The 55719-nt window shown below is 60.5% G+C and carries 56 protein-coding genes and 1 tRNA gene (1 of these 57 only partly in view); 27 read left to right on the forward strand and 30 right to left on the reverse strand.

All coding sequences use genetic code 11. From position 1 onward, the window contains the following. From ACTZWY_RS14015 to ACTZWY_RS14025, 3 genes are all read left to right on the forward strand, one after another. Positions 1–544, forward strand: a 544-nt coding sequence (locus ACTZWY_RS14015; protein WP_444791329.1) for a restriction endonuclease subunit S, incomplete at its 5' end; no start/stop codon positions are given. Further along, positions 541–1257 (forward strand): hypothetical protein, encoded by a 717-nt coding sequence (locus tag ACTZWY_RS14020; RefSeq protein WP_444791330.1) that lies wholly within the window; start codon positions 541–543, stop codon positions 1255–1257. The genes ACTZWY_RS14015 and ACTZWY_RS14020, both read left to right, overlap by 4 nt. Then, complete coding sequence (locus ACTZWY_RS14025) at positions 1254–1721, forward strand: DUF6998 domain-containing protein (RefSeq protein ID WP_444791331.1); 468 nt, start codon at positions 1254–1256, stop codon at positions 1719–1721. The genes ACTZWY_RS14020 and ACTZWY_RS14025 overlap by 4 nt, the downstream gene beginning before the upstream one ends. 1229 nt (positions 1722–2950) lie before the next feature. Here ACTZWY_RS14025 and ACTZWY_RS14030 read toward each other — a convergent pair. From ACTZWY_RS14030 to ACTZWY_RS14065, 8 genes are all read right to left on the reverse strand, one after another. Continuing rightward, entirely contained in the window at positions 2951–4117 is a 1167-nt protein-coding gene (locus ACTZWY_RS14030; protein ID WP_444791332.1) for a hypothetical protein, read from the reverse strand. Next, complete coding sequence (locus ACTZWY_RS14035) at positions 4114–4650, reverse strand: hypothetical protein (protein WP_444791333.1); 537 nt, start codon at positions 4648–4650, stop codon at positions 4114–4116. The genes ACTZWY_RS14030 and ACTZWY_RS14035 overlap by 4 nt, the downstream gene beginning before the upstream one ends. Beyond that, on the reverse strand, positions 4643–5929 hold the full coding sequence (locus ACTZWY_RS14040; protein WP_444791334.1) for a hypothetical protein: 1287 nt from the start codon (positions 5927–5929) through the stop codon (positions 4643–4645). The genes ACTZWY_RS14035 and ACTZWY_RS14040 overlap by 8 nt, the downstream gene beginning before the upstream one ends. Positions 5930–5932: 3 nt before the next feature. Continuing rightward, the gene (locus tag ACTZWY_RS14045) at positions 5933–7243 is read right to left on the reverse strand and encodes a hypothetical protein (protein ID WP_444791335.1); all 1311 of its coding nucleotides are present in this window, start codon (positions 7241–7243) and stop codon (positions 5933–5935) included. 66 nt (positions 7244–7309) lie between these two features. Next, a complete protein-coding gene (locus ACTZWY_RS14050; RefSeq protein ID WP_444791336.1) occupies positions 7310–7672 on the reverse strand; it encodes a DUF4870 family protein in 363 nt (120 codons plus the stop codon). 26 nt (positions 7673–7698) lie between these two features. Continuing rightward, positions 7699–9504, reverse strand: a complete 1806-nt coding sequence (locus tag ACTZWY_RS14055) for a hypothetical protein (protein WP_444791337.1) — start codon at positions 9502–9504, stop codon at positions 7699–7701. Positions 9505–9923: 419 nt separating this feature from the next. Continuing rightward, complete coding sequence (locus ACTZWY_RS14060; protein ID WP_444791338.1) at positions 9924–10619, reverse strand: hypothetical protein; 696 nt, start codon at positions 10617–10619, stop codon at positions 9924–9926. Then, entirely contained in the window at positions 10616–11260 is a 645-nt protein-coding gene (locus ACTZWY_RS14065; RefSeq protein ID WP_444791339.1) for a DUF6946 family protein, read from the reverse strand. The genes ACTZWY_RS14060 and ACTZWY_RS14065 overlap by 4 nt, the downstream gene beginning before the upstream one ends. A gap of 323 nt (positions 11261–11583) precedes the next feature. Between ACTZWY_RS14065 and ACTZWY_RS14070 the strand changes: the two genes are divergently transcribed. Next, positions 11584–12516 carry a DUF6602 domain-containing protein gene (locus ACTZWY_RS14070; protein WP_444791340.1) on the forward strand — a complete coding sequence of 311 codons (933 nt, stop codon included), beginning with the start codon at positions 11584–11586 and terminating at the stop codon, positions 12514–12516. A 367-nt stretch (positions 12517–12883) separates the two neighbouring features. On the opposite strand, the gene ACTZWY_RS14075 is transcribed toward ACTZWY_RS14070, so the two are convergent. Then, positions 12884–14626, reverse strand: a complete 1743-nt coding sequence (locus tag ACTZWY_RS14075) for a DUF927 domain-containing protein (protein ID WP_444791341.1) — start codon at positions 14624–14626, stop codon at positions 12884–12886. Between the two features lie 339 nt (positions 14627–14965). On the opposite strand from ACTZWY_RS14075, the gene ACTZWY_RS14080 reads away from it, so the two are divergent. Both ACTZWY_RS14080 and ACTZWY_RS14085 read left to right on the forward strand, forming a co-directional pair. Further along, positions 14966–15199, forward strand: a complete 234-nt coding sequence (locus ACTZWY_RS14080; RefSeq protein ID WP_444791342.1) for a GmrSD restriction endonuclease domain-containing protein — start codon at positions 14966–14968, stop codon at positions 15197–15199. 257 nt (positions 15200–15456) lie between these two features. Further along, complete coding sequence (locus ACTZWY_RS14085; protein ID WP_444791343.1) at positions 15457–16524, forward strand: class I SAM-dependent methyltransferase; 1068 nt, start codon at positions 15457–15459, stop codon at positions 16522–16524. A 64-nt stretch (positions 16525–16588) separates the two neighbouring features. Here the strand turns inward: ACTZWY_RS14085 and ACTZWY_RS14090 are convergent, their stop codons facing one another. The 8 genes from ACTZWY_RS14090 to ACTZWY_RS14125 all read right to left on the reverse strand — a co-directional run bounded on the left by ACTZWY_RS14090 (position 16589) and on the right by ACTZWY_RS14125 (position 25101). Beyond that, positions 16589–17821: a DNA phosphorothioation-associated DGQHR protein 1 gene (locus ACTZWY_RS14090; RefSeq protein ID WP_444791344.1), complete on the reverse strand. Its 1233-nt coding sequence runs from the start codon at positions 17819–17821 to the stop codon at positions 16589–16591. Then, positions 17818–18357 (reverse strand): hypothetical protein, encoded by a 540-nt coding sequence (locus tag ACTZWY_RS14095; RefSeq protein WP_444791345.1) that lies wholly within the window; start codon positions 18355–18357, stop codon positions 17818–17820. Before ACTZWY_RS14095 ends, ACTZWY_RS14090 begins: the two co-directional genes overlap by 4 nt. 34 nt (positions 18358–18391) lie before the next feature. Further along, the gene (locus ACTZWY_RS14100; protein ID WP_444791346.1) at positions 18392–19930 is read right to left on the reverse strand and encodes an ATP-binding protein; all 1539 of its coding nucleotides are present in this window, start codon (positions 19928–19930) and stop codon (positions 18392–18394) included. Next, entirely contained in the window at positions 19930–22011 is a 2082-nt protein-coding gene (locus tag ACTZWY_RS14105; RefSeq protein ID WP_444791347.1) for an AAA family ATPase, read from the reverse strand. The genes ACTZWY_RS14100 and ACTZWY_RS14105 overlap by 1 nt, the downstream gene beginning before the upstream one ends. Before the next feature lie 5 nt (positions 22012–22016). Beyond that, positions 22017–22217: a hypothetical protein gene (locus ACTZWY_RS14110; RefSeq protein ID WP_444791348.1), complete on the reverse strand. Its 201-nt coding sequence runs from the start codon at positions 22215–22217 to the stop codon at positions 22017–22019. Further along, positions 22218–23378, reverse strand: coding sequence for a DNA phosphorothioation system sulfurtransferase DndC (gene dndC, locus ACTZWY_RS14115; protein WP_444791349.1), 1161 nt, complete (start codon positions 23376–23378; stop codon positions 22218–22220). Positions 23379–24292: 914 nt separating this feature from the next. Then, positions 24293–24673: a histidine kinase gene (locus ACTZWY_RS14120; RefSeq protein WP_444791350.1), complete on the reverse strand. Its 381-nt coding sequence runs from the start codon at positions 24671–24673 to the stop codon at positions 24293–24295. 287 nt (positions 24674–24960) lie between these two features. After that, entirely contained in the window at positions 24961–25101 is a 141-nt protein-coding gene (locus tag ACTZWY_RS14125; protein ID WP_444791351.1) for a ribbon-helix-helix protein, CopG family, read from the reverse strand. 149 nt (positions 25102–25250) lie between these two features. Between ACTZWY_RS14125 and ACTZWY_RS14130 the strand changes: the two genes are divergently transcribed. The 3 genes from ACTZWY_RS14130 to ACTZWY_RS14140 all read left to right on the forward strand — a co-directional run bounded on the left by ACTZWY_RS14130 (position 25251) and on the right by ACTZWY_RS14140 (position 28493). After that, positions 25251–25757, forward strand: a complete 507-nt coding sequence (locus ACTZWY_RS14130; protein ID WP_444791352.1) for a hypothetical protein — start codon at positions 25251–25253, stop codon at positions 25755–25757. Between the two features lie 72 nt (positions 25758–25829). After that, complete coding sequence (locus ACTZWY_RS14135) at positions 25830–26375, forward strand: group I intron-associated PD-(D/E)XK endonuclease (RefSeq protein WP_444791353.1); 546 nt, start codon at positions 25830–25832, stop codon at positions 26373–26375. Between the two features lie 81 nt (positions 26376–26456). After that, complete coding sequence (locus tag ACTZWY_RS14140; RefSeq protein WP_444791354.1) at positions 26457–28493, forward strand: AAA family ATPase; 2037 nt, start codon at positions 26457–26459, stop codon at positions 28491–28493. A gap of 535 nt (positions 28494–29028) precedes the next feature. Here the strand turns inward: ACTZWY_RS14140 and ACTZWY_RS14145 are convergent. Next, positions 29029–30789 (reverse strand): hypothetical protein, encoded by a 1761-nt coding sequence (locus ACTZWY_RS14145; protein WP_444791355.1) that lies wholly within the window; start codon positions 30787–30789, stop codon positions 29029–29031. Between the two features lie 679 nt (positions 30790–31468). On the opposite strand from ACTZWY_RS14145, the gene ACTZWY_RS14150 reads away from it, so the two are divergent. The 13 genes from ACTZWY_RS14150 to ACTZWY_RS14210 all read left to right on the forward strand — a co-directional run bounded on the left by ACTZWY_RS14150 (position 31469) and on the right by ACTZWY_RS14210 (position 41191). Then, positions 31469–32764: a tyrosine-type recombinase/integrase gene (locus ACTZWY_RS14150; protein WP_444791356.1), complete on the forward strand. Its 1296-nt coding sequence runs from the start codon at positions 31469–31471 to the stop codon at positions 32762–32764. 173 nt (positions 32765–32937) lie between these two features. After that, positions 32938–33210: a helix-turn-helix transcriptional regulator gene (locus ACTZWY_RS14155; RefSeq protein WP_444791357.1), complete on the forward strand. Its 273-nt coding sequence runs from the start codon at positions 32938–32940 to the stop codon at positions 33208–33210. Positions 33211–33395: 185 nt separating this feature from the next. Then, complete coding sequence (locus ACTZWY_RS14160) at positions 33396–35735, forward strand: phage/plasmid primase, P4 family (protein ID WP_444791358.1); 2340 nt, start codon at positions 33396–33398, stop codon at positions 35733–35735. A 502-nt stretch (positions 35736–36237) separates the two neighbouring features. After that, complete coding sequence (locus ACTZWY_RS14165; RefSeq protein ID WP_444791359.1) at positions 36238–36450, forward strand: hypothetical protein; 213 nt, start codon at positions 36238–36240, stop codon at positions 36448–36450. Continuing rightward, positions 36447–36899: a hypothetical protein gene (locus ACTZWY_RS14170; protein ID WP_444791360.1), complete on the forward strand. Its 453-nt coding sequence runs from the start codon at positions 36447–36449 to the stop codon at positions 36897–36899. Before ACTZWY_RS14165 ends, ACTZWY_RS14170 begins: the two co-directional genes overlap by 4 nt. 181 nt (positions 36900–37080) lie before the next feature. After that, positions 37081–37332: a hypothetical protein gene (locus ACTZWY_RS14175; protein WP_444791361.1), complete on the forward strand. Its 252-nt coding sequence runs from the start codon at positions 37081–37083 to the stop codon at positions 37330–37332. After that, entirely contained in the window at positions 37329–37940 is a 612-nt protein-coding gene (locus ACTZWY_RS14180) for a recombinase family protein (RefSeq protein ID WP_444791362.1), read from the forward strand. Before ACTZWY_RS14175 ends, ACTZWY_RS14180 begins: the two co-directional genes overlap by 4 nt. Beyond that, complete coding sequence (locus ACTZWY_RS14185; RefSeq protein ID WP_444791363.1) at positions 37937–38461, forward strand: hypothetical protein; 525 nt, start codon at positions 37937–37939, stop codon at positions 38459–38461. Before ACTZWY_RS14180 ends, ACTZWY_RS14185 begins: the two co-directional genes overlap by 4 nt. Next, entirely contained in the window at positions 38461–38730 is a 270-nt protein-coding gene (locus tag ACTZWY_RS14190; protein WP_444791364.1) for a hypothetical protein, read from the forward strand. The genes ACTZWY_RS14185 and ACTZWY_RS14190 overlap by 1 nt, the downstream gene beginning before the upstream one ends. 117 nt (positions 38731–38847) lie before the next feature. Beyond that, entirely contained in the window at positions 38848–39561 is a 714-nt protein-coding gene (locus ACTZWY_RS14195) for a hypothetical protein (protein WP_444791365.1), read from the forward strand. 1 nt (position 39562) lies between these two features. Continuing rightward, positions 39563–39823, forward strand: a complete 261-nt coding sequence (locus ACTZWY_RS14200) for a hypothetical protein (RefSeq protein ID WP_444791366.1) — start codon at positions 39563–39565, stop codon at positions 39821–39823. Next, on the forward strand, positions 39820–40194 hold the full coding sequence (locus ACTZWY_RS14205) for a hypothetical protein (RefSeq protein WP_444791367.1): 375 nt from the start codon (positions 39820–39822) through the stop codon (positions 40192–40194). Before ACTZWY_RS14200 ends, ACTZWY_RS14205 begins: the two co-directional genes overlap by 4 nt. 481 nt (positions 40195–40675) lie before the next feature. Beyond that, entirely contained in the window at positions 40676–41191 is a 516-nt protein-coding gene (locus ACTZWY_RS14210) for a hypothetical protein (protein WP_444791368.1), read from the forward strand. On the opposite strand, the gene ACTZWY_RS14215 is transcribed toward ACTZWY_RS14210, so the two are convergent. Then, positions 41188–41385: a hypothetical protein gene (locus ACTZWY_RS14215; RefSeq protein WP_444791369.1), complete on the reverse strand. Its 198-nt coding sequence runs from the start codon at positions 41383–41385 to the stop codon at positions 41188–41190. The two genes, ACTZWY_RS14210 and ACTZWY_RS14215, sit on opposite strands and share 4 nt — an antisense overlap. A 179-nt stretch (positions 41386–41564) precedes the next feature. Between ACTZWY_RS14215 and ACTZWY_RS14220 the strand changes: the two genes are divergently transcribed. Next, positions 41565–42920: a glycosyltransferase family 2 protein gene (locus ACTZWY_RS14220; protein ID WP_444791370.1), complete on the forward strand. Its 1356-nt coding sequence runs from the start codon at positions 41565–41567 to the stop codon at positions 42918–42920. Here the strand turns inward: ACTZWY_RS14220 and ACTZWY_RS14225 are convergent. The 4 genes from ACTZWY_RS14225 to ACTZWY_RS14240 all read right to left on the reverse strand — a co-directional run bounded on the left by ACTZWY_RS14225 (position 42889) and on the right by ACTZWY_RS14240 (position 46309). Beyond that, a complete protein-coding gene (locus ACTZWY_RS14225; RefSeq protein WP_444791371.1) occupies positions 42889–44010 on the reverse strand; it encodes a DNA cytosine methyltransferase in 1122 nt (373 codons plus the stop codon). The two genes, ACTZWY_RS14220 and ACTZWY_RS14225, sit on opposite strands and share 32 nt — an antisense overlap. 70 nt (positions 44011–44080) lie before the next feature. After that, on the reverse strand, positions 44081–45106 hold the full coding sequence (locus tag ACTZWY_RS14230) for a NotI family restriction endonuclease (protein WP_444791372.1): 1026 nt from the start codon (positions 45104–45106) through the stop codon (positions 44081–44083). Positions 45107–45286: 180 nt separating this feature from the next. Next, a tRNA-Asn gene (locus ACTZWY_RS14235) sits at positions 45287–45361 on the reverse strand. Between the two features lie 57 nt (positions 45362–45418). After that, the gene (locus tag ACTZWY_RS14240) at positions 45419–46309 is read right to left on the reverse strand and encodes an MBL fold metallo-hydrolase (RefSeq protein WP_444791373.1); all 891 of its coding nucleotides are present in this window, start codon (positions 46307–46309) and stop codon (positions 45419–45421) included. Positions 46310–46489: 180 nt separating this feature from the next. Between ACTZWY_RS14240 and ACTZWY_RS14245 the strand changes: the two genes are divergently transcribed. After that, on the forward strand, positions 46490–47842 hold the full coding sequence (locus ACTZWY_RS14245) for an ATP-binding protein (protein WP_444791374.1): 1353 nt from the start codon (positions 46490–46492) through the stop codon (positions 47840–47842). Here ACTZWY_RS14245 and ACTZWY_RS14250 read toward each other — a convergent pair. The 3 genes from ACTZWY_RS14250 to ACTZWY_RS14260 form a co-directional block, all read right to left on the reverse strand. Continuing rightward, on the reverse strand, positions 47837–49306 hold the full coding sequence (locus tag ACTZWY_RS14250; RefSeq protein ID WP_444791375.1) for a carboxypeptidase M32: 1470 nt from the start codon (positions 49304–49306) through the stop codon (positions 47837–47839). The two genes, ACTZWY_RS14245 and ACTZWY_RS14250, sit on opposite strands and share 6 nt — an antisense overlap. Further along, on the reverse strand, positions 49303–50457 hold the full coding sequence (ctaA, locus tag ACTZWY_RS14255; RefSeq protein WP_444791376.1) for a heme A synthase: 1155 nt from the start codon (positions 50455–50457) through the stop codon (positions 49303–49305). The genes ACTZWY_RS14250 and ctaA overlap by 4 nt, the downstream gene beginning before the upstream one ends. 355 nt (positions 50458–50812) lie before the next feature. After that, positions 50813–51574, reverse strand: a complete 762-nt coding sequence (locus tag ACTZWY_RS14260) for an RNA methyltransferase (RefSeq protein WP_444791377.1) — start codon at positions 51572–51574, stop codon at positions 50813–50815. Positions 51575–51705: 131 nt separating this feature from the next. Between ACTZWY_RS14260 and ACTZWY_RS14265 the strand changes: the two genes are divergently transcribed. Beyond that, on the forward strand, positions 51706–52323 hold the full coding sequence (locus ACTZWY_RS14265) for a thiamine phosphate synthase (RefSeq protein WP_444791378.1): 618 nt from the start codon (positions 51706–51708) through the stop codon (positions 52321–52323). An 8-nt stretch (positions 52324–52331) separates the two neighbouring features. Here ACTZWY_RS14265 and olsA read toward each other — a convergent pair whose 3' ends face one another. The 3 genes from olsA to ACTZWY_RS14280 form a co-directional block, all read right to left on the reverse strand. Beyond that, entirely contained in the window at positions 52332–53162 is an 831-nt protein-coding gene (gene olsA, locus ACTZWY_RS14270; RefSeq protein WP_444791389.1) for a lyso-ornithine lipid O-acyltransferase, read from the reverse strand. Further along, positions 53159–53935 (reverse strand): L-ornithine N(alpha)-acyltransferase, encoded by a 777-nt coding sequence (gene olsB, locus ACTZWY_RS14275; protein WP_444791379.1) that lies wholly within the window; start codon positions 53933–53935, stop codon positions 53159–53161. The genes olsA and olsB overlap by 4 nt, the downstream gene beginning before the upstream one ends. 131 nt (positions 53936–54066) lie before the next feature. Further along, a complete protein-coding gene (locus tag ACTZWY_RS14280; protein WP_444791380.1) occupies positions 54067–54243 on the reverse strand; it encodes a DUF3553 domain-containing protein in 177 nt (58 codons plus the stop codon). Between ACTZWY_RS14280 and ACTZWY_RS14285 the strand changes: the two genes are divergently transcribed. Beyond that, a complete protein-coding gene (locus ACTZWY_RS14285; RefSeq protein WP_444791381.1) occupies positions 54235–54894 on the forward strand; it encodes a histidine phosphotransferase family protein in 660 nt (219 codons plus the stop codon). The genes ACTZWY_RS14280 and ACTZWY_RS14285 overlap by 9 nt on opposite strands. 147 nt (positions 54895–55041) lie before the next feature. Further along, positions 55042–55314, forward strand: a complete 273-nt coding sequence (locus tag ACTZWY_RS14290) for a glycine zipper 2TM domain-containing protein (RefSeq protein ID WP_444791382.1) — start codon at positions 55042–55044, stop codon at positions 55312–55314. Between the two features lie 85 nt (positions 55315–55399). Here the strand turns inward: ACTZWY_RS14290 and ACTZWY_RS14295 are convergent, their stop codons facing one another. Then, positions 55400–55719, reverse strand: the final stretch of a protein-coding gene (locus tag ACTZWY_RS14295) for a M20 aminoacylase family protein (protein ID WP_444791383.1). The gene runs 844 nt beyond the window's last position; only the last 320 of its 1164 coding nucleotides appear in the window; the start codon falls outside the window, past its right edge — the gene reads right to left on this strand; the stop codon is at positions 55400–55402.

The raw sequence follows: 55719 nt of genomic DNA on the forward strand, positions 1-55719 counted from the left end.
TTCATCAAAGCCCGAACTATTCGGATCAGATATCCCTTTCATCAAGCCATCGGACTTGGATGGAGGTTCAATCTCATATGACGGGCCGGGGTTGTCTTTCGAGGGCATGGGCCATTCCCGGCTGGCAGATCCTCATTCGGTAATGATGGTTTGCATTGGAGCCACCTTGGGCAAGGTGAACATAACTGATCGCCGTGTCTGCTTTAATCAGCAGATAAATGCTGTGACACCGTTTCTTGACGGGATGCACGAATTTCTTGCGATAGCTTTGAAATCCTCTGATTTCCAGATGCGTGCATGGGCGCGCGCTGGCACTGGCACATTACCAATCATTTCCAAAGGCAAATGGGAACTTCTTCATATCCCACTCCCACCCCTCGCCGAGCAACACCGCATCGTTGTCAAGGTCGATGCCCTCATGGCGCTGTGTGACCAGTTGGAAACGGCCCTGACCACCACCGCCACCACCCGCTCCCGCCTTCTAGACACCCTCATCCGTTCTGCCCTGTCGCCGGATGTGAAGACCCCAGAGGCCGCGGAATGACCGAGACCACTGAGAGATTCATCCGGCTCTTTGAAGAGCTCGTCGCCGAAGTGAACAAGCGGGCAGGTGTAAGTGGCTCTTTCTCATTCGACATCGAACGCGCAGCAAGCCGGGATGGCGTAGTCAAAAAGCAGCAGAACCTTCTCAGGTATATCCGTGATGTTCGCAACGCACTTCAACACCCCAAGCACCGGTCTCAGGGGCCTGCGGTTTTGATTTCGGAGTCTTTTCTGGTAGAGATTGAGGCCTTGCTTGACCATCTGAAAAATCCAGTCAGGGCGGGATCGTTGGGCATTGCACGCAAGCGCATCAGGATAGCCAGTGTTTCGGATCGTCCTGGTGATCTGGCTATGGAAATGAAGGCAAATGGTTTCAGCCACGTCCCGATCTTGAACAAGCACGATGTCGTGGTGGGCGTTTTCAATGAGGCAGCGGTATTTGATTTCTTATGGTCCGAGGATGCTAAGATCATCGAGCGCACAATGTCTGTTGAAGAAATCCTGCCGCATTGTCGCCTAGATGCGGATCATACAGAAACATTCCGGTTTGTCGGCCCCCGTGTGCCGATTGAAGAGTTGGTGGACCTGTTCCGAGCGATCCAATCGCCAACAACTCGAGTAGGCGCTGTTTTCGTTACCGCATCTGGGAAGGAAACTGAAAAGCTCCAACGCTTGATCACCCCTTGGGACGTTCTTGGTAGGGCAATAGAATGACCAACCCTAACTGGGACGCAGTCACTCGCCATCTGGATGCGCTGTATGAGGCGTCCGAGGGGCTGGAGGCCCTGTTTCCCGGTCGCAAGTTCACCCTTGATGGTCATCTGGTCGGCAGTATCCGCGAGGTGGTCGCTGCCTATATGTTTGGGCTGAACCTGATGCCCGCCTCGACCCTAGGTCATGATGCTACCGCCCCGGATGGGCGGCAGGTGGAAATCAAGCTGACCCAAGGAAACTCCGTCGCGTTGCGGCATGCCTCCGACCATATGATTGCCCTGCATCGCCCCAAAGGCGGCCCCGTCCGGGTGGTCTATAATGGACCCGGCGGGGTAGTCTGGGATGGGTGCGGGAAAGTGCAGAAAAACGGCCAGCGCGTGATCTCTCTGGCACGGTTGCGTGGATTTGATGACAGCGTGGCCCCAAGCGACCGCTTGACACAATTGCGCCCGCCGCCGGTATAGATTCACAGGTTGCGCAGACTCCAAGTCACATTGAGGGAGCATTCGAGGGCAGACCGCTTTTACTGCTACGTCCCCAAGAGTTATGGATATTTCGGTCAAGCGTAGAGGAATTGATTCGGTTTAATCGTATTGTGCTGGTGGACGAATCGACCTTCCGACCTAACAACCGTCGCGGACGTTCGACTCTGTTCAAGACAGTGACAAAACAGGTTACAAGGTAGCCAACGCGACAAAGCCAGCTTGCGCAGGATTGCCGTATAGTGTTGTTCTATCGATATTTTTTGGCTCCGGCGGTAGGGAACGGACCTAAATTGCCCGTCATTCCGGAAGCCCTTGAAAAGACGCCGTTTTTATTTTTCCCGCACCAGCCGTTTTTGCCAGTTTGTGAACCTTTTGTGAAACTCGTGTGATACAGGCGTGTAACAAAAGCACTTTTTACATAGCCGGGCAGCCCGAATTTTGCAAGGGAAGCCACTGAAAATAATCGGATAATCTATATGAAATCAGGGTTTTCCGTTGAACGGAGCTAAATTGCGACCGTTGGGCGGTGAGGTGCCCAGGATGGCGGGACGGATTGAGATATCTGCCGTGAATCTGGGTCGCTGCTGCGGAAATGACGTTGAAGAAAAGCACCGTGTTACGGCATCAAACTCATCAAATTGGTCGCCCCTTATCGGTTCAGGGGGTGCCCGCATGTTTTGAGGTCAGCTAGTCGCTCCAAAAGTTGCCCTTACATCTGCCATGGGGATGAACACGCGGGTCGGGTTCAGCGGATCACGGTGGGGCGGGCTGAGGGCAGATCAGCCTGCATCCGTCAGCAAACCCTTTGAGCCAACCGCCGCATGGGCCAATCCGGGGATGACTTGGCCCGGCGCATTGATAGCAGCGGTAAAGGCATCAAACGTCTCTTGCGGCAAGATCGAGAGGGCCAATCGCTGCTCCACCTTCTGCGCCCTCAGCAACGCGGCTTACCGGATGAAATCCGCCTCCCGCATGCAGGCCTCATCCTCGCGATGCAGGAGCAGCTCTTTGCGGACATCCATCTTGCCTGACGTGACGGCGGCAGGGGGCATGGCGAACATGGGGTTTTTCCTTTGCGCCATTTGTACGGTTAAACGCCGTACATGCCAAGGTTTTCAACCAAGCGATGAAGGCCTGCTCTTTTCAGGGGCGCCATTCAACAAAGGCGTTCTATCAGATTCAGTCTCCCTTCGTGCGATTGCCCCCAATCATTGAAATGCAAAATTCAGAGGGACGGTGGTGCAGGCCCCCACCTCTTCGAAGCAAAGCGTGGCATCGAAACTGCGATAGCGGATTGGGGTATCCCTGCGATGGCCGATGGGCCGAACACGCAACATGCAGGGGGGATCGATGCGGAAATCGATCTCATGGTCCGCAACCGCCTCGGCCGTGCAGGTCAGGTCCCGAATGTCTGCCAGTGCAAAGCCCCGTTCCAGAAGAACGCCACGCAAGTCCATTTCGCGGGTCACCTGACGATCCAGCCAAAGTTCGCTTTTGGGCAGGATGGAAATGGCGAACAGGACATCTTCATGTGGTGTCGTGTGGGCGGGGCTCGGGTCAGTCGCGACGGGTGATGGCGCAAGCTCTGGTTCCGGGTCGGTTAGCGCTGGCTGCACCGCGGCGCTCGGCACAGTCGCGATTTGCGTGGGGGGCTCAACCACGGCTGGAACTTGTGGCGGAACGTCGGTGCGGTATGCGAGGGCCAGGCCCATGACTCCCGATGCCGCAAGCGCTGTGGCCAAAAGGGCCGCCTTTCGCCATCTTTTCGGTTTTGCGTTGTGCTGACCCACAGGCGCGGCTGACGCTTCCAGAAGTTTCACAGCGTCAGGCAGGCTTTTTACCTGATGTGTCGAGTAAGTCTTCAAAGGCCCCAGTGCCGCGACACTGTCTTGCCCCTGTCCATAGGGCAGCAGAAAAGCGATTTCCGCACCTTGTCCGGCAAGCGTCTGGATCAACCCGGCAGACTGGGCGATCTTTTGTGCAACGTGATAATCTTGTTCGACAATTCCACCATTCGCATCCAGTGATCCGGTTGCCCAGATCACCAGATCAGGGCTTTCGCTGACGATCTGATGCCCAGCATGCCGGGCCCAATGGGCCAAGGCCACAGGCACTTCCCATGATTTTCCGGTTTCCGGCGGGTCTTTGACCGTCAATTGATACCGGGCGGTGCTGTTTGTATCGAGAAATCGATCCAATACGCCGCCGCTTTGGGTCAGATGGTCATAGCTCTGGCTCAGGCTCTGGACGGGCCTGTAGTCGCCCTGCGGAACGATCATGCTGGCCCCGAGGCGGGGAATGGACTCCACGCCGACGATCTGACCGCACCGCCCGGTTGTCGGGATCACGATGGCAATGCGCAAACCACTGGTCATTTTGGCAAGGCTTTCAGCATCAGAAACAAGTTCACCTCGGGCCGTTGCAGCAGGTCATTCAGGGCCTTGGTTTCGGGAAAGTCTTCTGACAGCAGGATTTGCAATGCATTTCCGATGGGTTGGCCCAGATCCAGACGCACGCCAGTGCCCTCTGGCAGACGGGCTTCGATGGCGTAATTGCCCGGCTTGGGATCTGACAGGGTAACAAGCAAGATCGCCCCAGCTTCGGCATCAATCAGTTCCAACCGGTTGGGGCCGATATCGCGGGACAGCACGACGGCGTCGGACGCGGCGTGGGCGATATCCGACCAAGCGGCCGACTGTTTGCGCAGCTGGTCAAGATAGAGCCTGCGCCAATGCGGGTTGGCACGAAGACTGCGTTCAATCTGCAGATCGACAGTGGTATCGTCACGGCGGGCATAGCCCAGCACATGCCCGAGGCTTGGTGTCGCCTGTCCTGCATGGCCGTTGGTCAAGTTTGTTTGGCCTTGGCGTGCTGCGAAGGACAAGAAAACCGGATCATCCCTATCCATTCTGTTCGGTCCTTTCCAAGCCATAGCGCCGGGACACCTCGTCCAGAAAGAGGGCCTCATTTTGCGTGATCGTGTTTGCCCCGACAGCCTTGAGGCGCTTCTGGACATTGTCGACATAGGTCGCCACATCCGCCAAGGCAGGCACAAGCTTCATAAGATGACGGATCAAATCGGCCTCGGGCATATCCCGAATGGCTGCCCTGCGCCGAAAGCCCTCGATGCGCTTGCGGCTGTCGGGGTCGATGGCAGGTGCTTTCCGGGTCTTGGCAAGCTTTGGCTGCAGCAGCAGGGTAAGGTTCAACAGGTCCTTACAGTGCAAGAACAACCCATGCAGGGTTTGCAGGAGGCTGGCCGATGGTTGCAGTCGGTCTTGCATCGACGCCCTGTTCATCCTGCCCAGCGTTCCGTCGCGTTGGGCTTGCACAAGGATTGACTGCAACGCCACGAAGCGAAGCCTGCAGTCAGTGCTTTGCGGCCAGGTCTTTGCATGGCACCCCAAGCTGAAAAGAACGTCCATCGTGGCCAGCTCGACCCTTTTGAAAGGTTTGATCGGGCTTGTCTCAAGGAATTCCAGAGCAGCGCCAAGGGTGTCCTCATGGGGGGTGATAGCCTCAAGCGGTGAAAGCCCTGCCTCTGGAATGGTTGGGGAAGACAGGTCTTCGGCTTGGTGCAGGGCTCGAATAACGCCCTTGTCCTGCAAGCTGAGATCCAGATCGATGAACCCATGCACGCAGGCCCGGATCTGGCCCCATGTGTTCGGGTCAGGGTTTGCTTGCCAGAATGTCAGCGCATCCGTGTCGCAAGGATTGCTGCGGCCTTGTTGGGCAAGAAAACGGCGCAAAGCCTGATAGCGGCCCCATGCCGCCTCGGTCGCGAAGGCTTGAAGACGGTGACGATAGAGCAGTGCCGCAAGGGCCGAGACCGCCGATTTGCGCACGGCTTCCGATCTGTCTGATCCAAGGCGCAAGCATTGAGTTTCAACCAGATCAAGGTCTTCAGGACTGCCGACAGTTGCCAGATAATTCAGGAATGCAGCGAGGATCGGGGGCAAAACCCGCTGTTGCGGGTCGAGAAGCGTGCCAAGATCACCGCCGCGGCCTGCGTCCTGAATGGCCGCACAAAGCGCATAGATACCGCGATCCTTGTTGCCGGGGATGGTCCCGGAAATCATCGCGGCAAGCTGGCGTCGTGCCTGAAGCCCGAGGCCAGCAAGATCGGCGGCAGAGGCAAACACGGCGACTGCATGGGTATCATCGGAAAACTGCGCCTGATCGAGCATCGGTTACTGGCCGGCCAGCCGTTCGCATTGCAACACTTGGTTCGTCACGATCATGACCATGCGGTCTTGGTTCATCATCCCCAGCCGCACCGACACACCATCTGCAAAGTCGATGTCCCACAGATTTGTCTCTGCCTCGGTGACGGTCTGATAGCTTTGGGTGTAGCTTTGCGCATGGTTGACGCCGAAGTCAGCCGCAAAAGTGAACTCCATCCCCGCACAGGTCCACCGGCCGATAAAGGGCAAGCCCTCGTTGCGGGGCGTCTCGCTTGCGGTTGCGTCCTGTTGCGGGGGCGCAGTGGGTGCAATGGTGGCGGCGACGGGAAGATCGGGGAGGGCGGTACGTTCAGGCAGGGGCGGCGGTGTCGGTGCATCGCCTGATTTGCGGCAATCCATCATGTCGCCGCTGGCTTGTGACGCCCATGTAAGACTGCTGGCGGTGACATCCCAGATGCCAATACGGGCCCCGCCGCTCAGCAACAGGCCGAATGTGCTGCCGTTTGCGTAGGTTTCCACCAGCGAAAGCGGGGTGGCCCTATCATCGCCGATCTGATGACTGCGTGACGTCAGCGTAAGGCGGGTGCCCCCGTCACAGGACCAGACCCCTTCGAATGCAAATGATCCCGGTCCGGCGTCGATGGGGATGAATTCCGACCGGGCCAGGGCCTCAAGGGTGTGTCGTGCCGGTCGATCATCCGAAAAATTCGGGACAAACCCCAGTTGCGGTGCCCGCAAGAGCGCATAGGCGACAAGCCCCCTTTCGGTCTTTGGCCCATAGCGACCATCAGCAATGTCGCTGTCATAGAGATCTTCCAGATACATCTCTGATTGCAGGGCGCGGCGCTGGCGGTCGGGTCGGATCTCGAACGCTGCACGCAGGGCCGTTGGACTGACGCTGCTTTGATACAGATCGACGATCTCTGTGGGCAGGGGGCCTTTGGGGGTGCCGAAAAACGCAAGACCTTCCGTCCCGGACGTGGCCAGGATTATCGCGTCGCTTTGCGGGGCGAATGTCATGATGACACGTTCGGTTGTGCAGCCAGACGGGGCGCAAAATCGGGCAATCTGCCAGTCACCTTGTGTTTCAAAATTTGCATCGGCGGCGCCCGCATAATTCCGCCAGCGACTGATGTTTGAGCGCCGGACATTTGATGACAGATATTCCTGCCATGCCGGGTCGCCCAAGATTGCCGCCGCCGTCACATCACCCCATGCCGGAGCAGCCTCGGACTGGGCAATTGCCGCCAGCGGGAAAATCGAAACTCCCGCAGCAACAAGGGCTGCCTTGGGATTGAAAGAAACACGATAGATCATTGAAATTCCTCTTTTTCCACCTCTTAGAAACGGGGTGACGCAGTGTCAACTGCGCCACCTGATAGGTTACGCCGTGAACCCAAGGCCGCCCGGATTTTGCACCGACTGCCCCTTGCCTGCGAGCAAGAACCCCGAAATCACACGGATCACCGTCCAGAGAAACCAGACAAGCAAGACAAGGTATCCCACGACGACGAAAGCCAGAATGCCCCCGATGATCACCATCGCCAGCCCGATCCAGAAGGTGCGCAACTGAAACCGGATATGGCTGTCCAAAGCACTGGATTTGCCGCGTGACATATAGCCGTAGATCACCCCGGCGACGGTCAGGATGGGCAGGAAAAACCCGAGCCCGAACAGGATATAGATGATCCGGGCGGGGCCAAGATCCGCCCGCAGGCGCGGGTGCGAGAGTGTTTCAGTGGTCATGATGGTTCTCCTGTAAATAAAAGGGGTCAGCGTTCGGCGACACAGGTTTCGGGCTCAAAGAAGCAGCCAAGGTCGTTCGATTGCTTTGCCTCGCGGTGAATATTGGGCATGTTGACATGTGTGATGGTCCAGGCGCCCTGAATGGCGCTGTCTTCGACAAGCCGCCCCGTGATCACGACATCGCCATGGTCAACGCTCAGCTCATAGCCACTCCATAACCAGGAGCGGGTGGGTGTCAGGCTGACAGTGACAAACCCGTTCACATATGAGGGATCGCAGATCAGGTCCTCGACCGTGGCCGTAATCCCCGAGGGGAGCATGGGGTGGGTCAGGCGTGCGCGGCGCAGAGTTTGCGGATTTCCGGCCTGTGCAAAGGCGGCACTGCACATCCGGCGACGCCCTTCCGCCATTTCACCGGCGACCATCTGCTGGCAATCGGAATAAAGGCCCGAGAGCGGGCTTTCCCTCGGGATGTCCGATGGCAGGCCGCAATCCTCGACCGAACGGCGAAGGCCTGCGCGAAGCTCGTCTTCGCTGCGCGACAGCCGTGCTGCCATTTCGGCACCGATCGCCAGCCGTGTGTTCAGAACATGTGCCTCGACCGGCTGGGTTGCCGCTCGAAAAGCGTCACGCATTTCGGTGGGGATTGGCCCGGCTGTGCCCGGCATCATCATCCAATCGACATCGCGGGCACCCTCAAGTGTCATCGGGGCGGCCAGAATGCGTTCGGCGGCGGCCTGCCACCCGGCCAGCATTTCTTGGGCCTGATCTGCCCGCTCTTGTTGTGTCAGGGCGGCGATCTGCGCCCGTTCCTGCGCGGCGCAGGCATCCATGACGTCCCGGCTGTAGGGGCTGAGCGGATGCGCAGCAATATTTCTGCCGCACCAGTTGCGCAGCTCTTCCAGCGGGATATCCCCTGAGGAAAGCCGGGCCGTCACGCCTTCGATGGTCGTGCCCACGATCTGCTGGATGGCCTCTTGAAACTCTGGCCCGAAAATCACCTGCGCATCTGCGGGAAAGACCGTTTTGCCATCGAAACGTCCCGGAATGGCGAACCAGTCAATCTCGGCCAAAGCGGCCGGGGTTGGCGCGGTTTGCAAGACCGCCGCCCGCCATGCCAAGGCCGCCTGTGCCGCGTCGGCCCTTTGAACGATGGCGCGGCTGCTCCGCTCCAGCGTCGCTGCAAACTGACCGCCGATCGGGCCGCAACTGCGAAGCACCGTGGCCGCGTCCTCGATCTGCCGCTGGTCCCAGAATGCGAAAGGAAGCCCGAAGATCGCCTCCAACGAACGCTCATTGCCGGGAATATTCCGTGCCTCGATCATCGGGCAGGTATGGGCCGGGTCGAAAGGTCGGACTGTCTGGGGGATTTGTCCTGCAATGGCTTGGCCGATGACGTATCGGGCCAGCATGCGCTCGACGACACCGCGATATTGAGTGTCGGAAAACAGCCCGTCTTTGGGGCCAAACCGGGGGTCAAGGATGATGGCGAAAATCTCGGCAGGGGCCGCCCCGTCCTGACCAAGAGCCTGTTCCACTGTCTGGATGAACCTCAGGAAAAATCCGGATTGGGCCCTGTCCGATGCCCGCTGGATCTGTCCGCGATCTGCGCGGGACAGCCCCTCAAGCCCCGGTGCCGTGCGCAACTCTGCATGGATCTGGACGGCCTCTGCCAGTGTCGGGGAAGCCGTTGCATTCATTCGGTCGATCAGGGCGAAATGGGTATCCCCCGGGGTTTGGGCCTGTCCTGCTCCGGCTGCGAGCACAAGCATCGACGCCGCGCCCCACAAAACTGACTTGATTGATGCCACTTGTGTGTTCCTCTTGGTCATGGACACGCGGTCTTGCGTGCCCTTCACAAGGGGACTGGAAGGATCTGGACGGTTTTTGCGGGATGGCACGGAAAAAGCCGAACTTGGGAGTGCGGACTGGCCCGCCCGCTTGGCTTTCAGCTTGCCATGGGGACGTCCTTCTGGATCTGGCTTGGCCCAACGATTTGGCGAGGTGTTCTCGTTTCTTCGGGGTCGTCTTGCTGTAGGGGGGCTGCCCCTTTCAATTTAAAGGCTGCCGTTAATATGTCCAGGATGATCCTTCGTCGGTTATTGAACGGCACGTCATCAAAGTTTGCCAGTTTTGCCAGCCGATCCGGTTGGGCCGTTTTTATTCGTGATGTCCCGATTTAAGTCAGGAAAAGCTATTATGATTGCAGGAAAAGCTGACAGACGCAGGGAATTCCCGAAGTCAGTCCAGCTCACCCCCGGCCATCAAGATTCACCCCCTGATGCCAAAGCGGCGTCTTCTCCCAGACCATCTCATGAAGCCCGCCGTCGTGGTTGCAGGCCAGCAGGCCGACCCATTCGAGCGGCATGGCGACCGCGCTAAATAAACCACCAGCAGGGCCGCGCCAGCCCAGATCGACGCCGGGGCCGTAGAGCAGGGCAGCAAGGTCGGGCAAGGTGAAACCATCGTCAGGCATGCGCCCGACGGCATGCAGCCAAAGCGGCCAATCGCCCAACGGGGCCTCGCCCGCCCGCATGCCTTCGGTGTGATCGAACCGGAACAGGAAGGCCGGGGAGATGGCGACAAACGCGGCTTCGGGGTCGGCGGCCAGTGCCAGTCCGGGTTTGGTCAGGGCCCATTTGTCCTTGCTTTTCCGGCCAAGGCGCAGGGCCGTCAACAGGACCCGCAGATACTCCAGCGGCGGCACGTCAAATTCGTTCAGCACCTTGTTGACGGAGTAAAGCTTTTCCGCCGTCCAGTTCGGAAACCCCATTCGCTGCACGATCCAGTCGATCGCATGACGGTTCCACGCCCCGGACTTTGTCAGACCGATCCCGCCATGCGCGGCCTGATACTCCGCGACTGTCCGGAACGCCCGGATCATGGGCGCATGGGTCAGCACGGTTTCAGCGCCGGGATGGGGGCGAAATGTGATCGCAGATGTCACAGGAATTCCGCCCCGCCCGCGGCCCAACCTAGAGTGAGCGGCAAACCGCAGGGCAAGGAGATGGTCGCCGAGGATCCCGGTGGGATGTCCAGCCCGAACTGCGCCGCAAAGCGGGCGAAATCATCATGCCAGCGGTGATCTTGGGAAAACGACTGCACCACCATCGCGGCACGGTCGGTCTTGAAGCGGCGGGCCTCGACCACGGCGGCGGCTGTCCGGTGGAAAAGCTGGTAGCGCAGATCGGGCGCGGGATCGCTCAGGCCCAGCATCTGGCAAATACTGTCCAGCCGCATGGTCTTGCCCGAGCTGGGCGTTGCTTGCCATTTTGCAAGCGTCGGCCCAAAGGTCTCGTTGACCTTGGCCTCCACCGCAAGGGCGCAGGTCGCTTGGCCGAGACGGATCAGGGCAAAGACATCGCATTGGCTGGGCCGCCCCCCACCGGGCAGGGCAACCTTGTGTTCGGGAATGGCAAGAAGAAGTTCGGGATGTTCCGGAAAGAGGGCCGCGATCTCGGGCGACAGGCCGGTGGCCGCTTCCCATGACAAGGCCGCCGCCATCGCCGAATACCCCCGCCGCCATTGCGTCACCGGGTCAGCCAGAAACCTGCGCCAGTCGTCCGGGCCTTGCGTGGGGATGAGCATGCGGTTTGCCATATGCGCTTGGTCCAGTTTGAGCGTGAAGGCGTTGCACATCCCGGCTGTCGCAGTAGGGTGTGAGGGGTGGGCCTTGGTACAACTTGGGGGAATTCTTGCGGATTGTCGATAACACTACGACCCTGTTGGGTGATGATCTGAAACGAGAGCTGTCAGAGGCCACCAAATTTCGGGTCGCTGCAGCTTGTTTTTCTATCTACGCCTTTGATGCTCTTAAATCTGAACCTTTCGGGCACGAACAAATTCTTCTAGCGTTTGACCCAACAGCGAAATAAGCCGAGGATACTGAGGCTTTTCGAAAAGGGATGACCATGGCGCAACGCGACGAACCCGGAAAAATTTCTCTAAATGGAATTTTCGCCGCCGTTGCCAATGAATTGATGTCGGCGGTGGCGCGCGGTCGAATGCTTCACCACACGAAAAATATTCGAGACTCTGGCACCCCTTTTGAGAATGCCGTCCGCGAGCAAATGAGCCTACTATTGCCTCGCGCCTTCTCGGTGCATCAGGGATTCCTTTTCGATGCTAAGGGAGCTTGCACACCACAGCTGGACGCCTTTCTCTGCTCTACAAACCGCGCCCAAGCCATTTTCTCAGCCCCTGACGGGGCTGTGTATACCCCTTTCAGCGACGCTTGGGCGATCGGTGAAATCAAGGCATCGAGCACAGGTATGGGGAAACATCTGGAGCAAGTCTCGAACAGGATACGGGCTGTAAAAAGTATGCAACGTGAAATGCATACGAGAGGTGCCACGTTCCCCAAGTTGACCTCCTTCTTAATCGTAGGCGATTGCCCGTCTTCATACGATGAGGACATAAAGAAACATTGGGGATTTAGAAGTGAGGATTTTCCAGATTTTGTTTTGCTAATAGGCCACGGAGAGTTGATAGTGCCACCACGCTCTCGGCTACCTATATTCGAGGATGAAAGCGAGGAAATTAGCCCCGTAGACTCACCTTGGTCCGGGCTCTCGGTTTTGAGTTCTGATGGTGATTTGGAAGCAAAGAGGGGTGACGTCCTTTCGTGGTTCTTCTTTGCCCTTCTGCATAGATTGAGGCTTGCCGAGAGCCATGAACTCAAGATTGCTTGGTCTGCACTTTTGACTAATGATAACATTCTCGGTTCCATGCCGCTAACAAAGGTAGCAAATGAACTTTCTCGGGCTGCCGATCCTTTTTCCCTTGCCGTCATGCATAAGATGAAGCTGAAGTGCATACGCAATCTCGATGGTGCCAGCTCTTAGAGCATCGTCGATACGCGTTCAAAACAGGGCATGATCGCTGACGCCCTATACGATGATCATGCCAATGGTAGCATGGTCCGACACTGCAGTCCGCAAAGAAGTTGATAGTTGTCGGCTGCTGCGCCATTCCTGAGCGGCGGCATTACGAACCCTAAGTAAAAGACCGGCCGGCCAGTCTGGACCGGGTACGTCGATCAGGATGCCGCATGGTAGCTGCCAATTTGGGCTTTGCGCCGACCAAAAACCGACACGGACGACGCCGGTGAAGGATCTTTGGCGTTGAACGCCATAAGCCCTTACAGGATCATGTCGGTACACATGCCTACCACATCCGACACCCGGCCGCTTGTCGGAAGCGCCAAGTCCTCTAAAAACATGGCTCTTCCGACACATCCGACATTTCCGACACGCGCACGTCACGGATTTTCTCGCTGATCTTCAAGGCACGGCTCGGCCCGTTTTCGACACCCGACAGTTTGCTCCCAAGATTGCGGCCATCGCCATATTCGAACAGGCCTTTGTCGTGCAGGATGCGCAGGGTTTCGCGGGTTTGCTCTTTCGTGAACAGGGCTTCCCACGTCTCCCTCGGCAGGTAGTAATACCCGCCCTTGCGCCAGGCGATAGGGGCCTCAATCGTTGCCGCGCCAGCCTCGGCATCTTGAATGCGATGTTCATTTTGCATCAAGAAGTCTTGCAATAGATCGACACTGCGATCCCTGACGCCGCCGGTTTCACTTTTCAGATAACCCTCACGCCACATCTGAAACATGACCAAACTCGAATGGCTCGGTTCGCCGCAATACCAATTCACAACACCAAGCTCTACGGCACATTCCCCAGCAGCGGCAATCGCGGCAAATTTTGCGCGAGCCCGCCCAACTACGCCGGAACCACTATTGGGATACATCTGTTCAGCGCGGTCATGGAACTGCGCCATGACGTCCAGGGCCTTGAATATTATCTTGTCTCTCTTTTCCAGGAACCGAAGTACAAATTCCGGGCCTGCCGTGCCGTGCCAAAGAGTGCATTGATGTTTCAACATGTCGCTGAACGCACGCCCAGTTTTTGAACCGTGCAGGTTTTCAAATGCCGCAAACCGCCCCGTATCTGCAGGAACATCAAGAAAACGTACAAGTTGCCCGGCTTGTATATTCCGCCCGGCTTCCGCAAGCTTGGCTCGGAAACTGATCTCGCCGGTGCTCAAGATCGTGAGCGCCCATCGTGCCTGCGGGATAAAGCCGCCCCGTGCGGTGCTGCGGGCTTTCCCCTCTCCATTCCCCAGCATGTAAGCCGCAGCATCGGCGGCTTTACCGTCAATTTCAGCCAATTCGTCCAGGACGAGCACCATACTGTTTCGACTCTCAGCAATAGCCTCCAGTCCGTTGTCAGTTGTGCGCCACCGCCGCATTCCGTCCGGGGCAAACCAAACCGAAGTCGCCACCGCTGCAATCGTCGATTTCCCGCTCGAAGAGTGGCCGCGCAGGTGCAGTCCGCAGGGCTCCAGCCCGAGAGGCTCGATCAGCGGGCCAAGGAACGCCAGAGAAATTGCCGTCATCATCAGCGGATTTTCGTGAGCATCATCGCCGATATAGAAATTCCAGCTTTCAAGATTGCCCTGCGCCGCCGCGCTGCGAAAATCGTTGCGACCGGTGTAATGAACAGCCCGGTTTCCAGCCACAGTTGAATCGGGCAGGACAAAACAGTCATCACCCAGCCAGCCCCGCCGCGGCGTCGTTGTGCATATATTTGCGGGGATCCATTGCTCCAGCGCTGTCAGCAATTGTGCCTTTCGCTTGCTGCCCCTTTCAATGCGCAGGCCAAGCGAGAGCAATTCTGCGATGATGCTGGATGATCCAGACGCGAAACGGCTTGCGTCGATTACCAGTTTGCGGGCGTCTCCCATGACGGATTTGAACTCGACCAGCCGCCCAAATCCTTGTCCTTTGTCATCGCGTGTGGTGGCCGTCACGCAGATCCAATCGCAGATGCGCTCATATCTCGGCAGCCCGTTCTCGTCATATTCGACACTGAATAATCCGTTGGGGCGCAGGGAAAAGCCTTCTGGAATGCTTTTATGGTCATCCCTACTTTTATAAAGAAGCACTGGCATTTCAGGGACATCCTTTTTCAATAGGGCAGTTCGATTTTGAGTCTCGCATTTCTATTTGCCTTTCTGGACCAGCCCGCGCATAGCGGTTGGGATTTAGATAAATTCAATGCGTGAAAACCCAAAGCCGATATTGGCCTTGTTTTATGTCTGCCAGTTCGAAAAATGTGGACAACTGGGGGGGCAGGCCCTTGCCTCGTGGCGTTCGAGGGTTTGGGAAGGCCTCGGACCCTGATTTGGGCTGAGTTCCTTGCTTGTGAGCCCCGGGCAGTCAAATGGCCTTGTCATGCCCCCGCCTTGATTGACATACTCCAACCCCAAGACCTCCTTATCGGTATCCTCATGCAGATTTCATCCATCCTCGACTATATCGATAACGGGCATATGGCCCTGCCGGAGTTTCAGCGGGGCTATGTGTGGGGGCGAGAGCAGGTTCGGGGACTTTTCCAATCACTCTACCGAGGGCATCCGGTCCGCAGCCTGCTGTTCGGGGCAACGGATGCCTCAACAGCCACCCATCGGGGCGATGGCGAACTCCTGTTAGTGGGTCGAGAAGTCGCTGCTTCAAGCGGTTGAGGCCGAGACGTGGACGGCCCAGACCGGACATTGACCGAGGTTTCCTACGCTGCGCTGCAGCGTCCCCGAAGCGGCCATTCGTCCACCTTGCAGCATTTTCGGGGGTGAAGGTCGGCAGAGCGGGACCAACCGTCCGCTGGTTGACTGCCGTCAGCGCATCGGCGCTGAACCCGATCAAAATGAACCGCCACATCACTTCAATCCCTCTCGCATCCCCTGCGCTAAGCGGCTAGTCTGGGCTGGAAGCACAACACAAATTGAGTTCAGGTATCGGTTTGAGCGACGGCCAGTTTCAGCACGAAATGAGAAAAGCTGCGTTCGATCAGAACCAAGCCTCTTTTCGTGCGCTCAATCAGCAGATGTGGCAGATACCGCTCATCTCTATGACGCTAACTGGCGGGCTATGGTTTGGTGTTTCACGCGTCGAAGATTTTCCGCTTTTTCAACTCGCGCTCCTATTCCTTGCCTTCGCAGGAAATGCCGCGCTTTTTGTTATAATCTTGCGGTTACGATTTGTGATGGAACAGTATCTCAAATGGCTCGAAATCAATCACGGCGAAGGCTTTGTTTCGGCAAAGGGTGAGAACTGGTACAACAAACCGTTTGTTGTACGCACCGCCTTTCAGGGCATGCTATTGCTCGCCGCGTTACTCAGTCTTGCACTATTGGTTGTGACTTACTGGGCGAACAGAGAAGAGGTTTTTGGGATCATGCCGATCGACCCAGCATTGTCATATTATGAAGATCATGCCGAACGCTTGGCCGATGGCTATGAAGCTCTCACATTGGAGCGCGCGCACCCCGCATTACTTACTCTCATGGAAAGCCGGTTTGAGGGGCGCGCAATTTCAGTGCTAGACGTTGGGGCAGGAACTGGGCGCGACGCAGCTTGGTTTGCGGCCAACGGCCATCGTGTTGTTGCCGTCGAACCCTCAGATGCCATGCAGCAGATCGCAAGGCGGCTGCATGCTGGCGCTGAGATCAGGTGGCTAGTTGACGCTTTGCCAAACCTACCAGTGGTTAGCACAAGTGGGGATTCCTACGATCTGATCATTCTGAGCGCGGTATGGATGCATGTGAAGCCGGATGACCGGCAGCATGCGATGCAAACTTTAGCGAATTTACTGAAGCCCGCCGGGGTCATTTATGTCACCCTTCGCGTCGGCCCACCCGAACCAGCTCGCGGCATCTACCCGGTATCAGAGGCTGAAGTTATGAGTATCACTACCGCCCTTGGTCTTAGTGCCAAGAAACTTGATGAACAAATAGACCTGCTTGGGCGCAGCAACATCAGGTGGATTTCAATGGAAATCAGCGCTCCTTAAACCAGAGTGAAACTTCCTACGGCGCAGCATTGTAGGAAATGTTGCCTCACACAAATGGTTGGCACTACTTTATGCCAATAGCGTTTTCTATCGCTTTACGAATTACTGTGCGCCCAGAACCTGATGGATTTCGAAATTGATCTTGGGAAAAGTCTATTTCACCAGCCTTCTCAAGCTTGGCAGCAAAGTACTCCATCTTAATGTTCTTCGCAGCGATCGAATCTGCTACTAACTTACGCAAAATGTCGAATATCGCCTGAACACCGATCGTGCGAAAGATAAATGAATCAGGCTTGGCTTTCTTCCAAAATATTTCATGGCAGGCTTGAAGGTAGTTTTTTACCAACTGATAGATCAAGTCGTCATTCTCAGCGATAAAGATATCGCGAAGAGGCGAATTGTCTCGTGCCCCAGAGTTCAACTCAGAACGTGGCCGAGCCTTATCTTTTCTCATTAAATTGGCATCGCGCTTTGGGTTGCTAGAAAACAGCCTCAGGATACCGTCAACAACAACGGCAGTGGAAACGCGCCACTTTGCTTCTGTTGCTAAAGCCTCAAGTGCAGCATCTCGCTTTGGAGCGACAAGAATTTTCCCTCGCAAGGGAGATTCTTTATCCGTTGCAAGTTTACGCGTAAGAAACACCGCCAATTTGTCTGGTGTCCAAAACTCTTCATCTTCCTCATCGACATTGTAGCCAAAAAGCTCATAGGTCAAACTACGGTCAACGCGTTTTTGAGTTGAGTTGATTGTCGCGAATATCTGGGCTTGCAGTGCTTTAGGCAGATCAACAAATACAGAGCAGAGTAAATTCATCTCCTTCATTGCTGCTGGCTCTGCGCGCGCGAAGGAGAAAAGCCGATGTTGCCCGTCAATAATTGCTGCGAGCTTTTCGGAAGACGGAATCGTTAAGGTATGACATCCATTGTCCGATTCCTTAACGGTCCAGATGCGAGAAGCGTCTACCTGCTGACCTTCTTCTTCTGAGATGTGCTCCAGCTCGCCCTGGTCGAATCCTGTTTTTAAGTCATAGTTTGCAGCAACAATGATCGAGTTCGGAAAAGATGAATCAACTCTGTTGATATAATTAGCAATTTCAGTCAGCCGTTTATCTTGGATCAATCTCTGTGTTCCATCGAGATCATACCCAGTGCCATCCGCCTTCATGGTGGCGCTCATTCGATCACTCGCGGCTACCTGCAAAAGCAACTCTGCCGGAAGAACTGTAACGTAGAATGTGCCAAGACGTTGATCAACGCGCAATGCCGGTGTCTCGTAAGGGAAAGTGAAAAGCGTCATACTTCGAACCCCTTCAGATTACCCTTTAAAGGACGCGCCGGATCACCACCACTCGCTGCACTAGGGTCCGTTTTAAGGTCAGGATTATCACAGTTGGCGACCACCCATATCCAAATTCCTAGAATTGTAAGTACAAAGGTCCCCCAGAAACAAAAGCTTGAAAACGTACCGGTGGCCTCAAAAACTTTGATCAAAATACCCGCGCCGATCGATCCCAAAAGAATCAGAAGAGAAAAAGCAGTTAACGGACGATCAAATATTCTTTGTTCCTGCCGGTTCGCCTCTAGGATTAGTTGGATCGTCGCAGCGCCGATCAGTGCCGGGTAATACGTGCTCAGAGCGTGTGTAACTGTATCCCATTGCCAATTATTGCGGATCAGGTTCGTGAAAACCTCGCTCCAAACACCAAGGCCCCCAAAAAATAGAACCCCCAGAAACACATAAATTACGAAAGTAAGGTCGAGAAAAGGCGTCTTCGTTCGGCGTCCAAGCTCCTGCCAAAGTTGCCGATATGGACCGCTTTTCTGACTTGTCATGAAATAATCACCAGTTATGCGAAAGTTTTCGGGGCTACCAAGCCTTAATCTTCTTGGCGGCTTGATCGACAGTCCGGCGCACAAAGCATTGCCCGGTTTGCAGGCTCGTGAGGTTTGCTCCCTTACCAAGGACGCGGGAGGCGGCGCCAGGTTTGGCGTTCGTCGCAAAGGCGGCTACCAGCCCCATGTTGTCCAGGAACTCGTCGTCTTCGCCGGAGAAATCATCCGGTGATTGCGAAACCAGCATCACAGCGCCGCCCTTTGAGCGGCTCATCCGAATAAGGCGCGATAGTGATGGTAGCTTGGTGCCGAGTATCTGGTGCGCCTCGTCGATCATGCAAATAATGCGCAGGCCCCGCGCCCCGTCCGGGCCGGTCTCCGCATCATCAAGACTGTTGAGGTACTGATCGAGCGCATCGAGCAGCAGATTGACCACAATCGTCCTGCTATCTTCCGGCACATTCGGCGGCAGCTTAATGATCCAGCTCTTCTGGAAGAACTCGGCAGGTGAGAACTTTGGTTCGAAAAGCGGGAAGCGGCACAGCTCTTCCATGCTAGACGTTGCACCATCTTCCTTGGCTTCGTGCTCCTGGTAAACTTCGCCGAGCCGGTCGCGGATATGGCGAAGTTCGCAGGGGTCTTCGCTAGCCAGTGCGCGGCTGGCCGCTTCGTGCACAAAGTTGCGCTGGCGATCACCCAGCTTCGAGCCCTTCAGGCGCGAAAAAGACTGCCGAAACCGAAGCGCGGCTTCGTCGATGGAAAACTGATCTCTTTGGGTAAGTGAGAGAACATCGAGCGGTATCGGCATGCGCGGCGGCTCGATCACTTGCGCATCGAATGCCTCACCGAGTGGGGTTTGCCCTTTGGTGCCCGTAAACCCTGCCAAATCTCCTTTGAAGTCGAAAGCGATCAAAGGGACAGGGGCTTGTTCACGAATCCCGCGCAGCATGGCCGCAGCCATGACAGTCTTGCCAGAGCCGCTACCGCCCATAATGGCCGAGTGCGGCGATCCGCCCTTACCATTCACGCTCCAGAGAATTTTCTCTTTCGTGGCAACATCTTCGCCGATCTCGCCCATAAGTACGTCAATTTGGCCGCTAGAGAAGGTCGCACCGCTGGAAATTCCGCCAAGCTGCGGCAAGCCCTTGCCTGATGTTGGAAGCTCTGCAACTTCGACAACACGCTTGACGAACTTGGCAACGTCCTGCCCAGCTTGTTCCCATTCTTTGTCAAGATGTACGAGGCCCCGCCGCCAATGGGCACCGACCATTGCGACCAGCTTTTTTATATCCATCTCGGGATCACCGGCCCGCTGGGCAATCAGGGCGATCCAAACGGACAGCGCCGTCCCTGTGCCAAAGAGTGTATCGCCCTTAATGACCTTGCCGGGCTCAAGCTCGTCACCCAGCAATTCCGGAGAGGCGCTGATGGCCAGCGAGCGCGCAATAGCAAGCCGGGCAGGTAGGTAGCGCTTGCGCATACCAAGCCTGCCCATGAACGCCGTGTTCAGCGTATCGCTTTGCTCATCCGTGCGGAAATTTGCACCTGCAACTTCAACCAGCGAAAGACCCATTAGCGCATCTCCGCTTCATCAAAGTAGCCTGGCCGTGCAGTGGATTGGCCGATTTCTCCGACACGCTCGAACTGGACGATGTATTTTTTCTGCACATGCGGGGCGACCTCGCGCAGATACTCCCCGACAACTTCAGTGTTGGTGGAAAGCAAGATCACCTGATGCTCGCGTTGGACCAGATGGTTCAGCACGCCCTTGCGGTGCTCGATATCAAGACGGCCAAGGGGCGTGTCGACCACCATTGGAAAGCCGCGCCCAGATACAGAAGAGACCGCCGAGATGAGCGCTTGCGTGAAAATCTGCTTCTCGCCAGCCGAAAGATCATAGCCCCTCAAATCCATGCCATCTGCATTCAGCAACTTCACATCGCAATTTTCGTCAATCGCAATGCGCTCAACCAGGTCCTTCTTGTGCGCCATAGAGCGGTGCGCCTCGGTCATGGCAGCCGCAATGGCATCAATCTGGCTGGGCACAGCTTTGGCGACAATATCATCCACCATCGAAGCAACTTTGAGCGCGCGCATCGCGCGCCGAACAGAGGGCTTGGCTTGATCCCATTGCCCGGCCAGCTTGGTCAGTTCTGTATTCTTGCTGTTGATCTGGCTTTCCAGCGCGGACATCTCGCGCTTGAGAGCGCCGATCTCCTGGTCGAGTTGCTGGATTTCACCATTCAGCTTGGTGAGGCGCTCACGCTTGCTATCCACATGCGGGGCAACAGCTTCTGTGCGCGTGACTTCATCCTGAAGGCGTTTCAGCGAGTCCTCGTTGGCGGCAATCGTGCTGAGTAATTCGACGATGGCTGGCGCGCCGAGTTCATCAAGCTCATCAAGGCGATCGATAACTTTCGAGCGTTCCAGCTCGTTCAGGTAAGGATGCAAGAAGTCATCCGCGCAGTTATCCGGCGGCGGATACCAAAGCTTTTCCCATGCGGCCCGAGCACTATCCAGAACACCGCTGCGCTGGCCATCGCTCAAGGATGGATCGATCCCTTGCATTCCGGAATCGACAGCCCCGATAAAACGCTCCAGATTGCTATCGCCCTGCTTTCTGCCGCTTTCCCAGCGCTCGCGTACACTCTCACTGGCAAGGCGGGCCTTCAGGCTTTCGCGCAAGCCAAGCCCGGAGAGGGCCAAAGCGATGTCCTTCATCATCAGCTCTTCAAGCTGACTGCGCCCTTGCTCAATCGAGCGCTCATAGTTCTTGATTTGCTCGAATTGCTCCTGAAGCAGAGCCTGCGAACCGGCCCCAAAGCTGGCCAGTTCACGGGTCAGATGCTCGCGCTCTTCCTTCAGCGCGACGAGAGAGGGCTCGATTTCGGCGTAGCGCTCAGATTTCTTGTCATATTCGAATGTCAGCTGGTGACGTTCCAGCTCCAGCTTCTCGATGGTCTTGTCCGAGACGTTTGGCGAGTCCTTGCGCCGAACTTCCGCGTAAGATCGCAAATCTTTGGCCAGGGTCTTGAGAACCGGAATTCCAAGCAAGCCTTCGATACCAGCGCGCACCTGCGCCGACATCTCACGCTCAGCCAGCACGCTGACCTGTTCGCCGTCGAACATGAAGAAATGTGCCAAGGTGAAGGGCAGCAGGTTTTCAGCAATATATTCGCGGAACCAGTCGGCACGCTCGTTCCCCTGCAAAGCGCCAGGACCTACCGCTTTTCGGGTCGTTCCCTTGAAGATGTGCACTTCTTCATCTTGCGGCCTGTAAACACCCGCATCATTGTAGTGCCATATACGTTGAATTTCGAGAGGCTCATCATCATCATCGACGAAGACCAATTTGATCGAGCAAGAATTACGCCCCGCCGCCGTCGCGCCCCGGTGTAGCGCCTTTTCGAGAAAAGCCTTATACGATGTCGCGAGCCTATCTTTATCGCCGCCCGAAAACGGCGAGCGTGCGATCAGGGGCAGCCCATCGCGTCCGAACATCCCGAGCACAATCGCTTCGAACAGACTGGTTTTGCCGTAGCCATTCGGCGCACCGATCAGGATTATATTTCTATCCCGGCTTGGTGCGGGAAAATCAAAATTGGCAGTCGTATAGGCCTTCCAGTCGCGAAGCGTGATCTGGGAAATATGCATGCGTGTTATTCTTCCACCTGAATACGGTCTAGGATATCGTCAAAGGAATCCCAGAGCCCGGCGCGGCGCTGCTTACCTGTTTGCTCGACCTCAGCCTGCACAAGTTCTTCAAATTCAGCGAAGATTAGATTGTTTTCCTTGCAGGTCTTCTTGATCATTGCCCGGCCTTCGGTGTTATCCAGCAGTACAACAACATTGCGCGGCATCTACTTCATCTTCCTTATCTCGCGAACGCTCATCGGCCTTGAGGTCACGTAGGACGCCTGCTCCTCAGCCCAGATTTGGTGGATAAGACCAATTTCTTCTTCAGTAATCAAGGCTTGTCCGGTCTCTTTCTCTAGCGCGCGCAGGCGCGTGTAGATTTCAGAGCGCGTCTGCATGGTGAAGGGACCAGGCACAAAGGTGCCCCCGTCAGTGATGGTGATCCGGCCATCGCGCCGGCGCGCCTGACGCCGCTCCTTGTCGTTCCGTATCGAAACCAGCCAGTCCCGGAAGTCCAGCAGGGGCGTGAACTCGGCGTAGCCGGACTCGACGAAGCCTTCCAAGCTTCTGTCCTTCTCGACAACCGTGCAGGTCCAGCAGCCAAAGCGCGAAGATGTGGTGCCGCAAGAGGGCGCGTCCTCTTTCGATGTGACAACGGGGCACTCGCCGCCGCTGGCCTCACGATAAAGGCCGATCAGCTTCAGGTGCGAACTACCCCAGGGCGGATCGTTCAGAGCAAGGAACTCCCATACTTCATCGGTATCCAGCTCAACGATCGGGCGGAACACCATGCAGCCTTGCAAATCATTGTGCTTATGCAAGCGCTCGCCGTTGTCGTAGCGACCGACGGAGGCAGCGCGCTGAGCGCTTTCCGAACGGCGCACACCAAGCAACAAGATTGCCTGACCAGCGGTCTCAGCCAAGCTTTTGATATATTTGCTCGTGGGCTGAATTTTCATCCGGTCAGTGCACCAACGAAAAGAACGGTTCGGGGAAGGGTAGCCCCTGCCTATGATGTTTACCCAGAATGATTGATCTGGCAGCGGCCTCGTAATTTTGGTCTGCACAGGTAGCCCAAATGCATCCGCTGCGTCCTGAATGTCATTGATGCTATCGATGATGTGCTGAACGACGAGCGGGCTTTCGACCAGAGTATCATTCGAAACAATGTGGACAGTCCGTTTTCGTTGGCTTGGCGCAAGTTTCATCAGCATTTCAAATACCATATGCGCAACCAAAGTACTGTCTTTACCGCCGGAATAGCCAATGATCCAAGGGTATGTATGATCTTGACGGTATTCGTGCAGCAATTCCGCCCGAATGGCTTCAAAGGCCGAGGCGCTACTTTTATCAGCCAATATCGCTGTGGCGCTGTCTAGGCCCATGATTTGCCCCTTGTAGCTGATTTTCTTGCTTCATCTTGTGTAGCAGTCTTACGCGCCGACTGTAAATTGCGAATCCGCCCGCTCAAGCCTCCGGCTGTCAGGTTAACGGCACACGCTGTAGGGCTTGCTCCCTGCGGCCGCTCCGCCATTTTTTTGGGGCGGTCGTTTGGACGCATCTGCCCTTCCAAGGTTGGTCCACCGTGCGCCCTCGGCTGCTCAGGACGAAGGCGAGTCGCTCCGCTGGCGGCTCGTGGAAGGTTACTCATCGCCTTGATAAACAGTTCAGCGTCTGAACCCATGATGCCTGTCCTCGCTCCACAACTGGGGCGAGAATGTCAGCATTATGCCAGAACGCCAAGGGGGGCAGGCGGTAAACAGGAAAGACCGATTCTGGTGTAAGCGAGACCCCCACCTGGGCCAGCGATCAATCGCAGATTGTTGGGCGGTATTATGAAACAAAAAAGGGCCAGAACAGTGTTCTGACCCTCTCTCGAATAAACGCTTGTCGCGTTCACCATCGTCCAGCCGCACATGCGGCGATGATTTAGGCTTGAAGGCCACGAGGGCATTCGCACCTATAAACAGCGGGCAATTTCGCCTCTCTTTGTCTTTCAGCCGCACATGCGGCGATAATCAAGGCTTGAAGGCCACGAGGGCATTCGCACCCATAAACAGAAGGCAGTTATGCCTCTCTTTTTCTTTCAGCCGCACATGCGGCGATGGTTTAGGCTTGAAGGCCACAAGGGCATTCGCACCTATAAACAGAGAGCACTGGCGCCGCTTTTGAACGTTCAGCCGCAGATGCGGCGATGCGAACCTTCCCTCTGTCTTGAGGTATATATACTGTCGATATATCATCATTGCAATAGAGAAAATGCCATTGTTTGAAAAAAACTTTCCCGTTTGGCCAAGGCTCACCAGACCAGCTCATCCAGTTCGATCTTGAACCCGTATTTCTCCAGTATTTCAGATGCTCGGGACCAGCTTTCTTTCTCTTCGTGCGGCTTCAGTATGATCGTCTGCCTTAGATTTATCAGAAACATCAGGTCCTCCAGTGTGTAGGGGAACTGATTTCTTTCAAGAATGTCCTTTAATTCAGAGGGTTCCAGCGTGATGCTGCCTGTCACGCCTTCGATCAGTCTTGCATGATCCACGAACGGCTGTGTCGCCTTGGCGAACGCTTCGGTGTCTTCGTCACGGATCCAGATCGTCTTGACCGTCAGCCCCCGGGCACGTCTGCGCTCGGTGCGTCGACGCTGGTATTCCTTGAGGTCTTTCCTGCGCTTTTCGTCCATCGTGATGCATCCAACGGGGCTGTGATGATAAATCGTCAATATAAATATCAGCCGAGACTGCCGTGGTTGTCAATTTTTGCGCCTTTGGCCCGAGGCTGGACCATGGGGCAGAAACTGCTTGGTCGCTGCATCCGAGTGGCAAATTGCTGAAACCGGCGGATCATCGGCACCATCCGCACCCCGAAAATCTGCGATGGCATCGGGAACGGGTGTTCGGGCAAGTCGTGGAAGAAGGGCCGTTGCCCTGGGGATAGGGACGAAGTCGAAGGAGCGTTTCCGGGGGAAACCTATTCAGTTTTCGGGTTTTCACCTGTTTCCAGTTTTTCCAGAAGAATGCGCCGGATCATCTCGGGCCTTGTGGGTATGTCTTTCTGTTCCCGGCGCAGATCGTCCAGCCAGTCTATCATTTCGCGAGGCAAGCGAACCATCACGCCTTCGGTGTCAGTTTTCGGTCTGCCAACTTTTTTCATCCGCCCCTCTTGTATTTTATTATTTTTGATACCAAGTATTGCGAGCCAAGGCAAGGGTTGCAGCCCTCGCCAAGGCTCTAACCACACGGACCTGTAAGGAGGCCCCCATGGCTGATGCCACTGATACCACGCCGTCGCGTGACCCGAAAGACTCCCCCACGAGCACAATCGTGCATGCGTTCCCCGCATTTCTGCGGCTGTTCCGGGCTGCGATTGATGCCGAGATGCTGATCGATCACAGCGATGTCGACCCGATGTCGCATCATTTCAGCAATGATCTGCGCCGTGCAGAAAACCTGCGGGAGCGGCTGATTGAGGGCTGCTTTGATATCCTCGAACACATTCCGGAAATCCCTGCAGACAAGGGGCTGATGCGCCTGGCTTTCCTCCTGAAAACCCTTTTTGACACCACGGATGATGATGACAAACAGCATGTGTTTGCCCGCGTTCGGGATCATCAGGATATCTTTCTCACCGACCCCTCGCATCACCGCATTTTCCGGATGCAGACGGAATTTTTCTCGGTCTTTTCAGACATGGCAGAGCTGCGGGAATTCGGTGGGCCGGGGCATGAGCCGCCCATGCTGGATTCGACGATGCCGATCCCGGCCTGATCCTGCGCAGTCCAAGTGACGGGGCCCGTCATGCGCCCCGTTTATCCCTCATTGCACATAGAAAGGCCGGCTATGGCCCATCAACTCTATTTTCCCGGACTTTGTCCGCCCGAGCCCGCCCCAGAAGCCTTTGAAGCTCGTGAAGCCTTGCGGGACTATCCCAAAATCGGCGGCAACGTGATGGCCCGCTTTGCAAAACAGCTTGGAACTGCGGGCGAATTGCTGTTCGACAGCACCATGATGCGGCTGGGCGAACGCACGATCCCGTGCAGCGAGCACGAGCCGTTTGATCGCATCCTTTGGCTGCCTGACGCTTTGGTGCGGGTTCAGATCAAGACGCGTCACGCCATCAGTGACGGGCAATATGTGTTCAATATCAAAAAGGGCTATCAGCGCGGGCCGACCGGCACCAAGCCTTATGACCCCGCCGATTTTGACCTGCTGGCCCTTGTGATCCTGCCCGAAAACGCGATCAAGTTCACCGCAGATTGGCGCAACACCCACCGCGTTGCGCTGTCCGAGATAGCCCGCTTGCGGGCCTCTCCCGGCGCCAGTTTGCGGCTTGCCCTTTCCGACCTCGGCTTGTCCGGAATCTGCGCCACGCCTGCGGCGATCTGATCCAGCCCGCTCTCAAAACACCGGAAAAACCTGCCCCCCGGGGACAGGACAGCCCCTTTTTGCCCAATGAAAGGCCACCCCATGCCCACCAAGACCACCCCTGAACTTCCCGGAATGACACTTGCAAAACGCTGCTTGCAGCCGACCGAACGCGACATCGATGACATCTTTGCGGATGTTCTCAACGGTTGCGATCCCGAAGATCCGGACACCGGAAACACCGGCAAACCCTCACCCGATCAGGCGCTCAATGCGCTTTTGATCCTGCGTCTGATGCACGCCCACGCCAGCATCGGCCAGCCTGCGATGCTGCCGCCCAAAGGGGCGCTGACCCTCATCGCGGCGGAGCGTTCGGAAGACCGCAAGCGGCTGGCTGTGTTGATCAAGGAGCTGAACGTCGAGTTGCTGACCGCGTCTGCGGATATCCGGCATCGGCTGAATGATCTGGAAATTCACACCCATCCTAAGCTTGGCGCATCACCGCTTGAATTGCGCCGGGTGGCTGAGGGCGTCGAGGACGGTATCATGCGCGGGCGGGCGGTGATTTACATTGTCGATCGCATGTCCGGAGTGTCTGCGCCCATGGCCTCTGCCGCCACGGCACAGCTGACGCTGCCATATGCCACGCCGGAAATGCTTTCTGCGATCTTGCAGCAAATCCACAAGGGAAAACGCCGGACAAAGCTGCCCGCAGGCGTCGATATCGGCGCAATGTCCGAATTGCGCCTTGCCCGTGTTTTCGCTGCCGACAGCATGGCTGCGGCCATCGAGGCGATCACGGAATTCGGCCTTCCGGACAAAACAAGACCCGGGATCACCCTTGATGATGTGCATGGGCAGCCCGTTGCGAAAGCGGCATTCCAGCAGCTTCTGGGTGATCTGAATGACTGGCGCAAGGGCAGTCTGGATTGGTCAGAAGTGACCTCATCCTTCATCTTTCACGGCCCGCCCGGAACCGGAAAAACGATGCTGGCCGAAGCCCTTTCGGGTTCTGCCGGGGTGAGCTTCATCCGGACCAGCTATTCGGATTGTCAAAAGGCCGGGCATCAAGGGGACATGCTGCGTGTGCTCACGGAAACCGTCGAAAAAGCGATCACCAATGCCCCCGCGATCCTGTTTATTGACGAGATCGACAGTTTCTACAGTCGGACTGGGGACACGCGTTTCTCTGGTTACATGACCGGCGTCGTCAACGGTCTGCTGACCCTTTTGGACCGCTTGAACAGCACGCCGGGCGTGATTGTCATTGGTGCCACGAACCATCTGTCGATGATCGACCCCGCGATCATCCGCCCCGGTCGGTTTGACTGCCACATCCGCATCGATCCGCTGGATCGAAGCGGCGTGATGACGATGATCGCCGCACAGATCCCGGACATCCTCAGTGGCGATGAGGCGCAAATGCTGGCGGATCAACTGATCGGGCAAACCGGTGCGACGGTCGCCGCGATGCTGCGGGATGCCCGGACAAAGGCCCGCCGCGACCGCATCCCCATGACTGCACGGCACATCTTCGACGCAGCAGAAGCCGTGGCGCCGGTGCCCGATCCTGACTTGCTGCGCAGGGTGGCGCTCCACGAAGCGGGGCATCTTCTCATGGGGCATTTGTCCGGATTTTCCACGCCGAAACGGGCCGCAATCCGTGGCCGGAGCGGCGAGATTCTGCGGGAAATGCCCGATGTTCTGACCCCCACGCTTGCGAACGGGATGCTCAATATCTACCTCGCCGGTCGCGTGACAGAAGCCATGTTTTTCGCGGAAATCTCGTCTGGTGCGGGCGGCACCGGCCGGGCGAGCGATCTGGCCTTGGCCACCGCGATGGCACTGCAGATCGAGCTGAATTTCGGCTTCGCAGATCGTCTGACATGGCACGATCCGACAATTCCGCCGAACCTGCACTCGCATGAAATCCGGATTGCTGTCGAGAAACGGCTGCAAGCGTCCGCCTCCGCAGTGCGGGCGGCACTGGCACCGCATGTGCGGGATTTGGAGCGGATCGCCCAAGCCCTCATGGACGAACGCGAACTCGACCGCGACCGCCTGTCCGAACTGCTTTCGGCGGTGGCAATTCCGGAAAACCTGGACAAGACAGACCACCCGCTGTCGCCCGCCGGGTGACCCTGAGGAGCACTCCGGACAATCCTGAAAAGAAAGGAAAATCCTGGAAAAACAGGGCCGAAGGCGATCCGATGCCCTCGGCCCAAAAGGACCAAACCCACAAAACCAAACCCCAAAAAAACCAAAAAAAACAAACGAACGATCTCGAACATGCGCCGCAAGGCGCCCCCGCTGCCCGCCGTCAGGCAAAAGGGCAGCGGGGCAAATAGGGCAAACCCAAAAACAGGGAAATCCCGAAAACCCTTGGCTCATCCCAAAATAAAAGGGCCGCTGGCACTCATCACGCAAAGCGCCAAAAGAACCAAAAAACCAAAAAAACCAAACCCCGCCGTCAGGCGCACCCCCACGCGGAACACGCGTGGGGGCCAAAAAGGATCACCCAGATCAATCTGGTCAGACCCGGAGATCGAGGCTCATCCCTTCAACACGGATTGCCCGGTTCCTTCAGGCTTGCCCAATGACCTCTTGAAAACCCAGATCACCGACCGGCCTTGCGAGAAGCCTGTGCTCCATTGAAGCGCAAGGCATTTCCCCATCAAAACACCCGCGGCAAGCGCTCGATTGCCGCGGCTTTGATCGACATCGGGGTTTCGTCCCGATATGTGGCGGTGTTCACCGAGGGTTTTTGAGGGCTGTCGTCATCGTCAGAGACATGCCCCAGCAAGTCCAGGCGAGTGACTTCGTGAACCCCATCAGCATGGATCAGCGTGTGGTTAACGTAATGCCGCAGGCTGTGCATACACAGATTGCGAGGGTTCCCGTCAAGCGCGAGATCCAGGCTTTTTCGCCATTCATAATCGATCGCCTCGCCGAATTTTTCAACCTTCAGCTCTTCTGGCGGGGGCAAGATACCATTGCGGGGCTTTGGAATGACATCGGGAAACAGGAATGTCTCGCCTCTTTTGCGCATCTTCTGCACATATTCCATCAGGCCCAACTCGATCAGATGGGAATGGACAGGCACGATCCGCGTCAGTTTCTCAAATGGCTCGGTCGCGTCCTTGTCTTCGCCTTTGATGCCTCGCCAATTGTGGACCTGGATCGTAATGGCGGGGATGCCGTCAACCTCACCGATGTCGCCCGGCAAAAGGCCCGCGATTTCCGCACGGCGGGCGCCTGTGTAACTTAGAATCAGCGGGATCCAGTAACGTCCATCTTTGTTCAGAACGTTACCGGGATTATGCCGTCGGCTGGCGCTGCCATGGCCCTGCCACAGGCTATGGCCGAAAAGGCGTTTCAATTCGGCAAAGGTGAAAACTCTGCGGCGCTTATGGGCCTTTCCCTTGCCCTTCGGTCGCAAGGATTTCACGTCAGGGTCAATGCCGATGGTGTGGCCTTCGGATTTTGCACGGGCAAGCATCAATTCCAGTGTCTTGATGTGACGTTTCACGGTTCCTGCCGCCAGCCCGATTTCCGACGGGGGCATGGCGCGGGCCATCTGTTTAACTTCCGCCAGCGAGCGGCTTTGATCGCGGCAGGACCGCAGGAAGGTCTTGGGAATTTCTTTCAACGCGTCGCCATACCGGCGCAGATGGAACTGTTCGAGCTGATCTATCGTCTGCACGCCCGTTACAAAACAGAACAGTCGCAAGTCGGCGGCCCGTTGCCGGGCGACAGCGGGGCTAAGTCGGTCCGTCATCGCCATGCGCCAGAAAATCCCTGCAATGTCACGGCCGTAATGCGTTGTCGCAGAGTGGTCTTGTGCCTCGGCCTGTTTGAATTGCACCATCAAGGCCCCGATCGTCAGCTGCCCTTCGATAAGCTCAACCCCGTCTGTGAGAGGTGGCAGGGTTTCCGCTGGCTTTTGGGGCTCCGAATGTGACGCTGCGGGCTGGGTGATTGCGGGCGCCACAGGTGCCACGGGGCGGTCCATGATTGCGGGATGCACCGTTGGCGCAGGGGTCTCCGCGACTGCCGGAACCGCAGGTGCCGCGGCATCTGTCGCAACAGCAGGGGGCGCAAGCGCCTGCATTGTCGTCGTCTGCACCGACAAAGCTGAATGCCGGGCCAGCAGGGTGGCCTCTCGCAACTGGGCGTGATGCTCCATGGATGTGACGGGAACATCCGCGATTTCCGCGAACTGGCGCAGCATGGCACTGCGCCCTTGAGGGGACATGATGTGCTGATATTCCGCATGATACAGCCCAAGTACCACTTCAAGCTGCTCGGGCGACCATGAAGGGTCAATGCGGTAGGGCGGAAATCGGGGTGTCAGCCCGTCTTCCAGCAAGACCGTCACGACGAATTTCTGCATCTCCTGACGCCACGGCGTGTCCGGTTGAACCCGGCCGGTCATGCGGGCCATCCGGCTCTGCCGGGTCATGTTGGCCAACGTCTGGCTCAAGCACACCTGCATATATCGCGCCACGAGGTCCTCGGGCAGCTCAGGGGTCAAAAGAACAAACGAGTCGAGCATTCGGTCAAACTCCACAACCAGACGCCCTGACCATATAAAGGCTGATTCGCGATCTGTCGTCCCCAGCGAGAGGGTCAAGGGTTTGAAATATGTGGACAACCCGGCAATCCGACGGCGGAAATAGAACCGCCCTGACCGGATCATCAGGTATTTTCCCAATCCTTGTGTCATCACAACACCCCATATGTTCGGGGCCGGATGCAGGGGAAAACCGAAGCTGCCGAGGTGTTTTTCAGGGGTTTGTGAGACGCCAGTGAAACGCCTGTGAAACTCCTGTGTAACAAACACAGCATGTTCGCCGAAACTAACCGGAGCTAATTTCGGAAACGCTGTCTTTTCAATGCCTTGAAGGCACAATGGCTCCGGCGGTAGGGATCGAACCTACGACCAATTGATTAACAGTTCTTAGGGCTAGACGGCTGGCGGACGGCTAAGCTAGGCTATGCCAAGCAAAAACAACGGCTTGAGACGCACGCCCACCCCCTTAGACGGCTCCGCACAGGTAATCGGGACGCCCCTGAGCCTTACGCGAGCCTTACGCCAGACCGGAGGCACACACATGACCGACCTGCCCAAGAAGGCCCGCCTGACAGACGCGATGGCCGCCAAGTTCCCCTTCCTCGCCTCGGGCCAGAAGCTGGTGGCCGATGCCGACCAGCCGGGCCTCTACCTCAAGGTGGGCAAGACCGCCAAGAGCTGGGTGGTGCAGACTGAGGTGCGCACCCTTGACGACCGGATGCGGAAGGTGCGCAAGACAGTGCGCCGCGCCTTCGCCTCCTTCCCGGAGGTCAGCGTCAAGGACGCCCGCGCCGCCGCCAAGGGCGAGCTGGCCGCAATCCTCGCGGGCGAGGGGCTGTCCAAGGCCCCCTCGGGCGTCACCCTCGGGCAGGCTTGGGGCCTATACCGCGCCCACCTTGAGCGCACGGGCCGGAGCCCGGCGACAATCTACAGCTACCGCAACGCAGTGGAGGCGGACCACCTCTTGGGCATCTGGCGCGACACGCCACTGGCAGACCTTGCGACCGCAGAGGGCGCGGCCCGGGTTGCGGCCCGGCACGACGCAATCACGGCGGGCGAGACACACCCCAAACACGGCGGCAGCTACGCCGCCAACGGCGCGATGCGCACGCTGCGCGTGATCTACAACTTCGCCCTTGAACGCGGCCACGTCCGCCCGGACCCGGACGGCTGGACACCGACACGCCAAGTCACCTTCAACCGCGAGGAGGCCCGGGACAGCGCCATGTCGCGGCTGGACCTGCCCGGCTGGTGGGCAGCCTATCAGGGGATGGAGAACCGGGTGCGCGCGGAGTTCCAGCTATTCCTGCTGCTGTCGGGCAGCCGGGCCGGGGCCATCGCAACCGCCCGGTGGGAACACGTTGACGTGGCCGGGCGGCGGCTGCACGTCCCGACGCCCAAAGGCGGCAAGGCCCGGGCCTACGACATCCCCCTGACGCGCCCGATGCTGGCCTGCCTCGCCCGGGCGCGGCGCGCGGGCCGGATGTATCAGCCCGCCCTGTCACGCGAATGGGTGTTCCCCGGGGACCCGTCCAAGTCCAAGCGGGGCGAGTTCGCCGGGCACATGTCGCTGTTCGCCACCACCGAGGCCACGCTGCCGTGCAGCGGGCATGGGTTGAGGCACACATACCGGAACGCCTGTGTCTGGGCCGGGGTGGAGGAGAACCTGTCCAAGAAGCTCATGAACCACAGCCAGCGCGGCGATGTGCACTCCGGCACCTACGGCTCCCGCGAGGGCCTGTGGCCGGACCTGATGGATGCACAGGCGCGGATCAGCCGCACGATCATGGAGCTGGCCCGGCAACAAGAACCTAAGGCTAGACGCACGGCGGCATAAGCCGGTATAGTCCCATCACTGACATTGTTAACCGGCGGGCCTCGGCACAACGGTCGCTATCAATCCCCAGGAGGGGAGCCTGCCCCCGGGCAGGTGCGGCTAGGCCCCATGTCGCGGACGCTAAGGACCAGCCGCGAGCCTCTTGAAGCCCCCACCGGGGGCCGGAGGCTCAGATGGACGACCCCGTTGCATTCGCAAAGCTCGTGGCGAGGGAGCTGGCCGATGGCTATGCTGCTGGCCGATACGCACCACCCCCTGAATACCTGAACACGGCCCACGCCGCCGCCTACCTCGGGCTGACGCCCGGGGGGATGGAGACGATGCGCAAGGAGGGCCGTGGCCCTGCCTTCATCCGTGCCTCGGGCAAGCTGGTCCGCTACCGCGTGGCAGACCTCAACGACTGGATGGCACAGCACCGTGTCGAGCCGGGCGAGGTGTCGGAATGAGCGGGGGAGAGGGGGAACGCCCCCCGCTGGGGACGGGGGGCGCAGGAGAGGACCGGGCAGGTCATCAGAACATCATCGGGGATAGTATAGCCCCGGATGCCGCCGGAGCCGACCAAAATTCCTTGGGGCCTGACGCGGATGCGATCCGCAAGGCGCTGCGCTACCTGCACCCGGAGGGGCGCTGGATGGTCAACGCCAAAGTTGGCAAGGGGATGCCCGGCCACATCGGCGCGGACCTCGCCGCCGCCGTCCAGTGGGCTGTCGGGAAGAACGGCGGGGGCAACAACACCTACACACCCCCGGCCCGGCTGCGGCCTGAATACACGGAGCCCAAGAAGGCGAGGGACGCGGACGTGGCGGGCTCGCGCTGGCTCTGGGCGGACCTTGACCCCGACAAGCAGGACAAGGGCAAGCCGTTCGCGGAGCGGAGGGCAGCGTGTCTGGCGCGGCTGACCACTGAGCTCCCGGCGGACGTGCCCGCGCCCAGCGCCATCGTGGACAGCGGGGGCGGATACTGGGGCCTGTGGCAGCTTGACGAGGAGGTGGAGGCCGCACGGCTTAAGCCGATGCTGGAGTGGCTTGAGAGGCGGCTCGGGGGGGACAGCGTGAGCGACCCGTCCCGGATCATGCGGCTGCCCGGCACGGTCAACTGGCCCGATGAGGGCAAGCGCGCCGCCGGTCAGGTCCCGGCTCTGGCGAAGTTCGTCACCCAGACTGGCGTCAGGCACCCGGTCAGCGCGTTCGGGACTGAGGGCGGGGAACACGTCCCCGCCGCGCCCGCAGCCGTGGCGTGGGACAACCTGCCGCGCTTCGAGAGCCCCAGCGCCATCCCCCGCCTGTCTGACCGCATCCGCGCCGTGGTCGCCAACGGCGACGATGACGACAAGCCCTACAAGTCCCGGTCAGAGGCCGTGTTTGCGGTCATGTGTGAGATGGTGCGGGCGGGCTACACCGACAGCGAGATTGCCGGGGTGGTCACGGACCCGTCCTTTGAGGTGAGTGCCCACTTCTATGACCCCAAGGGGCGGAAGCTCCGGCCCGATGAACGCCGGATGACGGCCAAGGTCAGGAAGGCGGTTCAGGGTCAGATCGGCAGGGCACGCGCTCGGGTGGCCGCTGACGGTGACGGCGATGGGGGCGGCGGGCTGATCCTCACCGGGGGCGAGTATGACTGGGCCATCGCCTTCCGCCGGGAGAGCCCGAACCTGATCCACCACCTCGGGGAGTTCCTTGACTGGGACGGCGCGGCCTACGTTGTCCTGAGTGACGCCGCCGTGAGGGCTCGGGCGTGGGCTTGGCTCCACAGCCGCAAGAGGCAGAAGGACCCCGACACCGCGCCCGTGCCGTTCACGCCCACGGCGAAGCAGGTGGGCGGCTTCATGGACGCCCTCAAGGGCCTGACCTTCCGCGACCTCACGCCGCCCTGCTGGCTGGACGGGCGGGCCGGACCCGACCCGCTTGAGCTGGTGCCGACGCGCTCGGGCCTGCTGCACCTGCCCACGGGGGAGCTGATGCCTGCCACGCCCGCGCTGTTCACGCGCAATGCGCTGGACTTCGCCTATGACCCCGCCGCGCCGGAGCCGGAGCGGTGGATCAGGTTCTTGGGCGAGGTCTGGCCCGACGACGACGACCCGGACTGCATCACCACGTTGCAGGAGTTCATGGGCTACCTGCTGACCCCCGACACGCGGCTGCAGAAGGCCGCGATGATGGTTGGCCCGCCCGCCTCGGGCAAGGGGACGATCCTCAAGATGATGATGCATCTGGTGGGCGTCGGCAACACGACCTCGCCCACCATGAACAGCCTCAGCAGCAGCAGGTTCGGCATGGCCCCGCTGCTCAACAAGACGCTGATGACCGTCTCAGACATGCGCATTGGCCCGAGGACCGACCTTGCGGCGCTTGAGGAGAACCTGTTGCGCATCGCGGGCGAGGACCTCATCTCCACCGACCGCAAGAACAGGGACGCCGTGGAGGTGCGGTTGACGGTGCGCATGGCCATCGCCACCAACGAGCTGCCGCGCTTCGCGGACGTGTCAGGTGCCATCGCCCGCCGCATGATCACGCTGACCCAGAGGCAGTCCTTCAGGGACAACCCCGACACCGAGCTTGAGGAGAAGCTCACGCGCGAGCTGCCCGGCATCCTCAACTGGGCCATGGAGGGCTGGCGGCGGGTGCAGGCCAACAAGAAGATCAAGGAACCCCAGAGCAGCCGTGACGCCGCGCGGGACCTCGTGGACCTCGCCTCCCCGGTGCCTGAGTTTGTCGATGCGTGCTGCGTCCTGGGCTCCGGCTTTGAGGTGGACAAGGTCGAGCTGTTCAGCGCGTTCCGGTCTTGGTTCCACGACAGGTTCGGGGATGAGTGGCGGTCTGGTGACGTGCACTTCTTCCGGGCGCTGGGCAACCTCCAGATCGGGGTGAAGCCCAAGCGCGGCCAGCGAGAGGGCGAGCGCGTGCCGATGGTCACGGGCATCCGGCTGAACGACTGGTGGTCCAAGGGGCGGATCGGGGGGCGGGCCGTGTGAGCGTCTGGGTAGGCGTCGGGGTAGCGTCGGGGTAAGCGTCGGGGTAGCGGGCCGAGAAAAATGTTCGGCGTCAGAGTGTTATCGGCCCGCGTCGGGGTAAGTCTGGGTAGCCCCGCGTCTACCTTCTCCCCCTACCCGTAGGAGCCCGCTCCCCCTGCCCAGAGGGGGAGCCTCCCCCCCCCTTACACCCCCTATAGGCTCTTAGTTCGGGAGTTACCCAGACTTACCCCGACGCCTACCAGTAAGGGTTTGAGATTGAAAGAATAATCCGATTTCCTACCCCGACGCTTACCCCGACGCTTACCCCGACGCGCAGCGTTACCCCGACGCGCAGCGCGGGAGCCCGCGCCCCTCTTGGGCAGGATGCCACCGCATCCCGTGCTCTGCGCCGCAAGAAAAGGGGACCCCAACGGAAACCGGCAGCGCGCCAAGGGACCGGGCGGGACCGGCCCGCCGGGGCGCGGTATCCTCTGGGCATGACCGCAGAAATGGAGGAATGACGATGGCAGACGACAACTCACACGCAAACGCAGAGGCAATCCGCGCTGACATGCGCGCCGCCTTGCCCAACGGTTCCGGGAACGACCTTCACGCCGCCGCCTTCATGGTGTCGCTCGCCATACTCCGGGCGGGTGACCGGGTGGCAGCCGAGCTGGCCGTCATCTCCGATGAGCTTGAGCGGGCGCGGCTGTCGGAGACGGGGGCAGGCCAATGAGCAGAAAAGTGAGGACCAGCAGCCGTGCAGCAGCGGTTGTGAAGACCATGTTGGAGTTGGGGGTGGTGCCGCGCCGCTACATGACGTCATCAATCAGCGAGCAGGCAGGCCGGAGCCGGACTGCCTTCACGTCAGCCCACGACCTACTCCCTTGGGCAGCACGGCTGGGGTTGGAGGTGCGCCCGCATGATGCGGTCGAGCTTGGCAGGTATCTCCGCCTGATCGTCGGGTATCCGGGGGACTGGGACAACCCGCCGGGATACTATCCGTCAGACCCTGATGCGGTCGCACTGCGACCGTTGCCGGAGGCGCGCGGGCGATGGATGGACGCCACAGAAGGGCGGCATGACTTCCCGGATGACGGTCTGACTTGGAAGCTGGATGACGGCAGCGCGCCGGGAGACCAGTGGCGGGCGCGGCGGGCAAAGCAGTTCGGGATCGTTACCTGACCCCCACCCGGTAAAGGTTATCCCCGCCGACAGCCCGAGCAGCCAGCGCCGCTGGGCTCCGCCGCCGCCCCTCCGGCCACACCCGCAACCGTTCGGTTTACGGGTAGACTTGCAGCCAGCGTTCACGGTATGTTCCGGCACTTGGGGCTCAACCCAAGGTTGCAGAAATGGAGCACCACCGATGACCGACCTCATCCGCATCCCCCGGGCCTTCTACATCGACCATCAGGAGCGCGACCTGCCCACCCCGGGCGTCGTGCGCTCCACCAAGCACCACCTGTTCGTCCGGGCCGATGACCCGGCCATATGGGAGTTGCTCAACGACGCTGAGCACTATGCGGGTGGCGGGGTGGACGTGGCCTGCTGCGGCATCGGCCTCGTCAGCAGCGCCCAAGCGACGGCCCGCGCCCTCAAGAAGGGGCTGGCAACATGACCGCCCGCCGTGTCGCCCTCTACATGCGGGTTTCAACGACCGCACAGGACCTCGCCCCGCAGCGCCTCCGCCTCAAGGAGGTGGCAGAGCGCGCGGGCTGGGAGGTAGTCCAGGAGTATGTGGAGACCATCTCCGGGGCCAAGTCCTCGCGCCCCGAGCTGGACAGGATGATGGCTGACGCCCGGCGGCGGCGCTTCGACATGGTTGCCGCCGTGGACGTGTCGCGCCTCGGGCGCAGCCTCGCGGGGCTCGCGGCCCTGTTCGAGGAGTTCCGCCAGATCGGCTGCGACCTCTACCTTGACCGCGAGGCCGTGGACACCTCTACGCCCGCTGGCCGCGCCCTCTTGGGCATGGCGTCCGTGTTCGCCGCATTCGAGCGCGACATGACCATTGAGCGCACCAAGGCCGGGATGGCAGCGGCCCGCGCCCGGGGAAAGCGCATCGGCAGGCCCCCGGCATCCGACGCGGTGGTGGCGTCCATCCGCGCCCTGCGCGCGAAGGGGATGGCCATGGACAAGATTTCAAAGGAGCTGCGCTGCGGGAAGTCTCTCAGCATGAGGGTCTGTCAGGAGTTTGACCGCGAGCGACAACAGGAGGAACACGCATGACCGACCACATCCTAGCCCGGCTGGTCCCGCCCGAGCCGGGGCGCACCGGGCGCTCACACTGGCGGGTGGAGCCCGAGGGGCTGCTTGTCGTGCAGGAGCTTGCGGGACGCGGTTGCCACGTCACCACGATTGCGTCTGTCTTGGGCATGTCCATCGACGCCTTCCGGGACTGCCGCAAGCGCCAGCCCGAGGTGGATGACGCCTACCAGAGGGGGCTCGCCAAGGAACACGACCAGCTTGTCGGGAACCTGCGCACCCTCGCTGACGCGGGCAACGTGGTCGCCAACCTGTTCTTGTTGAAGGCGCGTCACGGCTATCGGGAGGGTGAGAGCGCCCAAGTGCAGGTGAACGTGGACACCGGCGGGGTGCTTCTGGCCCCGCCGAAGATGAGCCTTGAGCAGTTCTTGGAGGAGCGGCGCGCGGCGGGGGCCTATGAGGGTCCCCGCCCGGACACGGTGGAGCGGGTGCCCGGCCAGACCATTGAGGGCGTCGTGGACCCCGAGACCCGGCGGGGCGACTGATGGAGGACCGGGCCACCGTCTACGCGAACGCGGCGGGGCTGCTGGCCCGCTTGGGGTATGCCGCGCGCATGGAGCCCGGCCACCGGGTGGCGTGGGAGCCCCGGCCCGTCACCGCCCTCGTGACCGACGCGCCGCCCGTTGTCGTGGGCTATGCCGTGGCGATGGTGGCGGAGGACCCCGAGCAACACCTGCCCGAGGCCAGCGCCAAGGTGGGCCGGGCCGCGCCGGGCAAGGCCGGGGACCCGCAGACCGCTTGGTGGGCGGACTGAACAACAAGTAATATCAATCGCTTGAGCCATCCCGCCGCGGTATCCTCGCCCGCAGGATTGGCCGCCCAGCGGAGGGCGCAAGCACACTGGCGGCCCCAAGCACAGGAGCCTTGCCAGATGAACCAACCCGCCCCCGACAACCACTCCCCACTCCCGCCGCCGGGCAAGCTGATTGCCACGGCTGAGGTCATCTCCCTTGCCGAACACGCCGCCAAGCGGGCTGAGAAGCTCGGGACCGTGATCGCAGGGCTTGAGGCTGGCATCGCCAAGCGTGGCGAGGAGGCAGCCGCATCCGCCGCCGCCGCTGGCTTCGCGCCCGAGGACCAGCAGTCCGCCGCGCGCAAGGTCGCGGCCAAGGCCCGTGCCGAGGTGGTCACGAACAGCGAGGACGCCCGCTGGGGCTACATCCGCGAGGTGAACGCCGCCGCTGAGTCCGTGGCCCTGACCGCCGCCCTGTTCGCATCGCCGCAGGCCGTGCTCGCCCGGGCCGGTCTGGGCACCCCCGAGCGCACCCACTACCAGACCCAGCTTGAGGGCTCCGGCATCGTCCAGATCAAGAACATGGCGGCGCTGGCCGTGGCGACCAACAACAAGGTCCTCGGGGCCGCCATCATGGCGGTGCTGGACCGGATGCCCCGGCGTGAGCGGCCCATCTCCACGGCGGAGCTGGCCGAGCGCCTCGTGGGCGAGGAGACCCGGCAGGTGCAGGACGCCATCACCCGGATCAAGCTGGCGGCGCAGTCCGCCATCAACATCAACCGCGAGTTCACTGCCGGCAAGGTCCGGCCCCTTGACCGGGTGAAGCTCGCACTCAACAAGAAGGAGGCCTGACATGGCCCTGTTCCTCGTGACCCGCCCGCGCGGCGCTGAGCACCTGCGCAACCCGCAGGGCGTCCATGCCGCCCTCGTTGACGCGGCCAGCCCCGCCGCCGCCATCACCGCCGCGAACGCCCTGACGCCGCACCTCAACACGCCCTTCGACGGCTTCGACACCACGCAGGTCGCGGCCACGGCGGCGGGCGGCTTCGCCCCCTGCGTGTTCGAGGGCGATGCCTTGGGCACGTCCTACACCGGCCCGGGGCGCGGCAAGTGACCCCGGGGGAAGTCCGGGACCGGGCCATCATCGAGGGCATGGCCCTCGTGTTCCCGCCCGCGCTCCTGCTGGCCCGTGACGCGCTCTTGCTCTGGGCCAAGGACCACGAGCCGGACGGCTGGCCCACCGTGCCCGCCGTCATCCGGTTCGCCGCTGCCCACGAGGTGAGCGCGCAGGAGCTGGGCGCGCTGGTGGGCATCATCTCGTTCCGCCTGACCCCGCGCGGGAAGGTGGTCTGGGCCGACAGCCAGCGCCGCCCCGAGGTGGTCGTGCGCACCCCGCCGGACAGGCTCTCGCGCCGCGTCCTCCGGGCCTACGGCTGCTTTGTCGCCACCGCGTCCCGGGTTGAGGCCGCGCGCCACGTCCACTGACCCGGAAACCGGTCGGTTACAGACCGGCCCGGACCCCAACAAGCGAACCCCGTCCCCGCTGGGGGCGCGGGCTCCACCTCCCGGCCCCCCTTCCCGGGTGAGCAACGGAAAGCCCGCCTCCCGCAAGCCTCCGCCCTCCCGCCTGACTGGTGTGGGCCGGTATCCTCTGGGCATGGACGGTGTCATCTACCTCTTTGTCAGCCCATCGGGGCGCGCCTATGCCGGGTGGCACGGTTGCGACCCATCTGCGGTCCCCCGGCGCGGGACCGGCCCCCTGCCCACGGCGGCGCGATACACCGGCTCCGGCACGGTCTGGGAGAACGTCAAGAGGAAGCACGGCCCGGACCTGCGCTGGGTCATCCTCCGGCGGATTACGGGTGCAACCCGCGCCGATGTTGACGCGGTGGAGCGCCGGGCCATCCGGCTGGTGCGGGCCGTCTTTGGGCCTCGGTGCGTGAATGTCCTGTCTGGGGGGCAGGGGATGACCAGCGATGAGGCGCGGGCGCTGGCACACCATCTCTGGTCTGATCCCGCCTTTGTAGTGCGCACGACCGCCGCCAATAGGCGGGCCGCACTCTGCCCCGCACGTTGCGGCAAGATTAGCGCCAGCATGAAGGCCCTCGCCCAGACGCCTGACGGGCACGGGCACCTGCTTCGCGCCCGTGCTGCGTCGAAGGTCCCGGAGGCTCGGGCGAAGAACAGCGCTGCCCTCAAGGCCCTCGCCCAGACGCCTGAAGGCAAGGCCCGCAAGAGCGCCACCGCCAAGGAGGTCAACGCCCGTCCCGAGGTCCGCGCCAAACACAGCACCAATGGCAAGGCCCGGGTCCAGACGCCGGAGGGCGCGGCGGCTCTCGCCCGAGCCCGCGAAGTGGGCCAGCGCAAGCGCCGCGCCCGTAAGGCGCTTGCGCCGTTCCTGCATCCGCCGCTGTGGGACACCTCCGGCCTGACCGTCTGTCTTGCGCCGCCCGGCTCCCCCTTGGCCATCACCACACCCTAGAAGAACGCCCGCCGCCCGCCGGGCATGGGCTCCCACCGCGTCCCCGCCAGCAGGTCCGCCACCACCTCGGGCGGCGCATCGGTCACGACCGCATCAACTGCGATCCCACCCCACCGCCAAGCCCGGACCCGGGCCAGCTCCGCCGCGTGGCCCATCATCCCGAGCGCCTCGCGGGCGCGCACAAGCTCCATCATCTCCGCCATCCAATCCTGACTGTTGCTGTCGGGATATACCGCCAGAGCCGTTAGCGCGCTGTTAAGACCTCCGCCAAGCCACTGTTGTGTAATGGAAATTTCTGCTGTCAGGGCGGGGATAAGTCTCGACTGACTGTGGAGCGGGCGGCTAGACCGGGGATAGAAATGGAGAACAATCCATGAACGTCATCCCCCTGTTCCGGTCCCGCCGGGCCGATGCCCTGCGCGCCGCCGCCCGCTGGGCCGCAGTGTCCGTCCCGGGGCACCTGTCCGCCCGGGGCCTCGCGGTCCCCACCGCCGCCGTGCTGCTGCTCCCGCTGGCCGTCCTGCTGCCGCTCGTGCTGCCCTGGGCGTCTGTGTGGCTCGCGCCCCTGTTCCTCCTCGCGGCGGCGCTCCGGCTCGCGGCGCTGGTGAACCTCGCCCTGCCCAAGGCACCCGAGCCCCCGCCACTGGCCGACGCGGACCTGCCGTCGCTGACTGTGCTCCTCCCGCTCTACCGCGAGGCGGCGGTGGTGCCGGACCTCGTGGCCGCAATGGGGCGGCTGGACTATCCCCGCCACCTTGTCGAGTTCGTGGTGCTGCTTGAGGCTGACGACCCGGAGACGCCGACCGCCGCCGCCCGGGCCGCGCCACCCTCGGGCTGGCGCATCGTCACCTGTCCGCCGGGGGAGCCCAAGACCAAGCCCCGGGCGGTGAACATCGGCCTCGCCCTGACCTCGGGCGAGGTTGTCGTGATCTATGACGGGGAGGACCGGCCCGAGCCTGACCAAGCGCGCCGCGCCGTGGCGGCGCTCCTCGCGGACCCGCGCCGTGCGGTGGTGCAGTGCGCCCTTGCGGCGGACCACGGCGGGCCGTGGTTCACGCGCTGCTGGGCCAGCGAATACAATGTGCTGTTCGGGGCCATCCTGCCGGTGCTGTCCCGCCTCGGGCTGCCCTTCCTCTTGGGCGGCACCTCGCAGTTCATCCGCCGGGACGCCCTCATGGCGGCGGGGGCCTATTGCGCGCATAACGTCACCGAGGACGCGGACCTTGGGGTGCGGCTCGCCCGCCTCGGGTGGACCTCCGCTGCCATCCCGAGCGTGACGTGGGAGGAGGCTCCGGTGACGCTGCGCGCCTTCCTCCAACAGCGCCGCCGGTGGATCGCAGGCCACATCATCACGGCGCTGGTCCACCTCCGCCGCCCGGCCCAGACTTGGCGCGACCTCGGGCCAGCCGGGAGCCTCGCCCTGCTGGCGCAGCTCCCCGCCGCGACTGCCTCAACCGCCGCGCACCCCCTCGGGCTCGCGCTCCTGCTGGGCGGGGACGCCACCGGCTGGCTGGGGCTGCTCCTCGGGCTGGGGTATGCCGCCGCCCTGTCCCTCTACTGGGCGAGGGGCGGGAGCGTGTTCCTGCTGCCAGCCTTCTGGCTCCTACAGACCGCCGCGCTCGCGCTCGCGCTCCATGACGTGGTGAGGCAGCCCTGCCGGTGGTTCAAGACCGCCCACGGCGTGGCGGAGCGCAGGGCTATGCCGCCGCCTGACTCTTCTGTCGGATGAGCCGCATCAGGTGGTCGCCAATCGCCTTGCCCAAGAGGGGCGGGACCGCGTTGCCCACCTGCACATATTGGTCTGTCTTGGAGCCTGAAAACTCAAACCAGTCGGGGAAGGCTTGCAGCCGCGCCGCCTCGCGCACCGATATGGCGCGGTCCTGTTCCGGGTGGATGTAGGCCCCCCAGTGGATGTCGCACTTGGTCAGGACGGTGCAGGAGAGCCCGTCCCACGTCATGCGCCCGTATCGCTTGGTGTGGTCCGACCTCTTGGCCCGCTTCATCCCCTCGGGCAGCAGGTCATGCGGAATGTCGCGCCAGCTCCCGCCGGGCGGGATGAAGGGCAGCCGGTCCATGTTCACCTTGCCCAGCCTCGGGGCCGCGTGGTTGCCCACGGTGGTCGCGTTCCCGCGCATCAGGCGCTGGTATGGGGTGGGCTCGCCATCGGCGTAGGGGACGCGGCCCGGGTCCTCCCCGTTGTCGAGCGGGGGCAGGTCCCCGATGGCGTCCTTGATCGTCGTGAAGGGCTCGCCCCGGCCCGGCCCGTGCGTGGGCTCCGGGTGCGAGATGGGCGCACCGACGCGGTTGCCGATGAACACGACCCGCCGCCGCTCCTGCGGCACCCCGTAGTCCTCTGCGCGCAGCACCGCGTCCTCCACGGCATACCCGAGGGCCGCAAACTCCGCCTTGATCGCCCGGACGGCTTCCCCGTTTGCGATGGAGTAGATGCCGGTGACGTTCTCCATCACGATCCACTCCGGCCGCAGTCCATCGACAATGCGCAGGTATTGCTTGAACAGCGAGGCCCGGGCGTCGTGCATCCCGCGCTGGTGGTTGTAGACCGAATAGGCCTGACAGGGCGGGCCACCGACCAGCACCGAAAGCTCGCCCCGGCGCAGCCCCGTGACCTCCATCAGCCGCTCAACGGAGAGCTCCTCAATCGGGCCGGGGATAAACTTGGCGCGGGGGTGGGTCTGCTCGAATGTCCGCCCGGCGGCTTCGAACATGTCGTTGCCAGCCAGCACGGTGAAACCCGCCATCTCAAGCCCGGCGGACAGTCCGCCAGCCCCACAAAACAAGTCAATCGCCGTGTATGTCATCCTGACCGCCCGCTGTCTTTGTTCTCATTTTGTCCCAGATTTACCTTACAAAGGCTTAACTGGGCAACGCCTAATTCTGGACCTTCGCCCTGATGCGATCCTCAAACGCGCCCTGCGACACCGGAACGCCGCCCGTGAGCCCGAGGGTCGCGCTCTCAAGCGTGGTGTAAAACTCCTCCACGACCTCAAGCCGGAAGGGCTCGCCCGGCGCGGCCTGTTTGAAGTCCACGAGGAACCAGACAATGTCCGCATTCGAGAGGTGGGGGACGCGCTCCATCTTGCCCATGGAGTAGAAGAACGGCGCGTCCACCACCACGGCCATCTTCTTGCCCCAGCGCCGGAGGGTGGGCACCTTGGTCAGGAGCTGCGGCATCAGCCGCTTGACCCCGCTGCTGCGGTAGTCCGGGCGGCGCTTCTCTTGGGCCATCGACAGCTTGCCCTGCGTCAGCTTGAGGTGGTCAAACTCAATGCTCATCTTCTTGCCGGAGAAGTAGACCGCCTGCACCTCAACCGCGACCCACTCCATCTGGCCCCCGTCCGGCCCGTTGGACTTCACGAGGATCATGTCTATGCGGCCCACGTCCTCGCCCGGGTCACTGTCGAGGTTGCCGGTTGATTCGAGGAAGCCCACCTCACCGGCCCGCAGCGGCGCGGGGTCAGACAGGAGGCTCTCACCGATCTTGTCGAAGGCGGTGCCGTCCTGATGGAAGCGCCAAGGGCACAGGGCGCGCAGCCGTCCCCGCTCCCCGTCTATGGGCTCAATGGTCCCGGCCTCCTCGCGGTAGATGCGGATGGAGCACACGCCGCCGGGCTTGGTGCAGGTCGGGTGCGGGCTGTCGGTGCGGAACGGGCAGGGCAGCTCCTCCGCCTGCTGGCGCGTGAGCTTGTCGCGCAGGACGTTGAGCCTGTCGGCCTCCTTGGGCTTGAGCGTGCCAAGGGCCGCCATCTCCTCAAGCGCAACCATCCGGGCCAGCTCCGCCTTCGACATGGCCGCGCCGCCCACGTTGTGACCGGCCAGCTTCACCCGGTCCCAATCGCCAAGGTCCTTGAAGGGGTGCCCATACCACTCCGCTATGTGAAACCGCTCTTCTGCCACTGATGCCCCCGTCTTTTGGGCTCCAATGGACAATTTCCACCACATATAGTCAATGATTCAGTGGGTCCGGGCTGACGGCTCGGGCGCGCGTCCTGACCCGCGCCGCCGCACCGAGCCTTACGCGGGCCTTACTTCGCGTAAGGCTCGCGGCTCGGGAGTGTAGCTAAGTATCTGATTTTATGGCTCCGGCGGTAGGGATCGAACCTACGACCAATTGATTAACAGTCAACTGCTCTACCGCTGAGCTACGCCGGAACACACCGCCCCTATAGCAACCGTTTTCGGGGACGTCCAGACCCAAATGACACAAAATCACCCGGCTTTGTCTGCAAGGGTATACTGCGCATCCGGGGCGGGGGAGGGGGTTGCGATGAGCTGTCCGCTTTCCCACAGGTTTATCAGATGTGCGTGCACGTTTCGCGCTGCGGCAGCATGCAGTCCGGGCGCCACGTTTGCGTAGATATGCGCCACCAGATCGGGGATTGTGCAGGCCCCGCCAGCAAGTTGGGCCAGTATGGCAGCTTCACGTTGGTGCCTGTGATCGCGCAGCGCGCGCAGCCGTGTGGCTGGTGCATCAATTGGCGCCCCGTGCCCGGGGTGCAAGCGCCGTGCGTTCAGCGCTTCGATTTTGTCCAGTGATCGCATATAGGCCCCCAGATCGCCATCAGGCGGGGACACAAGCGATGTGGTCCAGTCCAGCACATGATCACCGCTAAACACGGCCCCGCGCCATTCAAAACACATGTGATTCGCCATATGGCCGGGTGTCCAGATGGCGCGCAGGGTCTCGGACCCGAAAGCAATTATTTCGCCATCTGCAAGGCGTTGGTCTGGTTTGAAATTGTGGTCCACACCCTCGCCGCCACCTGAAATGCCGTCTTTGGCAAGGCGTGACATAAGCGCGGAACGCCCGGCCTGACTGTCGCCGAATGCCATGACAGGGGCGCCTGTGCGCTGTGCAAGCACCCGCGCAAGGGGGGAGTGGTCCATGTGGCTATGGGTCACCACAATGCATTCGACATGGTCGCCCTGGTCCAAGGCGTGCATGATTGCGTGCAGATGGGCGTCGTCTTGTGGGCCGGGGTCGAGTATGCACACCGCACCACGTCCCAGAATATAGGTATTGGTCCCCGTGCCAGTCATCGGGGACGGGTTGGGTGCGCGGATCAGGCGTAGATCGGGTTCAGGCAAGAGAACGGTCATAAGGCAAACGTTATGAACACTGGCGCTGAAACGTCAATCTTGACCTTGCCCGCACGCGTCATGGTGCTGCCAACGGGGCTGCAGGTTGTACCGCGCGCCACCATCGCCGTTCTTTTGGGGGCGATTGGACCATCGAAAAAGCCTATCACATTTTCCTTGAACTGCTTTAGGGTGCCACAGATGTGGAGCAGCTTTCTTAAACGTTTTTTGCCGCGCAGTTTTTATGGCCGCGCAATCTTGATCCTGATCGTTCCGATCATCGTGATCCAGATTGTGCTGTCAATTGTGTTCGTGCAACGCCATTATGAACGTGTCACTGCCCAAATGACCGAAAACACCTTGCGCGATATCCGGTTTGTCACCGATCAGCTTGACGCCAGCCCCGACCCGGCCGCAGCGTTGGACAGGCTGGCAGATCTGGCTGCGGCGATGCAGATCACCGTCACCATCCTGCCCGCCCCGGTCGTGGACCCGCCGCAGGACAGGCGCGACTGGACCGATCTGGCCGGACGCGAGATTATTCGCGTCTTGCGCCAGAATTTGGCAAACTATCGCAGCGTTGATCTGATGTCGGTGTCCAATGTCGTGATCTTGACCATGGACAGTTCCCATGGCCCGCTGGAGGTGACGATCCCCCGCCGGTTGGTGACGACATCGAACCCCCATCAGTTGTTGGTGATCGTGTTTCTTGCATCGGCAGTCATGGCGTTGATTGCGTTTCAGTTCCTGCGATTGCAGATTCGCCCCATTCGCAGGCTTGGTCTGGCGGCCGAAGCCTATGGGCGCGGCCGCACAGTGCCGTTTCGTGCGGCAGGCGCAAAAGAGATTCGCGCCGCCAGTCTGGCCTTTATCGACATGCGCAACCGGATTGACCGCCAGAATACCCAACGCAAGCTTATGCTGTCGGGCGTCAGCCATGACATGCGCACCCCCCTGACGCGCATGCGTCTTATTCTGTCCATGATGGACCAGACCGAAGACACCGCAGCCCTGTCCACCGAAGTTGCCGATCTGGAAGGATTGCTGAACGGATTTCTGGAATATTCGCGCGGTGTCGCCCCTGATGAGGCGAAAACCCCTGTTGATGCGGTGGTGCTGGCCTTGGATCTGCTGGAGAAATACGCGGCGACAGGGCACAGCAATATCAGTTTCAGCGCGGACCGGCAGAACGTGCCACGCGTGCCGTTGCACAAGGGGTTAATGGAACGTGCCTTGGACAATCTGCTGTCCAATGCCCTGCGCCATGCCGATAAGGTGCATGTCAATATTTCTGTATGGGATGGGGCATGGCTTGACATCAGCGTAGATGATAATGGCCCCGGCATTGCCGAACTGGACCGCCCCCGTGCAACAGAACCCTTTGTGCGGCTGGACGACGCGCGCAACCGCGATCAGGGCGGCGGTGTTGGCCTTGGGCTGGCAATTGTTTCGGAAGCGATGCGCGCGCATGAAGGCAGGCTGCTTCTGGAAGACAGCCCGCGTCTGGGTGGATTGCGGGCTGTCATGCGCCTGCCGCTGGACCCCGCGTTATAGCTTGTACAGCGCGCGGAACTTCGTTTCCAGATACTCCAGCAGCGGCCCTTCGTCGGGGGCAAAACCGCAGGCGTGGGTTATGGTGTCCACAGGCGGGCGCAAGGCCCCGTGGCGTTGCACCCGCGCGCGAAGCCAGTCGGTGGCGGGCCGGGCATCGCCGGCGGCAAGGTTTTCTTGCAGGTCGGGAATGTCGCCCTGCATGGCCTTGAACAGGCACCCTGCATAGATATTGCCCAAGGCGTAGGTCGGGAAATAGCCAAACAACCCCACAGCCCAATGCACATCTTGCAATACGCCGTGTGACGGGCGGTCCACCGCATAGCCGAAATCTGCTGCAAACCGCGTGTTCCACGCCTCTTGCAGGTCGGCGGCGTCCAGTTGTCCGCGGATCAGCGCGCGTTCCAGATCGAAACGCAGCATGATATGCAGGTTATATTGCACTTCATCCGCTTCGGTGCGGATAAAGCCCGTGTTCATGCGGTTGACAGCGGCATAGAACCCCTCTGCATCGACCACGGACAGCGCGCCGAATTCCTGCTGCATGGCCGCAAACAGCCAGCCCGTGAAGGCGCGCGACCGGCCAAGCTGGTTTTCATATATCCGGCTTTGGCTTTCATGCACGCCCATGGACACGCCTTGTCCGATAGGGCTTAGGGCATAGCTGCGGTCCACCCCTTGTTCATAGGCGGCATGGCCCACTTCATGCAGGGTGGAATACAGGCAGTTAAACGGATCATCGACGGCCACGCGCGTGGTAATGCGCACATCATCGCCCGACCCGGATGAAAACGGATGCACCGCCAGATCAATACGCCCGCGTGTGAAATCATAGCCAAAATGTTCCGCCACGCGCCGCGACAGGCGCAATTGCGCATCTTGCGGGAAGTGGCCCTTCAGGGCAGGGGGCGTGTCTGCGCCAAGGATGGCTTCGCGCAGCGCCACCAGACGCGGGCGCATCCGGTCGAAAATTGCGGCCACGGCATCGGAATTGGTGCCGGGTTCATAATCTTCCATCAGCGCATCATAGGGGTCGCCCCCTTCTGCGATGGCCTGCCCTTCCTCGCGGCGCAGGGCGATCATCTGGTTCAGCCATGGCAGGAAACTGGCGACATCTTCATTATGGCGCGCGGCTTCCCACGCGTCCTGTGCCAGCGGGGTAATGCGCGCCAGTTCAGACGCCAGCCGCGCGGGCACTTTGGTATTGCGCGCGTAAGCGCGGCGCAGCTCGCGCAGGCAGGCAGCGCCCATCTCGTCAGGGGCTTGGGCTGCGTTCAGCCAGTCGCCAAGGCGCGGGTCGGTGCGCCTTGCGTGCAGCACATCTTCCAGCGCGGCCATTTCTTCGGATCGTTGTGTATTGGACCCGCGCGGCATGACGGTTTGCTGGTCCCAGCCCAGACGGCCCGCAACCTGCGCCAGCGCTTCGGTTGTGCGGGCATGCGCCATCAGGTGTTCATAGGCGGTCATGCGGTGGTTCCTTTCGGGCTGCGCAAACTGTCAAAGCGGGGAAATTGTGCCAGATGTCGGGCGCGGATAATCAACACCCACAGCAGCACGGCCGTAGCCTGATGGGCAATACCCAGTTGCCACGGCGCAGCATGCAACACTGTGACGATGCCCAGCACAATCTGCGCCAGCATCACGACAAACATTGCATTGAAGGCCGCGCGCGTGGACGCATGCACGGATTTGCGCCCCCGCAGCCAGACCACAACCGCGAAGGCCGCCAGACAATAGCCCGCCATACGGTGGATGAACTGGGTTGTCGCGGGGTTTTCAAAGAAATTGACCCAGAGGGGCTGCATGGCCAGCAGTTCCGGCGGAATGAACACGCCATTCATCAAGGGCCAGTCAGTATACCCGCGTCCTGCATCAATACCCGCGACCAGCGCGCCCAGCAGGATTTGCAGGAAGGCAAAATGCATCAACCCGGTGGACATGGAAAACAGTTTCGCTTCGCGCGACCGGCGCGCTGTCATCAATTCTGCATCAGTGCGGTTCAGCAAGAACGCATACCACGCGATCAGCCCAAGGATGACGAAGGCAAGCCCCAGATGCGTGGCCAGCCGGTAGGACGCCACTGCGACCATGCCTTCGGTCAGCCCCGATGCCACCATCCACCAGCCAATCGCGCCTTGCACCCCGCCAAGCGCGCCAAGTGCCAGCAGGCGCGACGTCCAGCCTGCAGGGATGCGCGATGTCAGCCAGAAAAACACGAATCCCAAGCCCCAAACCAGCCCGATCATACGGCCCAGTTGGCGGTGGCCCCATTCCCACCAGTAGATGACCTTGAATTCATCCAGCGTCATGCCGCGATTGAGCAGTTGATATTGGTCAATCTGGCGGTATTTATCGAATTCCTGTGCCCAGATTTCGGCACTCATAGGCGGGATTGCGCCAGTAACAGGGCGCCATTCAGTGATGGATAGCCCGCTATCGGTCAACCGCGTCATGCCGCCCACAACGATCATCACACAGACCAGCGCAAACAGCGACATCAGCCATAGCCGTATGGCCCCGCGCGCGCCCTTGGGGCGGCGGTCGATGACCCCGCCTGTGGGCGCGGTTTGCGGGCGCGATGTGGCGACATCTTCGAATATGGGGCGTTTGCTGGCCATCTGGCCCTCCTTTGTGGTCGCGCTGCAAGCTAGTGTGTGGCTGATGCGGGATCAAGGGGCAGGGATGCGGCCAATACACTCAGTTTGCTGCGTGACGGGGGTGTCCGGGTTTGGAATGCGGATAATGGCCTTTTGCGGACATCGGGAATGCCCCAAGGCGCGGAGCAAAGGCCGAAGGCCGCCGCGCCATCGGCGGGCCGTCCCGCGGCCTGCCGATTTGGCTAGCGACACGCCAAGCATTGGAAGTAAGGATATGCAGCCTGCATAAAGTGAACTTCACTGGCGTCGGATCGGCAGACCCCGGCCCACCGTTGGCGCGGGCTTCATCCCAGTGCAAAGGGCCGCTTCAGGCTATTCACTGCCCGTCTTGCTTGCGCGCCAGTTGTCGCAGCATGCCATGCAGGGTTTGCACATCTGCGCGCGTCAGTGCCAGCCGCGCCCACATGTTGCGCAGGTTCAGGCGCATGTTCTGGGCCTTTTCGGGCGGGGTGAAGAAGCCTGCCCCTTCCAGCCGGTCTTCGAAATGGTCGCCCAGCTTCTCGCGCTCGATCGCGGTGGCGAAATCGGTGCCGGCCATGGCCAGCACTTCGGGGGGCGTGTCCGTCCCATGGCGCGCAAATTCATAGGCCACCAGAAGCACGCATTGCGCAAGGTTCAGCGAATAGAAGGCTGGGTTGACTGGCACGGTAATAATGGCATTTGCGCGCGCCACATCATGGTTTTCCAGCCCCGCGCGTTCGGGGCCGAACAAGACGGCGACGCGCTTGCCCTCGGCCACCATGGCGCGGGCCTGTTTCATGGCGTATTCGGGTGTCAAGACGGGTTTTGTCAGCCCGCGCCCGCGTGCTGTGGTGGCAAACACATAATCGCAATCACCAATTGCGGCAGGCAGGTCGTCAAATGCGCCTGCGCGCTCCAGCACGGGCGACGCGCCAGATGCCATGGCCGTGGCCTTGGGGTTGGGCCAGCCGTCGCGCGGGGCCACAACGCGCATGCGCGCGCAGCCGAAATTCAGCATCGCGCGCGCGGCCGCGCCGATATTCTCGCCCATTTGCGGGCGCACCAGCACCATAACGGGGGTGGGTGCGTCGAAAAGCTGGTCATCAAGCGGTGTCATGGAACCTCTGGCGGGTGTGGGTGGTGCGCTGCCAATAGCGGGGCAGGGCGCATGCTTCAAGCTGCGCGCGCTTGTTTCCGCCCCGGCCACAGGGTAGAAGCGCAACAGTTCAAGCGAAAGATGCCATCAGCATGCCCGATGACCAGCCCCAGATCTACCTGATAACGCCCCCCACCTTCGAGATTGAAACCTTCCCCCGGATTCTGGCGCGCGTTCTGGACAGCCACCCTGTGGCGTGTTTGCGGCTGGCCCTTGCCACCCGCGATGAAGACACCATTTTGCGCAGCGCGGATGCCTTGCGCGAAATCGCCCATGCGCGCGATATTCCCATCGTCATTGCCGATCATGTGCTGATGGTGGAACGCCTTGGGCTGGACGGGGTGCATTTGTCTGACACCACCAAACCCCTGCGCAAATTGCGCAAGGATATGGGCGCGGATGCGATTATCGGCAGCTTTTGCGGCATATCGCAGCATGACGGCATTAATGCGGGCGAAGCGGGGGCCGATTACATCAGTTTCGGGCCCGTTGGACAGACCGCGCTGGGCGATGGTCAGGTGGCACCCCATGACCTGTTTGAATGGTGGTCGTCGATGATCGAATTGCCGGTTGTTGCCGAAGGGGCCTTGAACCGCGATCTGGTTGCGGGGCTTGCGCCTGTGGTTGATTTCTTTGCCGTGGGCGATGAAATCTGGCGGCAAGACGACCCTGTCGCGGCGCTTATGGACCTGACTGTGCCGCTGCGCTGATTTGCAGGTTATGGCGCGGCAGCATGTGCCGCGTCAAACCCCTGCCGCACAGCAGTTTGTGCCGCGATGGCCAGTTGCTTGCGGTCCGGGAATGCCGCCACTTCCAATTCGGGATGGAACACCAGATCGACCTGTCCGCGCCGCGCCTGCGCCAGCACAACCAGAAGATGCGCGCCAAAATCCATGTTGCCCCACCAGCCATACAGGCGCCTGTCCTGGCCTTGCGGGGGGTGATAGGCCACACTGACCGGCTGGATATGTAGAAACTCCCGCAAGGCAGGGGTAAAGAACGCCTCGAACAAGGTGGATTTGAACGGCAGCACGCGGCGGCTGTCCGAACTGGTGCCTTCGGGAAAAAATAACAGCCGGTGACCCGCGCGCAAGCGGGCCTCGAACAGCAGTTTGTGCAGGGCCGAATCGCGCCTGTTCCTGCGAATGAATACTGTGCCAGTGGCCCGCGCAAGCCAGCCAATACCGGGCCATGCGGCGACTTCATCCTTGGACACGAAATAAACCCTGTCGGCAGCGTTCAGCACGAAAATATCCAGCCATGACGCATGATTGGCCACAATCGCCCCCGGCTTTGTCATGGGCTTGCCTTGAATATTCAGCCGCAACCCGATGATCCGCAGCGCAAGCCGGCATACCCCTTGTGTCAGAAACGGGGTGATGGGGCGGCGCAGGCCGAACAGCGGGCGTTCCAGCAACCGCAAAGCCAGCAGGATGGCCAACCCGCCAAACACCAGCGGCGCCAGCAGGCACAGCCGCACCCCGATGACAGGCCAGCGGGACAGAGGGATCGCAACGCTTGGCGGGGCAATGTCATGTCCCCATGTCATGACGGCAAGCCGGTTTTCAGGTTTAGGCTGCGCGCGGCGCGCGCCATCGCTTTGGTGTCCAGAATCAGGCATATGTCAGTTGTTCGGAACTCATGATCAATGAAGGCCCCGTCCCCCACAACCCCGCCAATACGCAAATACGCCTTGATAAGCGACGGAACCTGCGCCAGCGCGGCTTTGCGGTCCAGTTGGTCGGGCGCAACCATATCCATGCGCTGAAAAACCTTGGCGCGGACCCGCAATTCAGGTGGCGCAAGGTGTCGATGGTGCAGCAGGCTAAGCGGTTGCGCCAGTGCGTGGGGGTCTGTGCCGTGAAAACTGGCCGCGCCGAACAGGATGTCATGGTCATGTCGGGCGACATAGGCGGCGAGCGCGTGCCACATCAGCAGCATTGCAGGGCCGCCGCGATAGTCTATTGCCACGCAGGACCGCCCCAGTTCCAACAATCTGCGCCCGGACGATTTCAGTGCGTGCAGGTCGAATTCGCGGTCACAATAAAAACTGCCAGTTCTGTCAAGCCGGTCATCTGGCAACAAGCGATACGCCCCCACGACATGCGCCCCGTCATCCGGGTTCAGGCGGGTGTCGACCAGCAGAAGATGGTCAAAATGCGGGTCCAGTTCATCGCATTCCAGTTTCCTGGCATGATCGACCAATGGTCCCGTTCCGCCCAGTTCTTCTATGAACACACGGTATCGCAGATGTTGGGCCGCCAGCAGGTCCACGTCGTCGCGCGCAAGGCGCACGACCAAATGTGATGGATCGAACGTCATCAGCCCTCTTTATGTCGGTGCCGCAGCATGCGGGGCGCACGGCATTTATGCAGCGCATAGCCGGGTTGCAAGATTGTATTGTTGCCCGAACACCCTTGAATGCACGCCATGGTTGTGCGAGACGGGCCCCCTTAGAAACTGTATACAACTTCAAGGGTTACCACATCAGCATTAATGACTATTTTACCCTCATCTGGAAAATTGACTGTAACAAGGCTGCCAATACGCGACTGAACCTGCCCAATCCCCCAACCGGGATGTTGGGGGTGACGCACGAACATTCCTGGCTCTAGGATCGAATGACTCATATTAAAAAAGAATACAATGAAGCCCTGCCCTTGGAAAGCCCTGTTGGCGTTCTGGAACTGGCTGAATTGCTGACATCACGCATCTGCCATGACTTGATCAGTCCCTTGGGGGCCATTGGCAACGGGGTTGAACTTATGACCATGGCTGGCGTTGCCGATGGTCCCGAACTGGCATTGATCGCGGAAAGTGTTGCGACGGCAAATGCACGCATTCGCCTGTTTCGCTGCGCCTTGGGCGCGGCAACGCAGGGCCAGACAATCACGACTGCGGAAATCAACACACTTCTGGCAGATTACGGTCGCACCACCCGGCATTGGACCGAATTCGATATCCATCAGGATTTACCACGACAAGACGTCAAGCTGTTGTTGCTGATATTGATGTGTCTGGAAACCGCGCTGCCGTGGGGCGGGGCCGTGCATGTGACCAGATCGGATACTGGATATGCGTTGAGTGCGGAAGCGGATCGCATTCGCTATGACCCCGACCTATGGGCAATTCTGCACAATGCCGCCGCTAAGGATGGGTTGCGCCCGGCGACAGTGCATTTTGTCATGGCCGCGCTGGAATTGCAGCGTCAGGACTGGGTGTTTTCGGTCAATCACTGCGCGCAAACCATAGAATTGGACCTTGCCCGCCGTCGCCCATGACCATGTGGGGGCGGGGGCAGGTGTTGAACTGCGTCAAGACGACAGATTGTGATCGGTGGTTTCCTGCCGAAACCAAAACATGGTCGTGACAGCCCGCCAAAACATGTTACCCTTGTTTCCGCAAAGCTCTTAAGGAGGCGAAGTATAATGAAAAAGCTGTTGATGATTGGTGTTTTGGGGGGCGCGCTGGCCGTGTCCGGGTGCCAGATGACCCAAACCGAACGCTCCATCGTGGGGGGTGTCGCGGGCGCTGCAGGGGGCCTTGCTGTGGGGAACCTGCTTGGCGCGAACACCAACTGGACCATTCTGGCCACAGTTGCGGGCGCTGCTGCAGGCACTTTGCTGGCGCAAAATACCCGCACTGGGCAATGTGCCTACGCGCGCGGTGATGGCACCTATTATGAGGCACCTTGCCCCTGATCCCCGCGCGGCAACACCAGTTGCGATATAAACCAGCCCCGGTCCTGTGGCCGGGGCTGTTTTCATCAGTGCAGCGCGGCGTGCCTTATGCCAGCGGCAAACGCTGCTCTGCCAGTTCTACCCAGAAGCTGCAGCCTGCGGGAATGGCCTCGTCGTTGAAGTCATACTCGGGGTGATGCACGCTGGCTGTGTCGCCATTCCCGACCAGAATATAGGCGCCGGGCCGTTCTTCCAGCATGAAGGCAAAATCCTCGCCGCCCATGACAAGGGGCGCATCATCGCAGCCACCTGATACGCTGCGCGCCGCCATGGCCGCATAGTCGGTTTCGGTGTCGGTGTTCACCATGACCGGATAGCCGCGCATGTAATTGACCTGCGCCCTGGCCCCGAACGCCGCAGTGGTGT

Origin of the sequence: Roseinatronobacter sp. NSM (assembly GCF_052379845.1) — a bacterium.
Classification (GTDB): domain Bacteria; phylum Pseudomonadota; class Alphaproteobacteria; order Rhodobacterales; family Rhodobacteraceae; genus Roseinatronobacter.

What these genes read in the sequence shown, in the direction of transcription:
- ACTZWY_RS14030 (WP_444791332.1), bottom strand. Translation starts at nt 4,117, where the DNA reads ATGACCAGTGGTTTGCGCATTGCCATCGTGATCCCGACAACCGGGCGG.
- ACTZWY_RS14260 (WP_444791377.1), bottom strand. Translation starts at nt 51,574, where the DNA reads ATGACACCGCTTGATGACCAGCTTTTCGACGCACCCACCCCCGTTATG.
- ACTZWY_RS14240 (WP_444791373.1), bottom strand. Translation starts at nt 46,309, where the DNA reads ATGACCGTTCTCTTGCCTGAACCCGATCTACGCCTGATCCGCGCACCC.
- ACTZWY_RS14210 (WP_444791368.1), top strand. Translation starts at nt 40,676, where the DNA reads ATGACCAGCGATGAGGCGCGGGCGCTGGCACACCATCTCTGGTCTGAT.
- ACTZWY_RS14185 (WP_444791363.1), top strand. Translation starts at nt 37,937, where the DNA reads ATGACCGACCACATCCTAGCCCGGCTGGTCCCGCCCGAGCCGGGGCGC.
- ACTZWY_RS14020 (WP_444791330.1), top strand. Translation starts at nt 541, where the DNA reads ATGACCGAGACCACTGAGAGATTCATCCGGCTCTTTGAAGAGCTCGTC.
- ACTZWY_RS14195 (WP_444791365.1), top strand. Translation starts at nt 38,848, where the DNA reads ATGAACCAACCCGCCCCCGACAACCACTCCCCACTCCCGCCGCCGGGC.
- ACTZWY_RS14120 (WP_444791350.1), bottom strand. Translation starts at nt 24,673, where the DNA reads ATGGACGAAAAGCGCAGGAAAGACCTCAAGGAATACCAGCGTCGACGC.
- ACTZWY_RS14090 (WP_444791344.1), bottom strand. Translation starts at nt 17,821, where the DNA reads ATGACGCTTTTCACTTTCCCTTACGAGACACCGGCATTGCGCGTTGAT.
- ACTZWY_RS14200 (WP_444791366.1), top strand. Translation starts at nt 39,563, where the DNA reads ATGGCCCTGTTCCTCGTGACCCGCCCGCGCGGCGCTGAGCACCTGCGC.
- ACTZWY_RS14040 (WP_444791334.1), bottom strand. Translation starts at nt 5,929, where the DNA reads ATGCTCGATCAGGCGCAGTTTTCCGATGATACCCATGCAGTCGCCGTG.
- olsA (WP_444791389.1), bottom strand. Translation starts at nt 53,162, where the DNA reads ATGACATGGGGACATGACATTGCCCCGCCAAGCGTTGCGATCCCTCTG.
- ACTZWY_RS14070 (WP_444791340.1), top strand. Translation starts at nt 11,584, where the DNA reads ATGGCGCAACGCGACGAACCCGGAAAAATTTCTCTAAATGGAATTTTC.
- ACTZWY_RS14065 (WP_444791339.1), bottom strand. Translation starts at nt 11,260, where the DNA reads ATGCTCATCCCCACGCAAGGCCCGGACGACTGGCGCAGGTTTCTGGCT.
- ACTZWY_RS14245 (WP_444791374.1), top strand. Translation starts at nt 46,490, where the DNA reads ATGTGGAGCAGCTTTCTTAAACGTTTTTTGCCGCGCAGTTTTTATGGC.
- ACTZWY_RS14105 (WP_444791347.1), bottom strand. Translation starts at nt 22,011, where the DNA reads ATGCATATTTCCCAGATCACGCTTCGCGACTGGAAGGCCTATACGACT.
- ACTZWY_RS14025 (WP_444791331.1), top strand. Translation starts at nt 1,254, where the DNA reads ATGACCAACCCTAACTGGGACGCAGTCACTCGCCATCTGGATGCGCTG.
- ACTZWY_RS14220 (WP_444791370.1), top strand. Translation starts at nt 41,565, where the DNA reads ATGAACGTCATCCCCCTGTTCCGGTCCCGCCGGGCCGATGCCCTGCGC.
- ACTZWY_RS14190 (WP_444791364.1), top strand. Translation starts at nt 38,461, where the DNA reads ATGGAGGACCGGGCCACCGTCTACGCGAACGCGGCGGGGCTGCTGGCC.
- ACTZWY_RS14170 (WP_444791360.1), top strand. Translation starts at nt 36,447, where the DNA reads ATGAGCAGAAAAGTGAGGACCAGCAGCCGTGCAGCAGCGGTTGTGAAG.
- ACTZWY_RS14165 (WP_444791359.1), top strand. Translation starts at nt 36,238, where the DNA reads ATGGCAGACGACAACTCACACGCAAACGCAGAGGCAATCCGCGCTGAC.
- ACTZWY_RS14150 (WP_444791356.1), top strand. Translation starts at nt 31,469, where the DNA reads ATGACCGACCTGCCCAAGAAGGCCCGCCTGACAGACGCGATGGCCGCC.
- olsB (WP_444791379.1), bottom strand. Translation starts at nt 53,935, where the DNA reads ATGACGTTCGATCCATCACATTTGGTCGTGCGCCTTGCGCGCGACGAC.
- ACTZWY_RS14135 (WP_444791353.1), top strand. Translation starts at nt 25,830, where the DNA reads ATGGCCCATCAACTCTATTTTCCCGGACTTTGTCCGCCCGAGCCCGCC.
- ACTZWY_RS14250 (WP_444791375.1), bottom strand. Translation starts at nt 49,306, where the DNA reads ATGACCGCCTATGAACACCTGATGGCGCATGCCCGCACAACCGAAGCG.
- ACTZWY_RS14095 (WP_444791345.1), bottom strand. Translation starts at nt 18,357, where the DNA reads ATGACAAGTCAGAAAAGCGGTCCATATCGGCAACTTTGGCAGGAGCTT.
- ACTZWY_RS14130 (WP_444791352.1), top strand. Translation starts at nt 25,251, where the DNA reads ATGGCTGATGCCACTGATACCACGCCGTCGCGTGACCCGAAAGACTCC.
- ctaA (WP_444791376.1), bottom strand. Translation starts at nt 50,457, where the DNA reads ATGGCCAGCAAACGCCCCATATTCGAAGATGTCGCCACATCGCGCCCG.
- ACTZWY_RS14155 (WP_444791357.1), top strand. Translation starts at nt 32,938, where the DNA reads ATGGACGACCCCGTTGCATTCGCAAAGCTCGTGGCGAGGGAGCTGGCC.
- ACTZWY_RS14215 (WP_444791369.1), bottom strand. Translation starts at nt 41,385, where the DNA reads ATGATGGAGCTTGTGCGCGCCCGCGAGGCGCTCGGGATGATGGGCCAC.
- ACTZWY_RS14160 (WP_444791358.1), top strand. Translation starts at nt 33,396, where the DNA reads ATGGTCAACGCCAAAGTTGGCAAGGGGATGCCCGGCCACATCGGCGCG.
- ACTZWY_RS14050 (WP_444791336.1), bottom strand. Translation starts at nt 7,672, where the DNA reads ATGACCACTGAAACACTCTCGCACCCGCGCCTGCGGGCGGATCTTGGC.
- ACTZWY_RS14080 (WP_444791342.1), top strand. Translation starts at nt 14,966, where the DNA reads ATGCAGATTTCATCCATCCTCGACTATATCGATAACGGGCATATGGCC.
- ACTZWY_RS14175 (WP_444791361.1), top strand. Translation starts at nt 37,081, where the DNA reads ATGACCGACCTCATCCGCATCCCCCGGGCCTTCTACATCGACCATCAG.
- ACTZWY_RS14180 (WP_444791362.1), top strand. Translation starts at nt 37,329, where the DNA reads ATGACCGCCCGCCGTGTCGCCCTCTACATGCGGGTTTCAACGACCGCA.
- dndC (WP_444791349.1), bottom strand. Translation starts at nt 23,378, where the DNA reads ATGGGCCTAGACAGCGCCACAGCGATATTGGCTGATAAAAGTAGCGCC.
- ACTZWY_RS14285 (WP_444791381.1), top strand. Translation starts at nt 54,235, where the DNA reads ATGACTCATATTAAAAAAGAATACAATGAAGCCCTGCCCTTGGAAAGC.
- ACTZWY_RS14225 (WP_444791371.1), bottom strand. Translation starts at nt 44,010, where the DNA reads ATGACATACACGGCGATTGACTTGTTTTGTGGGGCTGGCGGACTGTCC.
- ACTZWY_RS14075 (WP_444791341.1), bottom strand. Translation starts at nt 14,626, where the DNA reads ATGCCAGTGCTTCTTTATAAAAGTAGGGATGACCATAAAAGCATTCCA.
- ACTZWY_RS14290 (WP_444791382.1), top strand. Translation starts at nt 55,042, where the DNA reads ATGAAAAAGCTGTTGATGATTGGTGTTTTGGGGGGCGCGCTGGCCGTG.
- ACTZWY_RS14100 (WP_444791346.1), bottom strand. Translation starts at nt 19,930, where the DNA reads ATGGGTCTTTCGCTGGTTGAAGTTGCAGGTGCAAATTTCCGCACGGAT.
- ACTZWY_RS14055 (WP_444791337.1), bottom strand. Translation starts at nt 9,504, where the DNA reads ATGACCAAGAGGAACACACAAGTGGCATCAATCAAGTCAGTTTTGTGG.
- ACTZWY_RS14035 (WP_444791333.1), bottom strand. Translation starts at nt 4,650, where the DNA reads ATGGATAGGGATGATCCGGTTTTCTTGTCCTTCGCAGCACGCCAAGGC.
- ACTZWY_RS14265 (WP_444791378.1), top strand. Translation starts at nt 51,706, where the DNA reads ATGCCCGATGACCAGCCCCAGATCTACCTGATAACGCCCCCCACCTTC.
- ACTZWY_RS14125 (WP_444791351.1), bottom strand. Translation starts at nt 25,101, where the DNA reads ATGGTTCGCTTGCCTCGCGAAATGATAGACTGGCTGGACGATCTGCGC.
- ACTZWY_RS14140 (WP_444791354.1), top strand. Translation starts at nt 26,457, where the DNA reads ATGCCCACCAAGACCACCCCTGAACTTCCCGGAATGACACTTGCAAAA.
- ACTZWY_RS14145 (WP_444791355.1), bottom strand. Translation starts at nt 30,789, where the DNA reads ATGACCGGCCGGGTTCAACCGGACACGCCGTGGCGTCAGGAGATGCAG.
- ACTZWY_RS14110 (WP_444791348.1), bottom strand. Translation starts at nt 22,217, where the DNA reads ATGCCGCGCAATGTTGTTGTACTGCTGGATAACACCGAAGGCCGGGCA.
- ACTZWY_RS14045 (WP_444791335.1), bottom strand. Translation starts at nt 7,243, where the DNA reads ATGATCTATCGTGTTTCTTTCAATCCCAAGGCAGCCCTTGTTGCTGCG.
- ACTZWY_RS14280 (WP_444791380.1), bottom strand. Translation starts at nt 54,243, where the DNA reads ATGAGTCATTCGATCCTAGAGCCAGGAATGTTCGTGCGTCACCCCCAA.